At 68.7% G+C, this 55,774-nt stretch carries 52 protein-coding genes and 1 pseudogene (2 of these 53 cut by a window edge); 23 read left to right on the forward strand and 30 right to left on the reverse strand.

Going from position 1 to position 55,774, the window contains the following annotated elements; all coding sequences use genetic code 11:
* On the forward strand, positions 1-2,569 hold the 3' portion of the coding sequence (ppc, locus tag ACZ0AE_RS03265) for a phosphoenolpyruvate carboxylase (protein WP_463600385.1). Its footprint begins 143 nt before the window's first position; the window shows 2,569 of its 2,712 coding nt (coding positions 144-2,712); the start codon falls outside the window, past its left edge; the stop codon is at positions 2,567-2,569.
* Between the two features lie 162 nt (positions 2,570-2,731).
* Here the strand turns inward: ppc and ACZ0AE_RS03270 are convergent, their stop codons facing one another.
* A complete protein-coding gene (locus tag ACZ0AE_RS03270) occupies positions 2,732-3,232 on the reverse strand; it encodes an acyl-CoA thioesterase (RefSeq protein WP_038690474.1) in 501 nt (166 codons plus the stop codon).
* Between the two features lie 161 nt (positions 3,233-3,393).
* Positions 3,394-4,605, reverse strand: a complete 1,212-nt coding sequence (metK, locus tag ACZ0AE_RS03275) for a methionine adenosyltransferase (protein ID WP_141059170.1) — start codon at positions 4,603-4,605, stop codon at positions 3,394-3,396.
* A 225-nt stretch (positions 4,606-4,830) separates the two neighbouring features.
* Here metK and ACZ0AE_RS03280 point away from each other — a divergent pair.
* Positions 4,831-5,914, forward strand: a pseudogene (locus ACZ0AE_RS03280) (metal-dependent hydrolase).
* A gap of 19 nt (positions 5,915-5,933) precedes the next feature.
* On the opposite strand, the gene ACZ0AE_RS03285 reads toward ACZ0AE_RS03280, so the two are convergent.
* From ACZ0AE_RS03285 to ACZ0AE_RS03320, 8 genes are all read right to left on the reverse strand, one after another.
* Entirely contained in the window at positions 5,934-6,920 is a 987-nt protein-coding gene (locus ACZ0AE_RS03285; RefSeq protein WP_463600386.1) for a glycosyltransferase, read from the reverse strand.
* Complete coding sequence (locus tag ACZ0AE_RS03290) at positions 6,917-8,809, reverse strand: DUF7657 domain-containing protein (protein WP_463600387.1); 1,893 nt, start codon at positions 8,807-8,809, stop codon at positions 6,917-6,919. The genes ACZ0AE_RS03285 and ACZ0AE_RS03290 overlap by 4 nt, the downstream gene beginning before the upstream one ends.
* A gap of 152 nt (positions 8,810-8,961) precedes the next feature.
* Positions 8,962-9,789: a methyltransferase domain-containing protein gene (locus ACZ0AE_RS03295; protein ID WP_038690467.1), complete on the reverse strand. Its 828-nt coding sequence runs from the start codon at positions 9,787-9,789 to the stop codon at positions 8,962-8,964.
* A gap of 39 nt (positions 9,790-9,828) precedes the next feature.
* Positions 9,829-10,848 carry a tRNA dihydrouridine synthase DusB gene (gene dusB / locus ACZ0AE_RS03300; protein WP_463600388.1) on the reverse strand — a complete coding sequence of 340 codons (1,020 nt, stop codon included), beginning with the start codon at positions 10,846-10,848 and terminating at the stop codon, positions 9,829-9,831.
* A gap of 172 nt (positions 10,849-11,020) precedes the next feature.
* Positions 11,021-11,767, reverse strand: a complete 747-nt coding sequence (locus tag ACZ0AE_RS03305) for a SagB/ThcOx family dehydrogenase (protein WP_463600389.1) — start codon at positions 11,765-11,767, stop codon at positions 11,021-11,023.
* Positions 11,768-11,781: 14 nt separating this feature from the next.
* On the reverse strand, positions 11,782-13,119 hold the full coding sequence (locus tag ACZ0AE_RS03310) for a YcaO-like family protein (RefSeq protein ID WP_463600390.1): 1,338 nt from the start codon (positions 13,117-13,119) through the stop codon (positions 11,782-11,784).
* Positions 13,116-13,694, reverse strand: a complete 579-nt coding sequence (locus ACZ0AE_RS03315; protein ID WP_463600391.1) for an Asp23/Gls24 family envelope stress response protein — start codon at positions 13,692-13,694, stop codon at positions 13,116-13,118. The genes ACZ0AE_RS03310 and ACZ0AE_RS03315 overlap by 4 nt, the downstream gene beginning before the upstream one ends.
* Positions 13,695-13,745: 51 nt before the next feature.
* A complete protein-coding gene (locus tag ACZ0AE_RS03320; RefSeq protein WP_463600392.1) occupies positions 13,746-14,603 on the reverse strand; it encodes a hypothetical protein in 858 nt (285 codons plus the stop codon).
* Positions 14,604-14,745: 142 nt separating this feature from the next.
* Between ACZ0AE_RS03320 and ACZ0AE_RS03325 the strand changes: the two genes are divergently transcribed.
* Positions 14,746-15,321: a phosphatase PAP2 family protein gene (locus ACZ0AE_RS03325; RefSeq protein ID WP_463600393.1), complete on the forward strand. Its 576-nt coding sequence runs from the start codon at positions 14,746-14,748 to the stop codon at positions 15,319-15,321.
* A gap of 468 nt (positions 15,322-15,789) precedes the next feature.
* Here the strand turns inward: ACZ0AE_RS03325 and ACZ0AE_RS03330 are convergent, their stop codons facing one another.
* Together ACZ0AE_RS03330 and ACZ0AE_RS03335 are read right to left on the reverse strand one after the other, a co-directional pair.
* Complete coding sequence (locus tag ACZ0AE_RS03330; protein WP_463600394.1) at positions 15,790-16,755, reverse strand: ribokinase; 966 nt, start codon at positions 16,753-16,755, stop codon at positions 15,790-15,792.
* Between the two features lie 26 nt (positions 16,756-16,781).
* On the reverse strand, positions 16,782-18,080 hold the full coding sequence (locus ACZ0AE_RS03335) for a NupC/NupG family nucleoside CNT transporter (protein ID WP_038690453.1): 1,299 nt from the start codon (positions 18,078-18,080) through the stop codon (positions 16,782-16,784).
* Positions 18,081-18,273: 193 nt separating this feature from the next.
* On the opposite strand from ACZ0AE_RS03335, the gene ACZ0AE_RS03340 reads away from it, so the two are divergent.
* The 5 genes from ACZ0AE_RS03340 (at position 18,274) to ACZ0AE_RS03360 (ending at position 23,809) form a co-directional block, all read left to right on the forward strand.
* Positions 18,274-19,242 carry a potassium channel beta subunit family protein gene (locus ACZ0AE_RS03340; protein WP_463600395.1) on the forward strand — a complete coding sequence of 323 codons (969 nt, stop codon included), beginning with the start codon at positions 18,274-18,276 and terminating at the stop codon, positions 19,240-19,242.
* Between the two features lie 324 nt (positions 19,243-19,566).
* The gene (gene hemP, locus ACZ0AE_RS03345) at positions 19,567-19,764 is read left to right on the forward strand and encodes a hemin uptake protein HemP (protein WP_019182448.1); all 198 of its coding nucleotides are present in this window, start codon (positions 19,567-19,569) and stop codon (positions 19,762-19,764) included.
* Positions 19,765-19,981: 217 nt separating this feature from the next.
* The gene (locus ACZ0AE_RS03350) at positions 19,982-22,222 is read left to right on the forward strand and encodes a TonB-dependent hemoglobin/transferrin/lactoferrin family receptor (protein WP_463600396.1); all 2,241 of its coding nucleotides are present in this window, start codon (positions 19,982-19,984) and stop codon (positions 22,220-22,222) included.
* Positions 22,223-22,227: 5 nt separating this feature from the next.
* Complete coding sequence (locus ACZ0AE_RS03355; RefSeq protein WP_463600397.1) at positions 22,228-22,824, forward strand: Hemin transport protein; 597 nt, start codon at positions 22,228-22,230, stop codon at positions 22,822-22,824.
* Between the two features lie 43 nt (positions 22,825-22,867).
* Positions 22,868-23,809, forward strand: a complete 942-nt coding sequence (locus tag ACZ0AE_RS03360; RefSeq protein WP_463600398.1) for a DUF6607 family protein — start codon at positions 22,868-22,870, stop codon at positions 23,807-23,809.
* Positions 23,810-24,311: 502 nt separating this feature from the next.
* Here the strand turns inward: ACZ0AE_RS03360 and ACZ0AE_RS03365 are convergent.
* Both ACZ0AE_RS03365 and ACZ0AE_RS03370 read right to left on the reverse strand, forming a co-directional pair.
* Positions 24,312-26,798, reverse strand: coding sequence for an ABC transporter permease (locus tag ACZ0AE_RS03365; RefSeq protein ID WP_463600399.1), 2,487 nt, complete (start codon positions 26,796-26,798; stop codon positions 24,312-24,314).
* Positions 26,795-27,397 carry an ABC transporter ATP-binding protein gene (locus tag ACZ0AE_RS03370; protein WP_038690444.1) on the reverse strand — a complete coding sequence of 201 codons (603 nt, stop codon included), beginning with the start codon at positions 27,395-27,397 and terminating at the stop codon, positions 26,795-26,797. The genes ACZ0AE_RS03365 and ACZ0AE_RS03370 overlap by 4 nt, the downstream gene beginning before the upstream one ends.
* Positions 27,398-27,517: 120 nt before the next feature.
* Between ACZ0AE_RS03370 and ACZ0AE_RS03375 the strand changes: the two genes are divergently transcribed.
* From ACZ0AE_RS03375 to ACZ0AE_RS03385, 3 genes are all read left to right on the forward strand, one after another.
* Positions 27,518-28,168, forward strand: coding sequence for an arylesterase (locus tag ACZ0AE_RS03375; RefSeq protein WP_463600400.1), 651 nt, complete (start codon positions 27,518-27,520; stop codon positions 28,166-28,168).
* A gap of 89 nt (positions 28,169-28,257) precedes the next feature.
* A complete protein-coding gene (locus tag ACZ0AE_RS03380; protein WP_019182442.1) occupies positions 28,258-28,971 on the forward strand; it encodes a response regulator transcription factor in 714 nt (237 codons plus the stop codon).
* Positions 28,972-29,124: 153 nt separating this feature from the next.
* A complete protein-coding gene (locus ACZ0AE_RS03385; protein WP_463600401.1) occupies positions 29,125-30,396 on the forward strand; it encodes a sensor histidine kinase in 1,272 nt (423 codons plus the stop codon).
* Between the two features lie 481 nt (positions 30,397-30,877).
* Here ACZ0AE_RS03385 and ACZ0AE_RS03390 read toward each other — a convergent pair whose 3' ends face one another.
* A complete protein-coding gene (locus ACZ0AE_RS03390) occupies positions 30,878-31,582 on the reverse strand; it encodes an SGNH/GDSL hydrolase family protein (RefSeq protein WP_463600402.1) in 705 nt (234 codons plus the stop codon).
* Positions 31,583-31,869: 287 nt separating this feature from the next.
* Between ACZ0AE_RS03390 and ACZ0AE_RS03395 the strand changes: the two genes are divergently transcribed.
* The 8 genes from ACZ0AE_RS03395 to ACZ0AE_RS03430 all read left to right on the forward strand — a co-directional run bounded on the left by ACZ0AE_RS03395 (position 31,870) and on the right by ACZ0AE_RS03430 (position 37,492).
* A complete protein-coding gene (locus ACZ0AE_RS03395; protein ID WP_038692485.1) occupies positions 31,870-32,250 on the forward strand; it encodes a diacylglycerol kinase in 381 nt (126 codons plus the stop codon).
* A 42-nt stretch (positions 32,251-32,292) separates the two neighbouring features.
* The gene (locus tag ACZ0AE_RS03400) at positions 32,293-33,042 is read left to right on the forward strand and encodes a TerC family protein (RefSeq protein ID WP_038692483.1); all 750 of its coding nucleotides are present in this window, start codon (positions 32,293-32,295) and stop codon (positions 33,040-33,042) included.
* A 141-nt stretch (positions 33,043-33,183) separates the two neighbouring features.
* Positions 33,184-33,831: a LemA family protein gene (locus tag ACZ0AE_RS03405; RefSeq protein ID WP_463600403.1), complete on the forward strand. Its 648-nt coding sequence runs from the start codon at positions 33,184-33,186 to the stop codon at positions 33,829-33,831.
* 4 nt (positions 33,832-33,835) lie between these two features.
* Positions 33,836-34,738: a TPM domain-containing protein gene (locus ACZ0AE_RS03410; protein WP_463600404.1), complete on the forward strand. Its 903-nt coding sequence runs from the start codon at positions 33,836-33,838 to the stop codon at positions 34,736-34,738.
* Positions 34,738-35,226 carry a TPM domain-containing protein gene (locus ACZ0AE_RS03415; RefSeq protein WP_038690433.1) on the forward strand — a complete coding sequence of 163 codons (489 nt, stop codon included), beginning with the start codon at positions 34,738-34,740 and terminating at the stop codon, positions 35,224-35,226. Before ACZ0AE_RS03410 ends, ACZ0AE_RS03415 begins: the two co-directional genes overlap by 1 nt.
* A gap of 84 nt (positions 35,227-35,310) precedes the next feature.
* A complete protein-coding gene (lgt, locus tag ACZ0AE_RS03420) occupies positions 35,311-36,201 on the forward strand; it encodes a prolipoprotein diacylglyceryl transferase (protein WP_463600405.1) in 891 nt (296 codons plus the stop codon).
* Positions 36,198-36,992 carry a thymidylate synthase gene (locus ACZ0AE_RS03425; protein WP_141059154.1) on the forward strand — a complete coding sequence of 265 codons (795 nt, stop codon included), beginning with the start codon at positions 36,198-36,200 and terminating at the stop codon, positions 36,990-36,992. The genes lgt and ACZ0AE_RS03425 overlap by 4 nt, the downstream gene beginning before the upstream one ends.
* Before the next feature lie 5 nt (positions 36,993-36,997).
* Positions 36,998-37,492 (forward strand): dihydrofolate reductase, encoded by a 495-nt coding sequence (locus tag ACZ0AE_RS03430; RefSeq protein WP_463602055.1) that lies wholly within the window; start codon positions 36,998-37,000, stop codon positions 37,490-37,492.
* A 141-nt stretch (positions 37,493-37,633) separates the two neighbouring features.
* On the opposite strand, the gene ACZ0AE_RS03435 is transcribed toward ACZ0AE_RS03430, so the two are convergent.
* The 11 genes from ACZ0AE_RS03435 to ACZ0AE_RS03485 form a co-directional block, all read right to left on the reverse strand.
* On the reverse strand, positions 37,634-38,215 hold the full coding sequence (locus tag ACZ0AE_RS03435; RefSeq protein ID WP_463600406.1) for a hypothetical protein: 582 nt from the start codon (positions 38,213-38,215) through the stop codon (positions 37,634-37,636).
* 26 nt (positions 38,216-38,241) lie between these two features.
* Entirely contained in the window at positions 38,242-38,907 is a 666-nt protein-coding gene (locus tag ACZ0AE_RS03440) for a DUF1287 domain-containing protein (RefSeq protein WP_463600407.1), read from the reverse strand.
* A complete protein-coding gene (locus tag ACZ0AE_RS03445; protein WP_137191003.1) occupies positions 38,904-39,914 on the reverse strand; it encodes a symmetrical bis(5'-nucleosyl)-tetraphosphatase in 1,011 nt (336 codons plus the stop codon). The genes ACZ0AE_RS03440 and ACZ0AE_RS03445 overlap by 4 nt, the downstream gene beginning before the upstream one ends.
* Positions 39,915-39,927: 13 nt before the next feature.
* Positions 39,928-40,311, reverse strand: a complete 384-nt coding sequence (gene apaG / locus ACZ0AE_RS03450; RefSeq protein ID WP_038690425.1) for a Co2+/Mg2+ efflux protein ApaG — start codon at positions 40,309-40,311, stop codon at positions 39,928-39,930.
* 121 nt (positions 40,312-40,432) lie between these two features.
* Complete coding sequence (gene rsmA / locus ACZ0AE_RS03455; protein ID WP_038690423.1) at positions 40,433-41,266, reverse strand: 16S rRNA (adenine(1518)-N(6)/adenine(1519)-N(6))-dimethyltransferase RsmA; 834 nt, start codon at positions 41,264-41,266, stop codon at positions 40,433-40,435.
* The gene (gene pdxA, locus ACZ0AE_RS03460) at positions 41,263-42,243 is read right to left on the reverse strand and encodes a 4-hydroxythreonine-4-phosphate dehydrogenase PdxA (RefSeq protein WP_463600408.1); all 981 of its coding nucleotides are present in this window, start codon (positions 42,241-42,243) and stop codon (positions 41,263-41,265) included. The genes rsmA and pdxA overlap by 4 nt, the downstream gene beginning before the upstream one ends.
* 10 nt (positions 42,244-42,253) lie before the next feature.
* On the reverse strand, positions 42,254-43,609 hold the full coding sequence (locus ACZ0AE_RS03465) for a peptidylprolyl isomerase (protein WP_463600409.1): 1,356 nt from the start codon (positions 43,607-43,609) through the stop codon (positions 42,254-42,256).
* Entirely contained in the window at positions 43,606-46,059 is a 2,454-nt protein-coding gene (lptD, locus tag ACZ0AE_RS03470; RefSeq protein WP_448133057.1) for an LPS-assembly protein LptD, read from the reverse strand. The genes ACZ0AE_RS03465 and lptD overlap by 4 nt, the downstream gene beginning before the upstream one ends.
* Before the next feature lie 120 nt (positions 46,060-46,179).
* On the reverse strand, positions 46,180-47,091 hold the full coding sequence (locus tag ACZ0AE_RS03475) for a histone deacetylase family protein (RefSeq protein ID WP_038690415.1): 912 nt from the start codon (positions 47,089-47,091) through the stop codon (positions 46,180-46,182).
* Between the two features lie 34 nt (positions 47,092-47,125).
* Entirely contained in the window at positions 47,126-47,680 is a 555-nt protein-coding gene (locus ACZ0AE_RS03480) for a cob(I)yrinic acid a,c-diamide adenosyltransferase (protein ID WP_463600410.1), read from the reverse strand.
* Between the two features lie 13 nt (positions 47,681-47,693).
* Positions 47,694-48,278: a hypothetical protein gene (locus ACZ0AE_RS03485; protein ID WP_463600411.1), complete on the reverse strand. Its 585-nt coding sequence runs from the start codon at positions 48,276-48,278 to the stop codon at positions 47,694-47,696.
* A 94-nt stretch (positions 48,279-48,372) separates the two neighbouring features.
* Here ACZ0AE_RS03485 and ubiH point away from each other — a divergent pair, with 94 nt between their 5' ends.
* On the forward strand, positions 48,373-49,578 hold the full coding sequence (ubiH, locus tag ACZ0AE_RS03490) for a 2-octaprenyl-6-methoxyphenyl hydroxylase (RefSeq protein ID WP_038690409.1): 1,206 nt from the start codon (positions 48,373-48,375) through the stop codon (positions 49,576-49,578).
* Positions 49,575-50,750 (forward strand): UbiH/UbiF family hydroxylase, encoded by a 1,176-nt coding sequence (locus ACZ0AE_RS03495; protein ID WP_038690407.1) that lies wholly within the window; start codon positions 49,575-49,577, stop codon positions 50,748-50,750. The genes ubiH and ACZ0AE_RS03495 overlap by 4 nt, the downstream gene beginning before the upstream one ends.
* Positions 50,751-50,915: 165 nt before the next feature.
* Here ACZ0AE_RS03495 and ACZ0AE_RS03500 read toward each other — a convergent pair whose 3' ends face one another.
* From ACZ0AE_RS03500 to ACZ0AE_RS03515, 4 genes are all read right to left on the reverse strand, one after another.
* Complete coding sequence (locus tag ACZ0AE_RS03500) at positions 50,916-51,311, reverse strand: EF-hand domain-containing protein (protein ID WP_463600412.1); 396 nt, start codon at positions 51,309-51,311, stop codon at positions 50,916-50,918.
* A 61-nt stretch (positions 51,312-51,372) separates the two neighbouring features.
* Positions 51,373-52,419: a 23S rRNA (cytidine(2498)-2'-O)-methyltransferase RlmM gene (gene rlmM / locus ACZ0AE_RS03505; protein ID WP_038690403.1), complete on the reverse strand. Its 1,047-nt coding sequence runs from the start codon at positions 52,417-52,419 to the stop codon at positions 51,373-51,375.
* A gap of 24 nt (positions 52,420-52,443) precedes the next feature.
* Positions 52,444-53,004 (reverse strand): nucleoside deaminase, encoded by a 561-nt coding sequence (locus ACZ0AE_RS03510; protein WP_038690401.1) that lies wholly within the window; start codon positions 53,002-53,004, stop codon positions 52,444-52,446.
* A gap of 195 nt (positions 53,005-53,199) precedes the next feature.
* On the reverse strand, positions 53,200-54,948 hold the full coding sequence (locus ACZ0AE_RS03515; RefSeq protein WP_463600413.1) for a glutamine--tRNA ligase/YqeY domain fusion protein: 1,749 nt from the start codon (positions 54,946-54,948) through the stop codon (positions 53,200-53,202).
* Positions 54,949-55,306: 358 nt separating this feature from the next.
* Here ACZ0AE_RS03515 and ACZ0AE_RS03520 point away from each other — a divergent pair, with 358 nt between their 5' ends.
* Positions 55,307-55,573: a putative signal transducing protein gene (locus ACZ0AE_RS03520; protein ID WP_038690397.1), complete on the forward strand. Its 267-nt coding sequence runs from the start codon at positions 55,307-55,309 to the stop codon at positions 55,571-55,573.
* Between the two features lie 30 nt (positions 55,574-55,603).
* Positions 55,604-55,774, forward strand: partial view of a peptide-methionine (S)-S-oxide reductase MsrA gene (gene msrA / locus ACZ0AE_RS03525; protein ID WP_038692475.1) — the 5' end (the start) only. The gene runs 480 nt beyond the window's last position; the window shows 171 of its 651 coding nt (coding positions 1-171); its start codon is at positions 55,604-55,606; the stop codon falls past the right edge of the window.

The raw sequence follows: 55,774 nt of genomic DNA on the forward strand, positions 1-55,774 counted from the left end.
CACGCGCGCCATCGCCCGCCGCGAAAGCGACGCCCCGCTGTCCGACCTCAACGATGCGCTGACCGGCCTGCCACCCGAGCGTGCCGAAGCGATGGTGCGTGCGTTCAGCACCTACTTCCAGGTGGTCAACATCGCCGAGCGCGTGCATCGCATCCGCCGTCGCCGCGACTACCAGCGCGCCGGCACCGCCGCGCCGCAGCCCGATGGCCTGCAGGATGCGCTGCTCAACCTCAAGGCGCAGGGCGTGACCCTGGCCGAGCTGGCCGAGTGGCTGCCACGCATCGACATCGAGCCGGTGTTCACCGCGCATCCGACCGAAGCGGTACGCCGCGCGCTGCTGGAAAAAGAGCAGCTGATGGTCGCCAGCCTGGTCGACAACCTCGACGGCCAACGCACCCCCGGTGAAGCCGCCGCCGACGCCGCGCGCTTCCGCATGGCGCTCACCGCCTCCTGGCAGACCACCGATTCCTCGCCGGTGCGCCCCACCGTGGACGACGAGCGCGAGCATGTCGGCTTCTATCTGGTGCAGGTGCTGTACCGGGTGATTCCGGTGCTGTACGAATCGCTGCAGCAGGCGCTGCTGGATACCTACGGCGAAGACCTGCCACTGCCGCGCCTGCTGCGCTTCGGCACGTGGGTGGGCGGGGACATGGACGGCAACCCCAACGTCGACGCCGGCACCATCCGGCATACCCTGGACGCGCAGCGCCAGGCGGTGCTGGGCCGTTACCAGAAAGACCTGCTGCAGCTGGCCAGCCTGCTCAGCCAGTCCACCGAGCGGATCGCGGTGAGTGACGCGCTGCAGGCGCGCGTGGCGCACTACGAACAGCTGCTACCCCAGGTGAAGTCACGGCCACGCCATGCCGACATGCCGTACCGCCTGCTCAACGACCGCATGCGCGCGCGCGTGCAGGCCACCCTGGACGACGCCGACGGCGCCTATGCGTCGCCGGAGGAACTCGAGCACGACATCCAGTTGATCCTGGACAGCCTGCACGCCAACAAGGGCGACCATGCCGGCGGCTTCGCGGTGCGTCGCCTGCTGTGGCGGGTGCGCACCTTCGGCTTCCACCTGGCGCGGCTGGACGTGCGCCAGGAGTCGAGCGTGCACGGCCGCGCACTGGCCAGCGTGCTGGATGGCCAGGACGTTTGGGACGCGGCCGATGCGGTCACCCGCGCGGCCCGGCTGGCGCCGTTCGCCAGCGGCGAGCAGGCGCTGCCGCCGAGTACCGAGGAGGGCGGTCAGCGCCTGGACGCGGTGTTCGCCGCGCTGGCCGATGCACGCCGCCGCCACGGTGCCGACGCGCTGGGCAGCTACATTATTTCGATGGCGCACGACCGCAGCGACGTGCTCGCCGTACTGGCCCTGGCCCGCCGGGGCGGGCTGGTCGACGACGCCGGCGCGGTGCCGCTGGATATCGCCCCGCTGTTCGAAACGGTGGACGACCTCAAGCGCGGCACCGACACCCTGCGCGACCTGCTGGCCGACCCGGTCTACCGCACCCATCTGGCCGCGCGCGGGGATGTGCAGATGGTGATGCTGGGCTATTCGGACAGTGGCAAGGACGGCGGCATCGCCGCCTCGCGCTGGGGCCTGCAGCGGGCCCAGGTGGAACTGCTGGAGGTGGCTGCCGAGAACGGCATCCGCCTGACGTTCTTCCATGGCCGCGGCGGCTCGATCAGCCGCGGGGGCGGCAAGACCACCCATGCGGTGGACGCCTCGCCACGCGGCAGCATCGACGGCCGCCTGCGCGTGACCGAGCAGGGCGAAGTGATCCACCGCAAGTACGGCATCCGCGCGCTGGCGCTGCGCTCGCTGGAGCAATCCACCGGCGCGGTGCTGCGTTCGAGCCTGCGCCCACGTGCAGCAGAACCGCGCGAGGAACAGTGGCGCCCGGTGATGGATCGGGTGGCGCAGAAAAGCGCCGAGGCCTACCGCGCCTTCGTGGGCCAGAAAGACTTCATGCAGTACTTCCGCCAGGCCACGCCGATCGACGTGATCGAGCGGATGACGCTGGGCTCGCGCCCGTCGCGGCGGTTGGGCGAGGATGCCGCGCTGTCCAACCTGCGCGCCATTCCGTGGGTGTTCGCCTGGAGCCAGGCGCGCGCAGTGATTCCCGGCTGGTATGGCGTGGGCAGCGGCCTGCAGGCCGCGATCGAGGCCGGCCACGCGGACACCCTGAAGGAGATGGCGCGTGACTGGCCGTTCTTCAGCACCTTCCTGGACGACATCGCGATGGTGCTGAGCAAGGGCGACATCACCATTGCCGAGCAGTTCTCGCAGTTGTCCGGACCGTTGCACGGCACGTTCTTCCCGCAGATCCAGCGCGAGCTGGACCTGACCGCCCAGCAGATCCTGGCGCTGACCGGGCAGGAAGAACTGCTGCAGCACGACCAGCGCCTGGCGTTGTCGATCCGCCTGCGCAACCCCTACATCGACCCGATCAGCGTGCTGCAGGTGGACCTGCTGCGCCGCTGGCGTGCCAGCGGCGGCGAGGACGACGATGTCCTGCGCGCGCTGGTGGCGTGCGTGAACGGCGTATCGCAGGGCGTGCAGAACACCGGGTGATGGCGGGCAATGCGTACCGACCAACGGTCGGTACCTACCGGGAAATCCATCGCCACGCACGCGCAATGCCCGACCCCGGTAGGCCATGACCGTTGGTCATGGCGCGCGATGCCCGGCAATGAAGGCGCCCCATACCGACCAACAGCCATTACCCGCGGTGGGTTATTCCGGCGACGGCGGGTTGGACGCCAGCAGCTCCAGATGGCGCTGCTCCATCTCTTCGCGCAGCTGCCGGCGGATCAGCGCGGCGGCGTGGCGGCGGCGTTCGTCGCTGGTCTCCAGCTGCAGCGGCGGCACCGCGGTGGGTTTGCCATCTTCGTCCACCGCGACCATCGTGAAGAAGCAGCTGTTGGCGTGGCGCACGCTGCGCTTGAGGATGTCCTCGGCCACCACCTTGACCCCGATCTCCATCGACGAGGTGCCGGTGTAGTTGACCGAGGCCAGGAAGGTGACCAGCTCGCCGACCGCGATCGGCTGGCGGAACATCACCTGGTCCACCGAGAGGGTGACCACGTAGCGGCCGGCATAACGGCTGGCGCAGGCATAGGCGACCTGGTCGAGCAGCCGCAGGATCGCGCCGCCGTGGACCTTGCCGGAGAAATTGGCCATCTCCGGCGACATCAACACCGTCATGGACAGCTGGTTGGATTTGAATTCGGACATGGCGGCAGTGTAGCGCCGGTTGCCCGCCCGGTAGAGCCGACCGTTGGTCGGCTGGGCGGGGTGCCCGAACGACGACGGGCCGCTTTCGCGGCCCGTCGTTTATTTCGATCATTGCCGCGCTGCGCGCGGCCAGCCGACCAACGGTCGGCTCTACCGATTGATTATTTCAACTTCGCATCCGCACGCAGGGCGGCGGCGCGATCGGTCTTCTCCCAGGAGAAGGCGGTCGCGTTGACGGTTTCGCCAGCAGCGTTGAGGTAGCTGAAGTCCTTCGGCTTGCGGCCGAAGTGACCGTAGGCGGCGGTCTGCTGGTACATCGGGTGGATCAGGTCCAGCATCTTGATGATGCCGTACGGGCGCAGGTCGAAGTGCTTGCGGATCAGCTTTTCGATCTTGTCATCGCTGATCTTGCCGGTGCCGAAGGTGGTGACCGAGATCGAGGTCGGCTCGGCCACGCCGATGGCGTAGGAGACCTGCACTTCGCAACGGTCGGCCAGGCCGGCCGCCACCACGTTCTTGGCGACGTAGCGGGCAGCGTAAGCGGCCGAACGGTCGACCTTGGACGGATCCTTGCCCGAGAACGCACCACCACCGTGACGGGCCCAGCCGCCGTAGGTGTCCACGATGATCTTGCGGCCGGTCAGGCCGCAGTCGCCCACCGGGCCACCGATCTCGAACTTGCCGGTCGGGTTGATGTGGAACTTGGTGCCCTTGTGCAGCCACTTGGCCGGCAGCACCGGCTTGATGATCTCTTCGCGGACGGCCTCGATGAGGTCCTTCTGCTTCACGCCCGGGGCGTGCTGGGTGGACAGAACGACCGCGTCGATGGCCGAGACCACGCCGTTTTCATAGCGCAGGGTGACCTGGCTCTTGGCATCCGGGCGCAGCCAGGACAGCGGCGAGTTCTTCTTCTTGCGGATCTTGGCCTGCTGCTCGACCAGACGGTGCGACAGGTGGATCGCGGCCGGCATGTAGCTGTCGGTCTCGTTGGTGGCGTAGCCGAACATCAGGCCCTGGTCGCCAGCGCCCATTTCTTCGGGCTTCTTGCGGTCAACGCCCTGGGCGATGTGCGGGGACTGCTTGCCGATCAGGTTCAGCACGCCGCAGGTCGCGCCGTCGAAGCCGACGTCGGAGCTGTCGTAGCCGATGTCCAGGATCACCTTGCGGGTCAGGGCTTCCAGGTCGATCCAGGCGCTGGTGGTGATTTCACCGGCCACGATCGCAACGCCGGTCTTGACCATGGTCTCGCAGGCCACGCGGGCGCGCTGGTCCTGGGCAAGGATCGCGTCCAGCACCGCATCGGAGATCTGGTCGGCAATCTTGTCCGGATGGCCTTCGGAGACCGATTCGGAGGTGAACAGGTAGCTGGACATCAGGCGTAATATCCTTTGATTCGGATGGAAAGATGGGCGCGAATGATACACGGCAAGTCGCGCCGTTGCATTGTGCGCCACGGGGAGTTGCCGGTGGTTAAGCCCGCGTGCCCGGCGCAGGGGCCGTCAACACGCGATTGGGCCCCAGCGTCGCGGCCCAGTGTTCCACCAGCGTGACAGCCACGAAGCCGCCACGCCGACCTTCACACCCTATACCATCGGCCGATGGACTCCCTAAGCCAGATCGTACTGGGCGGCGCCGTTGCCGCCGTCATCGCCCCCGCCGGCCACCGCCGCGCCGCCCTGCTGGCCGGTGCTGCGCTGGGCACGCTGCCGGACCTGGATTCCCTGCTGCTGGCCTTCACCGCCGCCGACCCGGTGGCGCTGATGACCGAACATCGGAGTTATAGCCATTCGCTGCTGGTGCTGCCTTGGGTGGCCGCGCTGATCTGGTGGCTGTTCAAGCGCTTCGGCCATGGCCGGGTCGCGCAGGCACCGGGGCGCTGGTTCTGGGCGATTCTGCTGGCGCTGGTGACCCACCCGCTGCTGGACGCCTTCACCGTGTACGGCACCCAGCTGTGGTGGCCGTTCACCCCGGCGCCGACCATGTGGTCCAGCGTCTTCATCATCGACCCGCTGTACACCGTGTGGCTGCTGATCGGCTGCGCGGTGGCCTGGTTCGCCCGCGCCCGCCCGGTGGCGCAGAAGGCGCTGGTGGCCGGGCTGGTGCTCAGCTGCGGCTACCTGGGCTGGTCGCTGCTCGCCAAGCACAGCGTCGAGCGCCAGGCCGACCGCGCGCTGGCGGCGATGGGGCTGGGCGATGCGCCCCGCTTCTCGGTGCGCCACCCCGTTCAACACGCTGCTCTGGCAGGTGGTGGCGATGACCCCCAGCGGCTACGTCATCGGCGAGCGCTCGCTGGTGGCCGACAAGGGCCCGATGCATTTCCAGGGCTATCCCTCCAACGTGCAGGCGCTGCGCCAGGCCGAGGCGGCGGGCATTCCGGCGGTGCAGCGGCTGCAGTGGTTCAACCGCGGCTTCATGCGCGCCCAGGTGGTGGACGGCCGGTTGCTGCTCAGCGACCTGCGCATGGGCCTGGAGCCGGATTACACCTTCACTTTCGCGGTGGCGCGTGCGCAGGGCGGGCAGTGGACCGCCATCGTGCCCGAGCAGCTGCGCCCGGCCTACGAAGGCGAACAGGGCAGGGCGAGGGTGAAGCAGCGGTTCGCGCAGATGTGGGCGCGGATCTGGCAGGCGCCGCATGGCCAGGCGGCGGCCGCCGACAGCGCAGCGGCCAACACCGTGCGCTGATCCGGCGGCGGCCCGCGCGTTAGCGCGGTCGGGCCGCCGGCGGCGCTGCGCGGTTGACCTGGATGGACCGGTGCAGGACCTGGCGCGGCACGTTGGCGATGTCGAAACCGGTGAAGGCCAGCAGGAACTGGAGCCCGGAAATCAGGGCCACCATGACGATCATGATGGTGCCTACCGGGGTGGTGACATCGGCGGATGCCGACGCGATCCAGTGGTACAGGCCGAAGATGCTGCCGAACGCGAGCAGGCCAAGGCCGGCAATCAGCTCCAGTGATGCGATGGACAGGTCGCGCAGGAAGTAGTTGTAGCCGATGCGCTTGAGCGTATTGCGCACATGCTTGAAGGCAAATTCCCCGAGGATGCGGCTCACGCGCAGGTTGCTGGTCTCATCGGCGTAGCGCGCGTCCATGGCGACGTCCTGGACGACGGCGCGGATGGTGTTGAGCCGGAACAGCATGTCAGTCTCGAAGAAGTAGCGGTCGCTGACCGCATCCAGGCGCAGATGGCTGGCCACGCGGGCATGGATGGCGGTGTAGCCGTTGGTGGGGTCGAACACCTGCCAGTAGCCGGACGAGGCCTTGGTCATGAACGACAGCATCAGGTTGCCCACCCGCCGCAGCAGGGGCATGCGCCGGATATGGCTGAGGTTCCAGAAACGGTTGCCCTTGGTGTAGTCGGCCGTGCCGTCGGCAATGGGTGCCACGAAGTCCATCAGCAGCGCCGGATCCATCTGGCCGTCGCCGTCGACCTTGACCAGAATGTCCATTCCGTCGGCGATGGCGGCCCGGTAGCCGGTCTTGATCGCCCCGCCGACACCGCGGTTGTGCGGATGGAACAGCACGGTGACGCGCGGGTCGGTGGAAGTGGCCTGGATCAACGCGCCACTGCCATCGGGGCAGGCATCGTCCACGCAGTAGATGGCGGCCACGGCGTCGTCGATTGCCGCCAGCACGTCCATGACATGGCGGGTGACCTTGTAGCAGGGGATGACGACAGCGATCTTCACGGCGCATCCCCGACCGGCAACGGCGCCGGCGCGCAGTCGGCCGGCACCTTCTGGGTGCAGGGTTCGGCCAGCATCGCCGCGGCGGGCACTTCCACCAGATCGGCATACATCGACCGGGGCTCGACCACATCACTGACCATCACATGGTGGTAGCGGTTGAACGTGGTGTTGAAGGCCTCTTCGGACATCGACGGGAAGCGTTGGCGGAAGTAGGCCAGCTGCGGGAAGTACAGGGTGTGGTTGACCGCCGGGATGCCGATGCCGGAGAACATGGCCCCGTACCGCCCTTCCACGACCAGCGAACCGTCCGGTGCCAGCTGCCCACCGCGGGCCTGCATGGACTCGAGCACGGCGTCGCGGTCCATGGCGAAGATCGGCTGTGCCGACTGCACCGGGTTGAACAGGCCGTTGATCAGCACGTTGCACAGCATGGCGACCGCCAGCACCAGCGCCGCCGGGTGCGCGGCCAGCCGCGGCCGCCGTGCGGCCAGGGCCAGCACGCCCACGCACAGCAGCGGCCAGGCATCGGCGGTGGTGTGCAGCCGGCTGAAGCTGCCTTCTCCGAACGCAAGCTTGGCCAGGCTACCGATCACCAGCAGTGCGGCCAGCAGCAGCAGGCGGCCGCGGCTCAGGCGCGTGCCGCCCTGCACCAGCACGATTGCACAGCCGATGTTCAAGAGCAGGCCAAACGCCAGCACGGCGCGGCTGGGCGGCACCATGTACAGCCCGGTCAGCTTGCCCACGGCCAGCGGCACCGGCAGGAAGACCCAGCAGGCGATCAGCAGCGTGCCACCGACCAGCATTGCCACCGACAGGCGGTTGGCGCGGGCCCAGCGCACCACCTTGGTCCAGTCGGCCAGCACCGCGGTGAACAGTGGCAACAGGCTGCCGAGCACGGCGATTTCGCAGGCGTTGGAATAGTTGAAGGCCGGCAGCGGATAGAAGCCGCGGGTCATCAGGTTGGGGAAGAGGTGGGCCATCAGCGTGATCCAGCTGACGCCACCGCCCGCACTTTCGCGATGCCCGGGGTAAACCGTGTTGCGGATCACCTCGATTGCGTCGTGGAAGTAGCCGACGAACACCGCAAGGGCCAGTGCACCGGCCAGCGCGGCATCGAACAGGCGCGGCAGCGTCAGTGCATCGCGGCGGAATGCCAGCACCAGCACGGCCATGGTCAGCAGGGCAGAAATGATGAAGGGCGGGTAGGCGATGGCCAGCAGCCACACCACCAGCGCGTAGGCGCTGGCCAGGATACGCAGCCAGCGGGTGTCGATGCGCAGCCAGGCCACGGCCGCCCACGGTGCAAGCGCGAAGGCGCCGGCGTTGCTGGTCCACCAGACCTGCACATAGGGCGAGAAATACAGCGTGAGCGCGATCAGCACCGCGGCCAGCGGCGGCAGCCGCAGCTGGCGCAGGAACAGGGCCCAGCCGCACAGGAAGGCCATCGACATGAACATGAAGAAGAAGGAATAGGCGTTGGCCGGCGGCAGCACGAAGAAGGCCCAGTGGTAGGGCTTGAACGGCAGCCCCCAGTCCAGCAGCGGCAACGCCTGGAACGAGCGCAGGGTCTCGTGGTACGGCGAAAACGCGTTGGTCGGGCCGAAGTCGTTGGCCACGGCGATCTGCACGTAGGGTGTGTAGACCATCCATTCGTCCATGCGGATGCCGCGCGCCCTGCCCAGCAGAGGTTCGATCGGTGCCAGCCCCAGGTACTCGCTGGCCATCGCGTAGGACGAGGGCGTCAGGGCAAAGACCACATAGAGCACGCACAGCACCGCGATGACCGCCATGCAGATACGCGCCTGGCGCGGATCGAGCCCGCTCAACAGGCCGGTGTCATGGGCGGGCTGTGGCAGCCGGACATTTCCGGCCAACGTGCGTTCTTTCATGTGGCTTCCCTTCGGGCGCAGAACTCGGTGCACCACGACTGCAGTGGCAGCACGGCGAGGATCTGGCGCGCGCCTTTCCTGGGCACCAACCTGAGGCCGATTCTAACCGGTTGGCTCAAACAGATAGCAGAAGGGAACCACGTAGCGGTGGGTCAGTAAACGGTGGCGCGTGCCTGCACGAACGAGAAGAAGAACACCGCGTTGGGGTCGTTCTGGACCAGGCTGAATTCCCGACGCATGCCGTCCACGGTGTCGCGATCGACCAGCCCGGCCTCCAGCAGCGGGTCGGCCGCCGACAGCAGCAGCTGTTCCCAGAACGCGATCATGGTCTTGCGCCGCGCCGGCTCGCGGTTGTCCAGGTGGATGGTCTTGATCTCGGTGTGCACGTCGCGGAAGCCGCCGGCCAGCAGCAGGTTGCCGAGCTTGGCGCCGACGAACGGGTCGCCCCCGTGGTCGTACTGGAAATCATTGAACGCCATCCAGTAGCGCCAGATGTGCGGCGAGTACGGGTCGAGCAGGAACGAGGCGTTCATCACTTCGGTGATGTACACCGGCGAGCCGGGGGCGAGCACGCGGCGCACTTCGCTGAGCACGCGCGCCGGTGACGGCACATGTTCCAGCACCCAGCACAGGAACGCCGAATCGAACTGGCGCGGGCCGAACGGCAGGTCGCCGGCATCGGCCTGCTGCAGGGTGTACCGCTCGCTGCACCACGGGGTCTTTTCCAGGTTGGCGCGTGCGGTGTCCAGCTGCGCCTGGCTCAGGTCCACCCCGGTGACGTGCAGCTCGGGGAAACGGCGCAGCAGGATCTCGGTCTGCGCGCCGACGCCGCTGCCCACTTCCAGCAGCCGCTGGGCGTTGCTGTAGTCGATGCCGCTGAAGATGCTCGATTCGAACAGACGGGCCTGGGTGACCAGGCGGTGCTGCTCGGTATCGGAGAAACCGTGCAGGTAGGTGGGGGCGGTGATCGGCGGGGTCATGGGAGCAGGGTCACGTAGCGTCGAGCGTGGCTCGGCGGATCAAAGGGCAACGGCAACGTGCGCGTCGGTAGTGGCGTGGGCAAGCGGCAGGCCGGCGGCGAGCGCGTTGAAGTAGTCGGTGGTCAGCGCGATCTGGCTGGCCGCGTCGTCAGCGCGGTTGACCACCGCGCGGAAGGCGGCATTCTCCGGCCGGTCCTTGGCGTACCAGCCCAGGTGCTTGCGCGCGATGCGCACGCCCTGCGGCTCGCCGTAGAAGTCGTGCAGCGCGTGCAGGTGGCCCAGCAGGATGTCGCGCACCTCGTCCAGCGAGGGCGGGGCGAGCAGTTCACCGGTGGCCAGGTAATGCGCCACTTCGCGGAAGATCCAGGGCCGGCCCTGCGCGGCGCGGCCGATCATCACCGCATCCACGCCGGTCACGGCGAGCACGTGGGCCGCCTTCTGCGGCGAATCGATATCGCCGTTGGCCAGCACCGGAATGCGCAGCGCGGCCTTGATCGCGGCGATGGTTTCGTACTCGGCCTGGCCGGTGTAGTGCTGGTCGCGCGTGCGCCCATGCACCGCCAGCGCGGCAATGCCGCTGTCTTCGGCGATATGCGCGATGCGCGGGCCGTTGCGGTGGTCGCAATCCCACCCGGTGCGGATCTTCAGCGTCACCGGCACGTCCACCGCCTGCACCACGGCGGAGAGGATGCGGGCCACCAGGTCCTCATCGCGCATCAGCGCCGACCCGGCCCACGCGTTGCAGACCTTCTTGGCCGGGCAGCCCATGTTGATGTCGATGATCTGCGCGCCGTGGTCCACGTTGTAGCGCGCCGCTTCGGCCAGCTGCTGCGGCTCGGTGCCGGCGATCTGCACGCTGATCGGGTCCGGCTCGCCGGCATGGTCCATGCGGTGGAGCGACTTGCGGGTGGTCCAGAAGCGCGGGTCGGAGATGGTCATCTCCGAGGCGGCCAAGCCCGCGCCCAGCCGTTTGCACAGCAGGCGGAAGGGCTTGTCGGTGACACCGGCCATCGGCGCCAGCACCACGTTGGGCTGGATGTTGTAGGGGCCAATCTGCATGCGCGCATTGTAGAACGCCCCGGCCGTGCCGGCCGCGCGCGGGGACTGCCTGTTCAGGCCGATCCGGAAGGGCCTGATGCGCTCCGGTCATGAGCATATGCTTGACCCTTGGTTCCTCCGCCCCCAGTGGACGGGGATGCTGGGGAGTTGGGTGCTGCGACGCCGGCGGTGGTCAAGGCGCCGGACCACACGCATAGGCCAACACGGCCAGATGCCGCTGTGGGTCGAGCCCGAGCAGGGCCAGCACCGCGGCATCCTCGAAGGAGCCGATCGCGCAGCCGGCGGCGTTCATCGCGGCCACTTGCTGCCCGAGCGCGCCCAACCAGACCCCGGCCTCGATCAACACGAAGCGGCCACCGCGCTCGCCGTACTTGGTCAGCGTGCCGGCCGGCTCGGCGATCAGGAACAGCACGGCCGCCGGCCGCTCCGACCAGTCCACGCCGAGCAACCTGGCCAGCGCTGGCCACGCGGGGCAGGGCGCCACCGGCACCAGCGCATGCTGCAGCGGGTCGTACCAGCAGATGCCCTGGTCTGCGGCGATCGCATCGTCGGCGCCGTACAGCGCGGCATAGGCCTGGATCGGATACTTGGCCCCACCGGACGGCAGGCGCCGGGTGTCACTGTCGCCGGGTCGGGCCCGCAGCGGGGCGAGCACGCGGCCCAGCTCCTGCGCGCCCCAGCGTGCGTCACCGAAGCGGCGGCCACTGTGGCGCTGCGCCAGGGCGTCACCGGGATGCACCGGGTCCGGCAGGGCGATGCCGGCGGCCGCATGCATCGGGCGGGGTGGCGACCAGGGGCGTGCGGCATCTTCGGCGATGCGCGTGCGCATCACCTCGGCGCGCGCTGGATTGAGTTCGCCGTTGTGCCAGAACAGATGGAACAGCGGGGCATCGTGCCAGGGGGAGGGCGGTGACGGCATGCGGACCTCGTGCATCAGCCCAATGGATGCGGGAAGGGAGTGGGAAACGCGCCACTGTGCGGCACGCCGGGGTACCGCCAGGCCACGTCCTGGCACCGGCCGCCGAGGAACGGTGCGCGTTCGTCGGCATGCAGACCACTGAGCTGCGGCGACAGCACCCGCATCACCCGCAGTCCGGCCGCCGCCACATCGGTCGTGGTCAACTCGCGGTAGTACAGCGCGATGCCGGCACTGCCGAGCCGACGCCGCAGCATGTCCAGCTCGGCAATCGCGCGCGGCGCGGCGGGGCGGACCGCCGCGCCCGGCGGGGGCAGCTTCAAGGTGCTGTCGTCCGCCGCCCGCAGCAGCGGCACCTGTGGCCACAGCGCCGGGCGCAGGGTGTAGAAGGCGGCATGTTCGTCGAAGCTGCGCAGCGCGGCGGGTTCACGCGGCAGCCGGGCGCTTTCGCGGCCACACAGATGCGCGGCAAAGGTCAGTGCCTGCTGCCATTCCAGCAGTGCTTTTTGCAGTGCCTCGCCCGGATCGGCGCGGCAGGCGATGCCGAGGACGTAGCGGGGGCGGCCGTTGAACGGGATGCCGCCGGCGACCGCGATCACCGGGTGCGGGTTCCAGTGCTGGGTCAGGTCGAACGCCTGCAGTTCACCGCCGCGCGCGTCCACATGGGCGTGCCAGTGCGCCGGCAGCGCGATGCGCCGGCCGGCCACGCCATTGAGCCAGGTCACCGCAAGCGCATCGCGTTCCAGCAGCTCCTGGGCCGCGCGCAGCAACGCCAGCCACGCGCCATCGTGACCATCACGCCAGGCCGCCAGCCCACTGGACGTCGACGGCACGCGCGCCACACCACTGCGCGGCCCGAGGCCCACCAGTTCCTGCGGCACCCAGGCCTCGCGGTTGTCATCCAGCGCATGCACCGCCGCGAATAGATCGCCGTCGTGTTCGGGCATCGGCCACGGGAAGCCGGGGGTCGCACGTTGGCGTGCCGAGAACAAGGCGAAGGCCGATTCGTCCAGGCGTTGCGCGGGCGTCAGCGCATCCCGGCGGCGCACCTCGAATCCCGCCTGCGCCGCGGCCAGCCGCTCCAGTGCCTCGGCGATTGCGCCGTCAGCGGCCGCATCGGCATCCAGTGCGACCGCGCCTGACACGCCCTGCCAGGGATTGGCCGGGTCGGCCGGGGTGGCCGCATTGTGCACGCGCCGACCCTCGAACAGCGGGCCGGTCCAATCGCAGGCGCTGGCGTCGATGGCCTGCGCCGGCCGCACCAGACCGCAGCGCGCACGCGCCGCGCCATGCAGCAGGTACGAAGACAGCGTGGGCGTTCCGGGCTCCGCCGCATCGACGGCGGAGCGGCTCATTTCATCACGCTCAGCCAGAGCATCATCTCGAGCGCGCCGACCGCGAACAGGCCCAGCAGCAGGGCGATGCCGATGCCGATGCCGCGCCCGAACGACCGCCCCGAGCGTTCGTAGACGAAGGCGTACAGGCCGACATACAGCCCGACGGCGACGAACAGGCCGAAGATCGGGTTGGCGGTGCCCATGAAAATGCCGCCGCCGACGGCTGCCAGCGGCAAGGCGAACAGCCCCAGCAGTATCCGCCCCGTGCGGCTCATCCCGACCACCGGCGCGGCCGATGTGGCGGGCGCGGCCAGGTCCGGATCCGGCGTGATGGCCGGTTCCTGCAGCGAGGCCGGTGGCGGGGTGTGGAGGTCGGTGTCCGTTGCGACGGTATCGACCGTGGCGCGTGCTTCGCTGCCAGCGACCGCGGGCGCGATCGGTTCCAACCCGCCGAGCACCACCGCCGACAACACCGAGGTGCCGAGCAGGGTCACGATGCAGGAACTGCAGGTGGTCGAGGTCGAGCCCCCACCTGCGGCGGCAAGGTCCTGGCGCGAGGCACTGGCATCGAACTGGGTCGGCAGGCGATACATACGGTCACTCCATTGACCGAGGCGGAAACGCCCGGCGCGTAAGCCACATTATCACGGGCGCTGGAGGTCCCAGGGCAAGGACAGCGGCGCCGCCATTGCGGCCTCGCCGCCCTGGCAGGCGGGGCACCACGGCAGCCGCAGCACCCGGTCGCGCTCGCCGTGCAGGCGATGCAGGTCGAGCCAGACGCTGCGTTCGAGATAGCCCAGCAACAGGGCGGGCTGATCCAGCAGCGGCGCGACCAGCGCCGCGATGCGCGCCGGCTGCGCTGCGACCGCCGGCATCGCCGGCACGACGGCTTCGCCCCAGCGGCGCAGCACGCGGTTGCCCAGGCAATACACGCAGGCGGTCTGGCCGGGCACCACATAGGGACCGAGCGCGAGTGTGTGGTGATAACTGATGTCCACCAGCAGATGCGGTTGTGCCGGCATCTGCGCGCGGTAGCGGGCCAAGGCCTGTTCCCAGCCGAGCCCGTGCCGGACCAGCACCCGCAGGTCGGCCTCGGCGGGCGCATCGATGCGCTGCAGATCCGCGCTGGCATGCTGGTCGAAGGCGTCGGCCAACCCGGGCAGGGGCGTGCCGAGCCAATCGAGTGCATAGCGCTGCACCCTGCGCGCGGCCGCCACCGGCACCAGCACACCCAGGCGCATCAACTGGCGGATCGCCGGGCCGCAGTCAGCGTCGTCCTGCACTGCCGCCAGGGTGTCGTTTTCCCAGTGGCCAAGGATCCGTTCGACGACGGTGGGCGTATCGGCCTCATCCACCACGTACACCTCATCGGCGCCACCGGAGACCAGCAGCAGCTGGCGCTGCGCATGGGTCTGCGAAAACAGGGCCCAGGCCGGATTGCGCGTCCAGCGCGGTGCGTCCGCGTGCGGGCCTGCGTGTTCCTGACTGCCTGCTGCTGCCACTGCGTACAGTCCCTGTATCGGCGAAAGCGCAAGAATAGCGGCAAACAGGCAGGCCACGTTCTGCTACGGTGCGCGCGTGCCCCTACCGCCTGTTGCCACCGCTCCGGTCCCCCAGCCGCCCTGGCGCGAGGCGATGCTGTGGATGCTGCTGCTCGGCGCGATGTTCATCCATGGCTACAGCTGGACCAACCAATGGGCCGCCAGCCAGTCCCATACCTACAGCCTGCACGGGCGCTGGGATGATGCGATCCCGTTCTGGGCGTGGACGATCTGGCCCTACCTGGCGCTGAATCTGCTGTACCCGCTGACGTTCTTCATCTTCCCGACCCGATCGGCCCTGCGCCGCCATGCGCTGGCCATCGCCCTGGTGCAGGCCGCCTGCATGCTCGCGTTCGTGTGCTGGCCGACCGGCAATGTCCGTGTAGTGCCACAGCCGGATGGCGCGAGCGGGCTGTTGTTCGCACAACTCCGGGCCTTCGAAGCGCCGTTCAACATGGCGCCGTCGCTGCATGCGGCGGTTGGGGTGCTGGTATGGCAGGCATGGCGGCGCTGGTTGCAGGCCGACGCGGCGCCCCTGCGTTGGCTGTGGCACGGCGCCTGTGGCCTGATCCTGGTGTCGACCGTGACCACCTGGCAGCACGATCTGCTGGACGTACTTGCCGGATTGGTGCTTGGGGCGCTGGCGCTGTGGATCACGCGGGCCCCAGTTTTGCGGTAGGCATCGTGCATTCACCGCTCCACGATGAGTACCTGCCGCCTCTCGCGTATGGCCGTGTGTGCAGGCGCCGTTTGGTTCGGCGGGCGTCTCCGATCAGGCCGGTCGCGAGCGTGAGGGCCCCGTAGCCGCCGGTAGGCCCCTGGTGCAAATGTCCCCCGGCCGCGGGGCGGCCTCCTCCTTTATTTTGCCCAGGAGCCTACCGGCGGCTACGGGGCTCGGCTTGCGGTGCAAGCGAGAAGCCGTGCTCTTTTGGTGGCCGTTGGCGGGTCGGTCGCTGGGCCCCGATGCCCTTGGAGGCGAAATAAAGGAGGAGGGGGCGGCCGCAGGCCGACGCCGGGGGACATTCGCCGGAAAGGGCATCGGGGCCCAGCGACCGACCCACCAACAACCGCGCCTGCAAAGGGTCAACGCAGGCTTAAAAAAAAGGCCAGCGCGAACGCTGGCCTTGGTATTACGCAACCGTGACGCTTACTTGCTTTCGACATCACCCGGGGTGAAGTGCGGCATCGCCACGGCGGCGCCTTCCTTCTCGGTGGAGCGGCCGGCGAACTGGTTGGCAAAACGCACGTGGCGGATGAAGGCCGCGTCCGGGTCCTGCGCGATCGAGGCGCACAGGGCGCCGTTGAAGGCATCGCCGGCACCGGTGGTGTCCAGTACCTGCACCTGCTCGGCGCCCACCCGGTAGTACGGCTGGGTATCGCCGCGCGGATTGTCTTCGGCGTGGGACACGAACACGCCCACCGAACCCAGCGTCACCACCACGGTGCCGGTGCCGGTGAGCTTGCGGCACAGCGCATGCAGGCTGGCACCGTCGAGCGCGGCCACGTCGTTGGCATCCACACGCTCGCCCACGTGGCGGCCGAGCAGGGCGGCGAACTCGGTCTCGTTGGGGGTCAGCACGTCGGCCAGCTTGAGCAGGCCGATGCTGGACGGGGCGTCGGCCGGGGCCGCGTTGAGCACGGTGGTGACACCGGCCTCACGGGCCAGCGCCAGCGCCGCTTCAATGGTTTCCACCGGCGATTCCAGCTGGGCCAGCACCACCTTGGCGCCGCCCAGCAGCTCGCGCTGGGCCTGCACGAAGTCCACGCTCAGCGCGGCATTGGCGCCCGGGCCGATCACGATGGTGTTGCGGCCGCGGGCATCCACGTAGATGCCACCGGTGCCGGTGGGCTCGGTGCTGGCCTCGGCGGTCAGCGCGAAGCCGTCCTGCGCGGCCAGGCCACGTGCCATCGCACCGCCGGCATCGTCGCCCAGCGCGCACAGGAAGGTGGTGGCGGCGCCAGCGCGGCACGCGGCCACGGCCTGGTTGAAGCCCTTGCCGCCGGGGCCGGTGCTGTAGCGCCCGGCGATGGTCGCGCCCGGAGCCGGGAGCGACTCGCAACGCCAGACATGATCCACGTTGAAGGAACCGACGACGACGACATTGCTACTCATAAAGACTGTTTCTCAAAGAACGGATATCAGCTGAAATGCGTCAGCACGCCGGCAATGGTCGCCGTCATGAAGGTGGCGATGGTGCCGCCCAGCACCGCACGCAGGCCGAACTTGGCCAGGTCGTGGCGGCGTTCCGGGGCCAGCCCACCAATACCACCGATCTGGATGGCGATGGAGCTGAAGTTGGCAAAACCGCACAGCGCGTAGGTGGCGATCAGGCGGCCTTCGGACGACAGGCTCATGCCCGGCACCTGGCCGTTGACGATCTTGGACAGCTCCGAGTACGCCACGAACTCATTGATGACCACCTTCTGGCCGATCAGCGAGCCTACCGTGGTGGCATCGGCCCAGGGCGTACCGATGACCCAGGCGATCGGGGCCAGCACATAGCCGAAGATGGTCGACAGGTCGGTCGGACGGCCGATCATGGCCTGCAGGCCGCTGATCTCGCCCAGCCAGGTCAGCGGGGCGTTGAGCAGGGCGATCAGGGCGATGAAGGCCAGCAGCATCGCACCGATGTTCAGCGCCAGCTTGAGGCCGTCGCCGGCACCGGCCGCAGCGGCGTCGATGATGTTGCTGGAGGTCTTCTCCACTTCCATCTTGACCGTGCCGCGGGTCAGCGGGGTGCCGGTTTCGGGCACCAGCAGCTTGGCCACCACCAGGGTTGCCGGGGCCGCCATGATGCTGGCCGCCAGCAGGTGCTTGGCGTAGAAGGCCTGCTGCACCGGATCGTTGCCGCCCAGCATGCCCACGTAGGCCGCCAGCACGCCGCCGGCGATGTGCGCCATGCCGCCGATCATCATCGTGATCAGTTCGGACTGGGTCATCTTGGCGATGTACGGGCGCACCGTCAGCGGCGCCTCGGTCTGGCCGATGAAGACGCTGGCGCAGACGCTGGTGGTTTCGGCACCGGACACGCGCATGATCTTGGTGATGGCCCAGGCCATGCCGCGCACGATCGCCTGCATCACGTTGAGGTGGTACATGACCCCCATCAGCGCCGAGAAGAAGATGATCGTCGGCAGCACCTGGAAGGCGAAGATGAAACCGAACTGCTCGGTATTCATCAGGCTGCCGAAGATGAACTTGGAGCCTTCGTTGACGAAGCTCAGGATCTTGACGAAGCCCTTGCCCAGCGCATCGAACACGTCGCGGCCACCGGGCACCAGCAGCACCACCGCCGCAAAGGCGATCTGCAGCGCGATGCCGGTTACCACCAGACGCCAGTCCACAGCGCGCTTGTTGTTCGAGAACAGCCACGCGATGCCGATCAGCACCGCCAACCCGAACAGGCCGAAGCCAATCCTGCCCAAACCTTCGACCATGAGACTTCCCTTGGGGGTGCCGCGAAAAACGGGAAGCCTATAGCGGTGGCAGGGGCGGGGCAAGGAAAAGCGGCGTCTGCGGGTCGATCGGCCGTGATCGGGCAAGCATCGGCAAGGGTTTGCGGGCGGCGGGCGGCTACACTGGCCGGCACCGTTCCGGCCCGGTTGCGGGCCTGCAGCAGAGGACAATCCCATGCAATACCGACGTCTTGGATCCACCGGCCTGAAGGTGTCGGCCCTGTCCTTCGGGGCCTGGGTCACCTTTGGCGACCAGATCGGCCGCGACGAGGCCCGCAATCTGGTCGCCAGCGCCTGGGACCACGGCATCACCTTCTTCGACAATGCCGAGGGCTATGCGCGCGGCCGGGCCGAACAGGTGATGGGCGATGTGATCGCCGACCTGCGCCTGCCGCGCGACGGCTTCTGCGTGTCCAGCAAGGTGTTCTTCGGCGCCGTGGACGACCCGCGCCCGACCCAGCACGGGCTGTCGCGCAAGCACGTGACCGACGCCTGCCACGCCGCGCTCAAGCGGCTGCGGGTGGACTACCTGGACCTGTATTACTGCCACCGCCCGGACCCGGACACCCCCATTGCCGAGACCGTGCTGGCCATGGACACCCTGATCCGCCAGGGCAAGGTGCTGTACTGGGGCACCTCGGAGTGGTCGGCGGCCCAGCTGCAGGAGGCCGTGGCCGTGGCGCGCGCGCAGCACCTGCACCTGCCTTCGATGGAGCAGCCGCAGTACAACCTGCTGCACCGCGAGCGCGTGGAACAGGAGTACGCCCCGCTGTACGCCGACCCGGGCCTGGGCACCACGATCTGGTCGCCGCTGGCCTCGGGCCTGCTGACCGGCAAGTACAACGACGGCGTGGACGCGCAGTCGCGGCTGGGCCAGGAACAGATGGGCTGGCTCAAGGACATGGTGCTGGACCCGGCCGGCAACCGGCTGGACAAGGTCCGCCGCTACACCGCGCTGGCCGCCGGCCTGGGCCTGTCGCCGGCGCAGCTGGCCATCGCCTGGTGCCTGCGCAACCCGAATGTCTCCAGCGTGATCCTCGGCGCCAGCCGGGTCAGCCAGCTGGAAGAGAACCTGGGCGCGCTGGACCTGCTGGCGCAGGTGGACGAGGCCACCTGGCAGCAGGTAGAGGCGATCTTCGCCTGACGCGCGTCCCGGCGCGCCCCGCGTAGAGCCGGGCTCTGCCCGGCTGAAACCAGCCCCCGTAGAGCCGGGCTCTGCCCGGCTTGCATCAGGATCCCCGTAGAGCCGGGCTCTGCCCGGCTGGATGGGCCGAGCAACCCGGACATCCCGGTGGCCCAGCCGAGCAACGCTCGGCTCTACCGACGGTCCGTGCGCACCTTTCGATTGATACGATCAATCGAAAAGAGAAAATCAATCATCAATGCCATCAATCAAAGTGAGAATGGTTGTTGATTGTCAACTGAGAATCATTATCATTTGACTCGCCCCTCGCACGAGTCCAGACGAATGAACACTCAAGCTGCTGTACTGCTGCGCCCCGAAACGCTGACCCTCCGCGACCGTCCGGTGCGCGTGGTCCCGCCCGAAGAAGTGATCGACAGCGAAGCCCTGCTCAAGGGACGCCGCGAAATCCTGATCCAGCACGGCGACCGCTTCTACCGCCTGCGCCATACCAGCAACGACAAGCTGATCCTGACCAAATAGAGCCGGGTAGAGCCGACCGTTGGTCGGCTGTCTACCGCCAGGCAGCCCAGCTGCACCGCTACCCGCCCGCGCATGGCCCATCGGGTCCGCACCTCCCCCCGGACCCGGCGGGCACGCGTGCACCACCGCTCTCTCCCCCTCGATTCTTCGTCAGCGGCTTGGGTCGCTGGCGTCGGTCGGGGGTCTCCTTCCGCGTCACGCCAATCGCCCGCCCTCCATGAAGAACCGTCCGACTGCCCTGAGCGCCGCCTTGTGGCTGGCCTTGCCGATGGCCGCGCATGCGGCTGCCGATGCTGATGCTGCACCCGACGCGCGCCAGTTCGATCCCGTGCAGGTCACCGCCACGCGCACCGCACGCGCGCTGAGCGACGTGCCGGCCACTGTCGATGTGATCGACCGCGAGCAGCTGGACAACCACCTGGTGCGCGACCTCAAAGACCTGGTGCGCTACGAACCGGGCCTGTCGGTGACCAGCAGCCCGGCGCGGTTCGGCCTGGGCGGCATCCGCATCCGTGGCCTGGACGGCAACCGCGTGCTGATCCAGACCGACGGCATTGCCATGCCCAAGGCCTTCGCGATCGGCAGCTTCTCCGATGCCAACCGCAACTTCACCGATCTGGAAACGCTCAAGCGCGTGGAAATCGTGCGCGGACCCGCCAGCGCGCTGTACGGGTCGGACGCCCTGGGCGGCGTGGTCGCCTTTGTCACCAAGGACCCGGCCGATTATCTGAAGGACGGCAAAAACAGCTACGTCGGCCTGAAGTTTGGCTACGACGGGCAGTGGGACGGGCTGCTGGGCAGCGTCACCACCGCCTTCGGCGGCGACCGCTGGAGCGGCATGGTCAACGTCAACCACCGCCAGGGCCAGGAAACCCAAAGCATGGGCGACCGGCGCAGCAATGACAGCACCCGCACCGCGGCCAACCCGCAGGACCGCGACGGTCGCAGCGTGCTGGGCAAGCTGGTGTTTGCGCCCAGCCAAGACCAGCGCTTCAAGCTGACCGTGGAAGGCAACGAAGACAGCGTGGACACCAACGTGTTGTCGTCGGTGGCGCCCCCTGCGCCGGTGATCGCCGCCGCGACCACCACCGCGATGAAGGCGCGCGACCACCAGACCCGGGCCCGCGTGTCGTTCGGCCACGAGATGGACAACCTGGGCCAGGGCTTCGCCGATGACCTGTCCTGGCAGGTGTACCGGCAGGACAGCGAAACCACCCAGCGCACCTATGAAAACCGGGGCAGCGGCGACAACGCCAGCCGCCGCGAGCGCGAATTCAATTTCGACCAGCGCGTGTACGGCCTGCAGGCGGTGTTCCACAAGGGCCTGCAGACCGGGTCGGTCGAGCATGCACTGACCTACGGGCTGGAAGGCACCTGGACGGAGACCCACCAGAAGCGCGACGGCTTCCAGGTCAACGCCAAGGGCGTGGTGAACACCACGATCCTGCCCGACACCTTCCCGGTGCGCGACTTCCCGATCAGCAAGACCACCGAGCTGGGCCTGTACGTGCAGGATGAAATGCGCTTCGCCGACGGACGCCTGTCGCTGGTGCCCGGCGTGCGCGTGGACCATTACGAACTGCGCCCGGAAGCCGATGGCATCTTCAGCACCGACAACCCCGGCGTGGCCGTGTCGGACCTGACCAAGACCAGTGTGTCGCCGAAACTGGGCCTGGTCTGGCGCTTTGCCGACCAGTGGTCGCTGTTTGCCGGGTACGCACATGGCTTCCGCTCGCCGCCGTTCAATGACGTCAACCTGGGCTTCACCAACGTGCAGTTCGGCTACACCGCCATTCCCAACCCGGACCTCAAGCCGGAAACCAGCGATGGCCTGGAACTGGGCGTGCGCTTCATCGGCGCGGCCGCGTATGCCAGCGTCAGCGGCTACTACAACCGCTACAAGGATTTCATCGAGTCGCAGGGTTTTGTCGGGTTCAACAACCAGGGCCTGCAGGTGTTCCAGTCGCGCAACGTGGCCGACGCGGACATCTACGGCGCCGAGCTGAAGGCCGGGGTCGAGTTCGGCCAGCTCAGCAGCGCGCTGGACGGCTGGTCGTTGAACGGCTCGGTGGCGTGGGCACACGGCCAGAACAAGACCGAAGACGTGCCGTTGTCGACCATCGATCCGTTGCGCGGCACCGTGGGCCTGGCCTTCGACCGCGACCGCTGGGGCGTGGAACTGGTGGGCACCTTCGCCCGGCGCAAGGACCGCCTGCCGCCGGCCGCCGTGGCCAACACCACGCCGTTCGCCCCGGCCGGTTACGGCGTGCTGGACCTGATGGCGCACTGGGACTTCGCGCCAGGCGCGAAGATCAACGTCGGGGTGTTCAACCTCGGCGACCGCCGTTACATCGACTATTCCGGGATCACCTCGTCGCTGGTGTCCACCAGCAGCGTGGCCGATCGTTTCACCAACCCTGGCCGCACCGTGTCGGCCAGCCTAGCCGTGAGCTGGTAGCCGCCATGAGCCGAGCCCTGTCTGCCGTACGTACGTTCGCCGGTGCACGCAGTACGGCACCGTTGCCATCGCCAACGCAGCTGGCGGCGTTGGGCACCGTGCTGTGCCTGTACCGGCCCGACAGCAGCGAGCTGGGCGGCTGGAAGCACGCGGTGTCGGCCCATGCCTGCCAGGGCATGGACAGCGAGGGCATCCGCGAGAGCCTGTGCTTCGCCGATGCGCGCGGACGCTGCTGCTGGCGCCTGTACCTGCTGCCCGACAGCGATTTCCTGGCCTGGGACCGGCTGGTGACGGCCTTCCCGGCGCGCCCGGAGCCGGTCAACGATGGCGGCGTGGCCGAGCGCCTGTGGCGCCGGCTGGCCACGCGCCTGGGCGGCGAGCCATGGCGGATGTGCGCGCTGCGCCTGCATGCCAACGACGGCCAGGGGCTGTCGGCCAGCCTGGCCTCGCTGTCGGCACTGGGTGCGACGGCGGCGCGGCGGATTGCACGGGTGGAAGGCGCAGACGGTGAGCTGTGGGTCGACGACTGCTGCTGCGCCACGGCGGCGCGCCAGGCGCCGACGCCACTGGACCGCAGTGCGCCGCCGCTGGTGCGGCTGTAACCAACACGATGCGATGCAAGCCAACCTTGAAGGAACTCCTTGGATGAAACACCAGATAGCCAGTGCGTGCCTGCTGCTTGCCGGCAGTGGTATGGCCCACGCCCAGCCCTCGAACCTGCAGCGCGACCACGACAGCATCGTGGCGATGAAGGGCGAATACGTAGTCGATTTCGCCTTCGACGAGACGGTGCTGTTGAAGCCGGGTTACGAGCGCGCGCCGGCCGTGCGCAGCGGCGGCAACGAGGTGGTGATCGTGGTGGAGGACAGCCCGACGCGGGTGGTCCTGCAGCACCTGCTGGTGGATCCCAAGAGCGGCCATGTGACCAAGCACTGGCGGCAGGATTGGGTGTACGAAGCACCGCACCGGTTCGAGTTCAGTGCCGACCAGACCTGGCAGGTGCGCACCATTGCGGCCGCGGTCAACGCCGGTGCCTGGACCCAGTGCGTGTACGAAGTGAGCGATGCGCCGCGCTACTGCGGCACGGGCACCTGGGTCTACGACAACGGCGTGGCGACGTGGACCAGCGACCTGAGCTGGCGCCCGCTGCCGCGCCGTGAGTACACCCGCCGCAGCGACTACAACGCGCTGGCGGTGGTCAACCGGCACACGCTGACGCCGAACGGATGGACGCACGAGCAGTTCAACACCAAGGTCCTGCGCAACGCCGACGGCAGCCAGCAGGAGATCGCGCGCGAGTTCGGCTTCAACGACTACACCAAAACCACCGAGGTCGACTTCAAACCGGCCTACGACTACTGGACTGCCACCGCCGGCTACTGGGCCAAGGTGCGCCAGCGTTGGGACGGGTTCCTGGGCCAGGCGCCGGGCGTGCACCTGAAAACGAAGCTGGACGGGATGGCGATGATCATTCCGCTGTTCACCCAGGCCCAGGATCTCCAGGACGGCAAGAAAGTGAAGGACGCGCAGATCGACGCGGTGTTCAAGCAGTGGGTGGAAAAGGCACCGGCCGACGCCGCCCGCTGAGTTCGCCCACCCGCTTAGCCAAAAAGAGGTTCTTCGCCCATCTGAGGGGCAGGCAGAAACGTGCCTTGGCGCTTTCCAGACGCGGCCGTCGGCGGGTCGGGCGCTGGGCCCCCATGCCCTTTCCGGCGAATGTCCTCCGGCGTCGGCCTGCGGCCGCCACCTCCTCCTTTATTTCGCCTCCAAGGGCATGGCAGCCCAGCGCCCGACCCACCGACGGCGCCAGAGAATTCTGCTTGGTTCTTCCGCAAGCCGAGCCCCGTAGCAGCCGGTAGGCCCCTGGGCAAAATAAAGGAGGAGGCCGCCCCGCGGCCGGGGGACATTTGCGCCAGGGGCCTAGCGGCTGCTACGGGGCCCTCACGCTCGCGACCGCCCCGATCGGAGACGCTTCTTTTTTCTGGAGTGCAGTCGACCAACCCCGGCAGAACCACGCCATGCGTGGCTGCGCTTCAAACGCCAACCGACCCACGGTCGGTCGCGACGCGGCCTGAGCGCCGCGCCCGCCTCACACCTCGCGCAATGCCAGCGCCGGCGGGGTGTGCAGGATCCGCCGCGTGCCCCACCAGCCGGCCAGCATGCTCAGGCCCACCCCGATCACGCCGCCAACCAGCAGCGGTCCCCACGGCGGGCTCAGGGTCAGCTCGAACACCTGCCGCGCCACCACGCTGCCCAGCAGCGCCGCCGCGCCCACCGCCAGCAGCGCCGACAACAGCCCCAGCGCGCCGAATTCCACCAGCACCGCCCCGCGCAGCTGGGTGCGCGTGGCCCCCAGCGTGCGCAGCACCGCGCTGTCGTAACGGCGCTCGCCGGCCGTGGCCTGCAGCGCCGCCAGCAGCACCAGCAGCCCGGCCAGCAGACTGAAGCCCATCACCAGCTGCACCGCCTGGGTCACCCGGTCCACCACCTCGCGTACCCGCTGCAGGATTCCGTCGATATCCAGCAGCGAGATGTTCGGGTAATCGCGGGTCAGCGCGGCCAGCTGCGTGGCCTGCGCACGTGGCAGGTGGAAGGCGGTGATCAGGTTGTAGGGCGCATCGCCTACCGCCCCTTCGTTGAGCAGCAGGAAGAAGTTGACCCGGAACGAATCCCAGTCGGCCTTGCGGATGCTGGTCACCGTGAAGCTGCGTTGCTGCTCGCCCATCTGCAGCGTCACCGTGTCGCCCAGCTTCATCCCATAGCGCTCGGCCCAGCCCTGTTCGATGGAGGCCTCCGCCGCCGTGCTGCCGACGGCCCAGTAGCGACCACTCAGCAGCGTGTTGGCCGGCGGGAAATCATGCCGCCAGGAGAAGTTGACCGGGCGGTTGGCATCATCGTCGTCGTTGCTGTTGTCCTGCCGTTCCTGCCGCTGCGGCGGCCGGTCGTTGACCGCCAGCAGGCGACCGGTACTGAACGGCTCGATCCCCGGCGCGGCCACGCCCAGCCCCTGCAGGGTGGTCAGCACGGCGTCGCGCTGCTCGGGCTGGATGTTCATCAGGAAGTAGTTGGGCGTGTCCACCGGCAGGCGGTCGCGCCACTGCGCCAGCAGCCCCGGCCCGATCACCGACAGCAGCAACAGCGCGCACAGCGACAGCGACAGCCCCACCAGCTGCAGCACCGCCAGACCACGGCGGCGGGTGAGGGCGGCCAGGCCCAGCTTCCAGCGCCCGCGCAGGCGCGGCTGCAGGCCACGCAGCAGCCACAGCAGGAACGCGCCCAGCGCGCCGGCCAGGGCGGCCAGGGCGGCCAATCCACCCAGCACCCAGGCGGCCAGCTTCACATCGCCGGTGGCCTGCACGGTCAGCGCCACCGTGGCGGCCAGCGCGGCCACGTAAACCAGCAGCGAACTCGGCGGCAGGGCGGCGAAGCTGCGGTTGAGCACGCGCATCGGCGGCACCCGGCGCAGCCGCAGCAGCGGCGGCAGGCCGAAGCCCAGCAGCAGCACCAGGCCGATACCCGCGCCACTCAGCGCCGGGGTGGCCTGCGGCAGCGGCAAGCGGTTGGGAATCAACCCGCCCAGCGCCTGCACCAGCCCGGCCTGCGCGGCCATGCCCAAGCCGATCCCGACTAGGCACGCCGGCACCGCCAGCATCACCAGCTGCAGCGCCATGGCGCTGAGAATGTCGCGTTGGCGCGCGCCCAGGCAGCGCAGGATGGCCACCTGGTCGATCCGGCGCAGTGCGAACCGGTTGGCGGCCAGCGCGGTGGCCACGCCGGCCAGCAGCACCGCCAGCAGGGCGGCCAACGACAGGAAGCGGCCGGCCAGGTCGAACGCACCGCGCACGCCGCGCTGGGTGTCGGCGATGCCGACGATGCGGTAGCCCTTGGCCTGCGGCGCCAGCCACGCGCGGAAGTCGGCGATGGCGTCCGGTGCGCCGGCAAACATCATCCGGTACGAGGCGCGGCTGCCGGGGCCGAGCAGGCCGGCCGCGTCGACGTCGGCGCGGTTGACCAGCAGCGGCGGAGAGAGCTGCATCAGCTCGCCGGAGGTATCCGGTTCGGCCTGCAGCACGCGGGTAACGGTGAGGCTGCCCGCGCCGAACTCCAGCGCGTCGCCCACCGTCAGGCCGAGCGCCTGCATCAGCCGCGGATCGGCGTAGGCCTGCCCGGCAGGCGGCGCGCCGGCCGGTTCAGGGGTGCCGCCCCGCAGGCCGCGGCTGACCAGCAGCTGCCCGCGCAGCGGATAGCCGTCGCTGACCGCCTTGATGTTGGCCATCTGGCTGGCCTCGCCATGGAACAGCACGGTGGGGAAGCTGACCATGCGGGTGTTGGCCAACCCACGTTCGCGCGCGGCATCGGCGAAGGCCTGCGGAATGTCGTCGCGGGCGTTCAGGCCCAGGTCGCCGCCCAGCATTTCGGCGGCGCTGCCGGTCAGGGCCAGTGTAACCCGGTTGACCAGCGTGCCCACCGCGGTCATCACCGCCACGCCGAGTACCAGCGCGGCGAAGACGGTGAGCAGGTCACCGGCAAGGAATTCGCGGCGCAGGGCGCGCGCGGCATGCGTGACCACGTTCATGCGGACACGCCGGCCGCGTTGTCCACCAACCGCCCGCCATCGAGCCGGTAGATGCGCTGGCAGCGCTGGGCCAGGCGCAGGTCATGGGTGACCAGTACCAGCGTGGTGTCGCTGGTGGCATTGAGGGCGAACAGCAGGTCGCTGATCTGCTGGCCGGTGGCCTGGTCCAGGCTACCGGTGGGCTCATCGGCAAACAGGATGCGCGGCTTGGCCACGAATGCCCGTGCCAGGGCCACGCGCTGCTGTTCGCCGCCGGACAGCTGGCGCGGGTAGTGGCGGGCGCGATGGGTAAGCCCCACCTGCGCCAGCACCTCGCGCACGCGCGTGGGATCTTCGCGCCCGGCCAGCTCCAGCGGCAGTGCGATGTTTTCTTCGGCGGTCAGCGCCGGCAGCAGGTGGAAGCTCTGGAACACAAAGCCCACTTCGCGGGCGCGCAGCTGCGCGCGGTCTTCCTCGTCCAGGGCATTGAGGTCCGACCCGGCCAGCGTGACCCGCCCGCGGCTGGGCAGGTCCAGTCCGGCCAGCAGGCCGAGCAGGGTGGTCTTGCCGGAACCTGAAGCGCCGACGATGGCGATGCTCTCGCCTTCATGGACGGTCATGCCAATGTTGTCCAGTATGTGGACTTCACCCTCCGGGCCACGCGCGGATTTGCCCACGTCATGGGCGGCGATGGCGACGGACGCGCTGCGGGGGGACAGGCTGTCGATGAGGATTCTCCAATGTACCGAGCGATGTGGAAGGGCCGCGCGGCCCTGATGGTCTGGATGCTGGCAGCATTGCTGCTGGCGCCGTTGCTGGCGTGTGCCAAAGGTGCCGCCCCGGCCAACGCGGTGCTGGTGGTCGGCGACAGCCTCAGTGCTGCCCACAATATCCCGGCCGAAACGGGCTGGGTGAACCTGCTTCAGCAGCGGGTCAAACAACAGGTGAAGCCGGCCCCGGCGATCATCAACGCCAGCATCAGCGGCGAGACCACCGCCGGCGCGCTCACCCGCCTGCCGGGCCTGCTGGCCAAGCACCGCCCGGCGGTGGTGGTGATCGAGCTGGGGGGCAACGACGCGCTGCGCGGGCTCACCCCGGTGCAGCTGCGCGGCAACCTGGAGAAGATGATCGTGGCCAGCCAGACGGCTGGCGCGAAGGTGCTGCTGCTGGGCATCGATGTGCCGCCCAACTACGGCCCGGCCTACCGCCAGCGCCTCAAGGACGTGTATGCCGGCCTGGCCAGCCAGTACAAGGTGCCGCTGCTGCCATTCCTGCTGGACGGCGTGGCGCTGCAGCCGGGGCTGATGCAGGCCGACGGCCTGCATCCCACCGCCGCGGCCCAGCCGCGGGTGCTGGACAACGTCTGGCCGCACCTCAAACCCCTGCTCTGACAACGATTTCGATTCCGGTGTGAGCGACTTCACACCGCCTCCACTGCCGATGCGGCATGTTTCACAAAGCTGAAGAAAGAGGGAATCCCATGCGTCAGACAAAGGAGACCTCCGGCCTGGTGCTGGTGGTCGAGGACAACCGCAATATTTCCGAGATGATCGGTGAGTATCTGGAAGGCCGCGGGTTCGAAGTCGACTATGCCCAGGACGGGCTGGACGGCTATCGCCTTGCGGCGGAGAACAGTTATGACGTGGTGGTGCTGGACCTGATGCTGCCGCGCCTGGACGGCATTGAAGTCTGCCGCCGGCTGCGCAACGACGCCCGCAAGTCGACCCCGGTGCTGATGCTGACCGCGCGCGATACGCTGGACGACAAGCTGACCGGCCTGGGCTTTGGCGCCGACGATTACCTGACCAAGCCATTCGCGATCCAGGAACTGGAGGCACGCCTGCGTGCCCTGATCCGTCGCGAACGTCGCCAGGTGGGCTCGGAAGTGCTCAAGGTGGCCGACCTGGTGCTGGATCCGGTGAGCATGCGGGCCACCCGCGCGGGCACCGAACTGCAGCTGTCGCCGATCGGTCTGCGCCTGTTGACCATCCTGATGCGCGAATCGCCCCGCGTGGTGACCCGCCAGGAAATCGAGCGCGAGATCTGGGGCAATGGCCTGCCGGACTCGGACACCCTGCGCAGCCATCTGTACAACCTGCGCAAGATCATCGACAAGCCGTTCGACCGCCCCCTGCTGCACACCGTGCAGAGCGCGGGTTACCGCATCGCCGACATCGCCCAGCCGATGAGCTGATGCACATCGCAGTGGCTGGCGCATGACCGGAGGGGCCGTGAACGGCCCCGATCGAGACAACGACCCGCGTGTTTGCGGGTCGTTGTCGTTTCTTGCACGACGGAATCACGGCGCGCTTCCCTATAATCGCGGCGAACCGCCCTGGACCCCGTAATGCCGCACGGTCTGCCGCGCAAGATACGCATCGTCTTCATTCTTCAAGCCGTGCTGGCCAGCCTGGGCATCCTGCTGGGCGCATGGCTGGTGTCGCTGGTGATCAAGCACAGCCTGGTCAGCAGCGCGCTGAAGGAGGAGGCGACGTACTACTGGCAGCTCTACGACGCCTCGCCGATGCAGCCGCCGCCGAACACGCAGAACATCCGCGGCTACCTGCTCGAAACCGGGCGTTCGCCGTTGAGCCTGCCGGCCAACCTGCGCGCGCTGCCGCCGGGCTTCCACGAACTGAAAGCAGACGACCAGCTGGTGCTGGTGGACGCGCGCCCGGAAGGGCGGCTGTACCTGGTGTTCCTGCGCTCGCGCGCGGAGATGCTGGCGTTCTGGTTCGGCATCGTGCCGGTGCTGCTGACGTTGCTGGCGGTGTATGGCGCCTCGTGGGTGACCTATCGGGCGTCCAAGCGCCTGGTGTCGCCGGTGAACTGGCTGGCGCGGCGGGTGTCGCGCTGGGACCCGGGGCATCCGGAAGCGGCGGATCTGGCACCGGACAAGTTGCCGGCGGACATGCAGGGCGAGACGCGCCAGCTGGCGGCGGCGCTGCATTCGCTGGCCACGCGGGTCACCGCGCATGTGGCACGCGAGCGCAACTTCACCCGGGATGCGAGCCATGAGCTGCGCACGCCGTTGACCGTGATCCGGGTCGCCAGCGATATCGCCCTGGGCGACCAGGAGCTGACGCCGCGCCTGCGCCGCGGACTCAACCGCATCCAGCGCGCAGGCCGCGACATGGAGGCGGTGATCGACGCCTTCCTGATCCTGGCCCGCGAGGCGGACGTGGAGCCGCAGGTGGAACTGTTCGACGTCAACGAGATCGTGCGATACGAGGTGGACAACGCGCGCGAGCTGATGGCGGGTCGGCCGGTGGAGATTTACCTGCACAGCGCAGGCCCGGTGCAGCTGCACGCACCGCCGCGGGTGCTGCAGGTGGTGGTGAGCAACCTGTTGCGCAACGCCTGCAGTTACACCGACGAGGGGCGCATCGATGTGGATGTGCTGGACGATCGGGTGGTGGTGCGCGACACCGGGATCGGGATGTCGGCCGAGGCGTTGGGACGGGCGTTCGAGCCGTTCTACCGGGCCGAGCCGACGCGGCCGCAGGGCACGGGGCTGGGGCTGTCGATCGTGCGGCGGTTGTGCGACCGGTTCGGGTGGGAGGTGCGTCTGGACAGCGAGTTGGGGCAGGGCACGCAGGCGGCTGTGTTGTACCGGTAGGGAGTTTCAGGGCAACGGCTGCTGGTTCTGTTTTTCTGCGTGTGGGTCGGGCCGGGTGGGGAGGGCAGGAGCAGCCGAGCATGGCTCGGCTTTACCGGTGTTGTTCCGGTGGCATCTTTTTCGCGTGTTGATCATTGCCGCGCCGCGCGCGGCCAGCGGACCAACGGTCCGCTCTACCGATCCAGGCAGCGGACCAACGGTCCGCTCTACCGGGTGTGTTGCCGGATGGTTTCCGGCAAACGCGTTCGCGGATCGTTTCCGACAACGCACACCCGCCGTGGTAGGTGCCGACCGTTGGTCGGCACGCTCTTCCTCTTTTCCCCAACGCGCCGACCTACTGTCGAGGGTCGGGGTGGGTGAGGTGGCGGGACCGTTGGGCGCCATGGATGGCGCCCACGAGCCTCCAGGGATGGATTTACGGCGTGTCCCGCCACCTCACCCACCCCGGCCACCCCTCAGCAAACCGGCTTCAGCCGTTGCTTCAATCGCATGACACCTTAGGCGCCAACGCCGCCCGCCAGATCGCATACCCGTCCGACGTCATGTGAAGCATGTCCTCGCGGAACAACGCCGCGCGCGGCTGCCCATCCCTGCCCAGCATCGGCGTGTAGATGTCGGTGTAGCCCGTATTGGGCAGCTTGGCCAGCGCCGCCTTGATCATCGCGTTGGCCTCGATGATCGCCGGCAACAGGTTCGCCCGCGACGGGCTCGGCTTGATCGAGATGTACTCCACCGTCGTCTTCGGCAGATCGCGGTGTACCCGCTGCACGAACGCCAGCACATCGTCGCGCACCTGCACCGCGCTGCGGCCGCTGTTGAGGTCGTTGTCGCCGGCGTAGAAGAACACCTTGCACGGCGCGTACGGCACCACCACCTGCCCGGCGTACCACGTGCTGTCGCGCACTTCCGAACCGCCGAAGCCGCGGTTGAACACCGGCTGGCCCGGGAAGTCGGCGGCCAGGGTGTCCCACATCCGGATCGAACTGCTGCCGATGAACTCGATGCCCCCGCGCGGCGGCGGGGTGGTGGCGTCTGCCTTGGCGAAAGCGGCCATGTCCTGGGCCCAGGCCACGTTGGACACCTGCGCCGGCACCTGCGGCGGCTTGGCCGGGGACAGGGCAAACGCGGGCAGGGCGGCGCCAAGCGCCAGGGCGAGCAACAGGGGGCGGGTGCAGCGGTAACGCATCGGCAGACTCCTCGGCATGGCGCCCCATCGAGCGCCCGGTTCGGTTGAAACCCCATCATAGAAGCTGGTGACCGGCACCGCTTTACCCGCCGTGGCGGGGCTGTGCGCCACGCGTTGCCGGCGCCGGGCCCGTCACTAGCACGCCCCGGCCCCGGCCGCCTCCGACGAAGGTGCGACAGGCTTGTGGCAAAATGACGGATTGCCTGCCCATTCAGCCCTGCCCATGACCCCTTGCTGCGCGCTGTTCCCCGTGTCCCGGCCCGCCCTGCGTGATGGAGCGTGCCCCCGTGGCTGACGAAATCGGGCACATGCCGCGCGGCCCCCGGCGCATCTTCAAGGCGGCGGTGTGGTCCTGGCAGGGTCTGCGGGCCGCCTGGCTGCACGAGTCCTCGTTCCGCCTGGAGGTCTACCTGCTGGTGGTGCTGGCCCCGCTGGCCCTGTGGCTGGGCCAGACCCCGGTGGAGCGCGCGCTGATGATCGGCTCGATGCTGCTGGTGCTGTCCATGGAACTGGCCAACTCGGCCATCGAAGCGGTGATCGAACGCTACGGCGCCGAATTCCACGAACTGGCCGGGCGCGCCAAGGACATGGGCTCGGCGGCCGTGTTCGTGCTGATGATGAACGTACTGCTGTGCTGGGGCCTGGTCCTGCTGCCCCGCTTCTTCTGAGCTGCCCCCACGGCGCATTCCCCCTTGTAAGGATCCATGTCCATGTTTCTTGAGTTGCTGTCCGACCCCAACGTCTGGTTGACCCTGTTCACGCTGAGCGCCCTGGAAATCGTGCTCGGCATCGACAACCTGGTCTTCATCTCCATCGCCGTGAGCAAGCTGCCCGAGTCGCGCCGTCCGTTCGCGCGCAAGCTCGGCATCGCGGTGGCCTGCATCACCCGCATCCTGCTGCTGGTGTCGCTGGCCTACCTGGCGCACATGGAAGCGAACCTGTTCACCGTGGCCGGTATCGGCATCTCCATCCGCGACCTGGTGCTGATCCTCGGCGGCCTGTTCCTGATCATCAAGGGCGGCATGGAAATCCGCGAGCTGATCACCGGCGGCGAAGACGAAGACCCCACCACCACCAAGGCCTCGGCCGTGTTCGGCATGGTCATCGCGCAGATCGCGGTGATCGACATCGTGTTCTCGCTGGACTCGGTGATCACCGCCGTCGGCATCGCCGACCACGTGCCGGTGATGGTGGCCGCGATCCTGCTGTCGGTGGCGGTCATGCTGCTGGCGGCCAACCCGCTGGGCCGCTTCATCGACGCCAACCCGACCGTGAAGATGCTGGCCCTGGCCTTCATCCTGCTGATCGGTGCGGTGCTGATCCTGGACGGTCTGGGCGTGCACGTGCCCAAGCCCTACATCTACGCGGCGATGGGCTTCTCGGTGCTGGTCGAATGGCTGAACCTGCTGATGCGCCGCCGTGCCGTGGCCCATAACGTGCCGGGCGCCGGCAACTGGTAGATACCGACCGTTGGTCGGTGTTCCGTGGGTGCCGACCCGGGTCGGCAACCCGTGGGTACCGACCAACCGCCGTTACCCACATCGGCTTTACCGCAAACGTGGCATGCTCCGGGTCCCGTTCATCGAGATCCGGAGCCGGCCATGCGATCGTTCTCCCGCCTGTTGCTGTTGGCCGTGCTGGCCGCCCTGTTGTCCGGTTGCGGCTACAACGCCATCCAGCAGAAGGATGAGCAGGTCAAGGCCGGTTGGGCCGAAGTGCTCAACCAGTACAAGCGCCGCGCCGACCTGATTCCCAACCTGGTGCAGACCGTGGAAGGCTATGCCAACCAGGAACGCCAGGTGCTCACCGACGTGACCAACGCGCGTTCGCGGGTGGGCCAGATCAACGTCAACGCCGACGATGCGGACTCGCTGAAGCAGTTCCAGCAGGCCCAGGGCGAACTGAGCGGCGCGCTGTCGCGGCTGCTGGTGGTCACCGAAAACTACCCGAACCTCAAGTCCGACCAGGGCTTCCGCGACCTGCAGGCGCAGCTGGAAGGCACCGAGAACCGCATCACCGTGGCGCGTGGCCGCTACATCCAGATGGTGCAGGACTACAACACCTTCCTGCGCCAGTTCCCGCAGTTGATCACCGCCAAGTTGTTCGGCTACCAGGTCAAGCCGAACTTCACCGTGGACAACGAAGCGCAGATCTCCCAGCCGCCGGCGGTCAAGTTCGGTTCGCAGGCGCCGGCCCCGGCCCCCGCGCCGCAGCCGCAGCCGCAGCCGCAGCAGGCCCCGGCGCAGTAACCCGATGCGCCTTCTTCGCCTGCTGCGCGGTCTGGTGCTGGCCGGGTTTTGCCTGGCCGGGCCGGCTGTTGCCCAAGCCGAGGCGGTGATCCCGCCGCTGTCCTCGCCGGTGGTCGATACCACCGGCACCCTGGACGCCGCCCAGGTCCAGGCGCTGCAGGCACAGGCCCTGGCCCTGCAGCAGCGCAAGGGCAGCCAGTTGCAGATCCTGATGGTGCCCAGCACCGCGCCCGAGTCGATCGAGCAGTACACCCAGCGGGTGTTCGAGCAGTGGCAGATCGGCCGCAAGGGCGTGGACGACGGCGTGCTGCTGGTGGTGGCCAAGGACGACCGCCGGGTTCGCATCGAACCCGGTTACGGGCTGGAAGGGGCGATCCCCGACGCCATCGCCAACCGCGTCATCCAGGAGTACCTGGCCCCGCGCTTCCGCGCCAACGACTACGCCGGCGGCCTGGCCGATGCCAGCGCCGCGCTGGTCAAACTGATCGACGGCGAGGCACTGCCGGCGCCGGTCAGCACCCACCGCGCCAGCCCCAACCCCGATGGCGGCGGCTGGACCTTCGCGCTGGTGATCGGCTTCTTCGTCGGCAGCTTCCTGCGCGCCATCCTCGGCTGGCTGCCGCGCCCGGTGCGCGCGCTGCTGGGCGGCGGCGGCGCGGCGGTGGTCGCCTTCCTGTTCACCTCGTTGTGGCTGGCCAGTGGTTTGGCCGGCCTGATCGGCCTGTTCGTCGGCCTGTCCTCGGGCCGGGCCGGCGCGTTCGCGCGCAATGGCGGCTGGGGCGGTGGTGGAGGCTGGGGCAGTGGCGGCGGTGGTTGGGGCGGCGGCGGTGGCTTCGGCGGCGGTGGCGGCGGCTGGGGCGGCGGCGGTGGACGTTCAGGGGGCGGTGGCGCCTCGGGAGGCTGGTGATGCGCTGGCTTCGGCACGTGTTTTCCCCTTCGGTGCGGCGCGCGTTCCCGCCCGGACGCCTGCAGGCGATCACCGACGCGATCACCGCGGGCGAGCGCCGGCACGGTGGCCAGGTGATGTTTGCGGTGGAAGCGGACCTGCCACTGCTGGCACTGTGGCAGCGGGTCAGCCCCCGCCAGCGCGCCGAGCATGCCTTCGCGCAGCTGCGCACGTGGGATACCGAACACAACAACGGCGTGCTGGTGTACCTGCTGCTGGCCGACCACGCCATCGAGCTGGTCGCCGACCGCGGCCTGCGCGGCAAGGTGGGCGAGGCGCAATGGGCGGCCATCTGCGCCCACATGCAGCAGCGCCTGCGCGACGGTGCGTTGCAGGACGCGGTACTGCTGGCCATCGAGGAGGTATCGGACCTGCTGGCCGGGCACTATCCGCCGGTTCCGGGGTCACAGGATGACGGCCTGCCGAACACGCCGCAGATTCTGGGCTGAAGCCCGGCAATCGCGCGATCGGGGCCGCCGCGAGGCCGCTCCCGGGCGGCGCTAGAATATCTGCATCCCTGCAAGGCGTCCTTCATGATCTATTTCCACGACATCGACCCCATCGCCATCTCGCTTGGGCCGGTCAAAGTGCATTGGTACGGCATCATGTACCTGCTCGGCTTCACCGCCGCCTGGTGGCTGGGGCGCAAGCGGATCGCGGCCGGGCGCCTGCCGGGGGTGAATGCCGACGGTTTCTCCGACCTGCTGTTCTACGCCATGCTCGGCGTGGTGGTGGGCGGGCGCGTGGGCTACATGCTGTTCTATGCGCTGGGCGATTTCCTGCACAACCCGCTGCTGCTGTTCAAGGTGTGGGACGGCGGCATGAGTTTCCACGGCGGCCTGCTGGGCGTGCTGTTCGCCGCGTGGTGGTGGTCGCGCAAGCACCGCCTGCACCTGTTCGATACCCTGGATTTCGTGGCCCCGCTGGTTCCGTTGGGCCTGGGCTTCGGCCGCGTCGGCAACTTCATCGGTGCCGAGCTGTGGGGCAAGTACACCGGCGGCAACTGGGGCGTGGTGTTTCCCAGTGGCCTGCCGGCGCCGTTGAACGGGCTGGACCTGGCCACGTTGAAGGCGCAGTTCGCCACCGGCGCGCTCAACCCATACGCCCGCCATCCCTCGCAGCTGTATGAAGCGCTGCTGGAAGGCCTGGTGATGTTCCTGGTGCTGTGGGCGGTGTCGGCCACGCCGCGCCACCGCTACGTCATCGCCGGCCTGTTCGCGCTGCTGTACGGCATCTTCCGCTTCGCAGTGGAGTTCGTGCGCATGCCCGACAACGGCGTGTACGTCGCCTTCGGCTGGCTGACCAAGGGCCAGATCCTGTGCGTGCCGCTGATCGCCTTCGGCCTGGTCCTGCTGGCGTTGTCGCGCCGCGCCCCGGTGCTGCAGCCGCAGTTGCCGGTGCAGACTGCGGGGGCCAAGGCATGAAGCCGTACCTGGACCTGCTGCAGCACGTGCTGGAGAACGGCACCGAGAAGTCCGACCGCACCGGCACCGGCACGCGCAGCGTGTTCGGCTGGCAGATGCGCTTCAACCTGGGCGACGGCTTCCCGCTGGTCACCACCAAGAAGCTGCACCTGCGTTCGATCATCCATGAGCTGCTGTGGTTCCTGAAGGGCGACACCAACATCGGCTACCTCACCGACAACCAGGTGCGCATCTGGGACGAGTGGGCCGATGCCAACGGCGACCTGGGCCCGATCTACGGCAAGCAGTGGCGCAGCTGGGCCACCGCCGATGGCGGCAGCATCGACCAGATGCAGTGGCTGGTGGAGGAGATCAAGCGCAACCCTGATTCGCGGCGGCTGGTGGTCAGCGCCTGGAACGTGGGCGAGCTGTCGCAGATGGCGTTGATGCCGTGCCACAACCTGTTCCAGTTCTACGTGGTGGACGGCAAGCTCAGCTGCCAGCTGTACCAGCGCAGCGGCGACATTTTCCTGGGCGTGCCGTTCAACATTGCCAGCTACGCGCTGCTCACCCACATGGTGGCGCAGGCCACCGGGTTGGGCGTGGGCGACTTCGTGCATACCCTGGGCGACGCGCACCTGTATTCCAACCACGTTGAGCAGGCGCGCGAGCAGCTGTCGCGCACGCCGCGCGCGCTGCCGCAGCTGTGGTTGAACCCGGCGGTCACCGACCTGTTCGGCTTCCAGTTCGATGACATCCGCATCGACGGTTACGACCCGCACCCGGCGATCAAGGCGCCGGTGGCGGTATGACGGCGATCCAGCTGTCGCTGATCGCCGCGCTGGACCGCAGCCACGGCATTGGCCACGACAACCAGTTGCCGTGGCAGCTGCCCGATGACCTCAAACGCTTCAAGGCGCTGACCCTGGGCAAGCCGATCCTGATGGGGCGCAAGACGGCGCAGTCGCTGGGTCGCGCGCTACCGGGGCGTCCCAACCTGGTGCTCACCCGCAGCGGCCAGGTGCCGTTCGAGGGCATGCAGGCGGTGGCCTCGGTGGACGACGCGCTGGCCTTCGCCGCGGCCAGCGGTGCCGACGAACTGTGTGTGATCGGCGGGGGCGAGGTGTATCGCCTGACGATGGCCCAGGCCACCGACCTGCACCTGACCTGGGTGGACACCACGGTGGCCGCCGACACCCACTTCCCGCCGGTCGACCCGGCGCTGTGGGTGGAAGTGGCACGCGAGCACCACCCGGCCGACGCACGGCATTCGGCCGCGTTCGACTTCGTGGATTACACGCGACACCCGTAGAGCCGGGTTCTACCCGGCTGGTATCAGCAGCGTGCGCACCCCCCGAAAGGCAGCCGGGCAGAGCCCGGCGCTACGTGGCTTGTGCCAGACGCCCGTGCACCCATCGAAGGGAAGCGCCGTAGAGCCGGGCAGAGCCCGACGTCATGCGCGCGTTCTGATGCCCAGCAACTTCAAGGATGCGGCCAGCCGCGCCGGCTCGGCGCTGTGCTGCAGGGCATGTTGCAGGCAGGCCTTGTCGTTGTCATTCAACGCGGCATCGCGTTGCAGGCCGGCGGCCGGTACGAACGACGGTGCCGCCACCAATGCCTCCGGTGCGGCGAAACGCGCGAACCATGGCTGCAGCACCTCGGCGGTGTAGCGCTCAAGATCGGCCAGGCAGCGCTCACGGCCATGCCCCGATGCCAGGTTGAAGCGCAGGTGGAAGCGCGACTCACGCAGTGCCAGCAACGCGTCCTGGCTGTCCGGCCCGTTCAGGGCCAGCGCCGGAAAATCGCTGTCGAGCACGCGGACGCCGGCCTGCAGACGTAGCGCAAGCGAGGTGTCGATGCTTGCCCGGCCGGCGCCTTCGCGCTGCAGGAACACGAAGCTGGCGGTATGCGCATGGCGCTGCACCCACAGCATCTTGCGCGTGCGTTGGAACCCGATGGGCGCCAGCAGCGCGTCGAACGCGGCCTGCATGCCTGCCAATGATGCCGTGGGAGTGGCGGGAGACGGTTCGGGCATGGGCGCGTCCTTGCGGTGGCCAGCGCTCAGGCGGGCGGCCGGTAATGGCCAATGATGGTGTGGGCGAACAGCAGGTCTTCTTCCTGCGTGCCGCGCGCGATGTTGTGCAGGATCAACGGGGTGCCGTCGCTGCGCCGACGGTCGGAGACGATGCCCACGTGCAGCAGCCCGTTGCCGTTGAGCTTCCAGGCCACGATGTCGCCGGCGGCAAAGTCGGCCGCCTGGCGCGAGGCCGGTTGCTGCCAGCCCTGCCGCTCGAACCAGCGCATCAGGTTCGGTACGCGGCGATGGTCGATGTTGCGGTCCGGCCGCGACAGCCCCCACAGCGCCGGGTAGGCACGGAACGCACCGCGCATGTCCTCGTGGATACGTTGCTGCAGGTCCAGGCCCTGGGTGCGCAGGGCGCGCACGATCACATCGGTGCACACGCCGCCGTCGATGGGGACGTCGCCACCGGGATAGCCCAGCACGGCATAGGCGGGGTCGTAGCGCACGGTCTGCCCGATCTGGCGGCGGGCGGCGGCCACCAGCGGCGGCGAGGGCAGCGAGGGTGGCCTTGCGGCGGGGGCGGGCGTGGCGACCGGCGCGCCGGCGTCAGCGTCGGCCGGCGTCGGACTGCGCTGGCAGGCCACACCGGCCAGGGCCAGCAGTGCTGCCAGACCCACCCGCAGCCGCCGCCCCGTGCCGATCATGCCGGGGTCGGGGTGCTTCCGCCGGTGTCGCCGGCGGGTTCGGGGTTGCGGCGCGGCGACGAAGGGCCGCGCGGGCCGCGTTCGCGACGCTGGCCCTGCGGCTGCCGCGGTGGACGGCCATTGCCCTGCGGCTCGCCATCGCCGGCCGGACGCCGTGCCGGCGGCCGCGGCGGCGACACCGGCCGGGGCACATCGCGGCCCGGAACCTGCACCACGCGCAGTTCGTCGGTATCCAACTGCAACGCGGTGAGCTTGCCGCCCCATACCGCGCCGGTATCGATGGCATGCACGCCCTGGGTGATGGTCAGGCCCAGGGCCGACCAGTGCCCGCACACGATCTTCAGGTCACGCTCGGCGCGCCCGGGCACTTCAAACCACGGGTACAGGCCCTGTTCCTGCGTGCCCGGGGTGCCCTTGTCCTCGATCCCGATGCGCCCACGCGGCGTGCAATAGCGCATGCGCGTGAACAGGTTGATGATCGCGCGGGAGCGGTCGTACCCGGCCAGGCCGGGCGACCAGCTGGGCTTGTCGCCATACATGTTGCGGAACAGCTTGCGGTAGCCGCTGCCGTGCAGCTGCACCTCCACTTCGCGGGCATGCTTCTCGGCCAGCTGGGTGGTCCATTTCGGGGCCAGCCCGGCGTGGATCATCATCCAGCCCAGTTCGCGGTCCACGTGCGCCAGCTTCTGCAGGCGCAGCCAGTCCAGCAGCACGTCGCGGTCGTCGGCCTGCACGATGCGCAGCAGGTCCGGGTTGACCTTGCGCTGCTCTTCCTCGGTGCGGGCACCCACGGCCAACAGGCTCAGGTCATGGTTGCCCAGCACCACCACGCTGCTGTCGCGCAGCGAATGGACCAGGCGCAGGGTTTCCAGCGACTGCCCACCCCGGTTGACCAGGTCGCCGCAGAACCACAGGGTATCCACCGCCGGGTCGAAGCGGATCTTCTCCAGCAACCGTTGGGTGACGTCGTAGCAGCCCTGCAGGTCGCCGATGGCCCATACACTCATGCGCGCGCCTCCATCAGTGCAGTGTGCGCGGAACGGTCAACACGAACGGCGCGATGGCGGCGGCGAACTCGGTGCCATCGTCGGCCACCATGTCGTAATGCCCCTGCATCGTGCCGTGTTCCGTTTCCAGCATGACACCGGAGGTGTAACGGAAGTCTTCACCCGGGCGCAGCCGCGGCTGCTCGCCGATCACCCCGTCGCCATCCACGTGTTCGATGCGGCCGTTGGCATCGGTGATGCGCCAGTGGCGCGCCACCAGACGGGCGGCCACGCGGCCGTGGTTGTGGATGCGGATCGTATAGGCGAACGCGTAGCGCCCGTCCTCCGGCGTGGACTGGTCGTCGAGGAAGCGCGGAGCGACCTCGACCGAGATCGCATAGTGTGCAGCGTCGTTCATGCAGGCAGTTTAGAGAATGTCGTGCAGTTTGAGGTGAGCGCGCCATGGGATGGCGCGCTCCTTCAGGGAATTCAAGCGGTTTTACGTGCCTGCGCCCGGTCAGCGGCGCAGGGCGGGGCGGTCATCCCTGCGGCGCGTCGTCGGCCGCCACCTGCGGAACGTTGGCCAAGGCGATGAACTGCGCCACTTCCAGCTGCTCGGCACGGGCATCGCTGCGCACGCCCGCAGCCTCGAACTGCTCGGGCGTGACCACCCCGTTCAGGGCGTTGCGCAGGGTCTTGCGGCGCTGCCCGAAGGCGGCCCGGACCACATCGGCGAAGCGCTTGCGGTCAATGATGCCGACGGTGTCCGGATCACGCGGCACCAGCCGCACCACGGCCGAGTCCACCTTCGGCGGCGGCCGGAAGGCACCGGGCGGCACCACGAACAGCGCCGTCACCTTGCACCACGCCTGCAGCATCACGCTCAGGCGGCCGTAGACCTTGCTGCCGGGGCCGGCAGCCATGCGGTCCACCACTTCCTTCTGCAGCATGAAGTGCATGTCGCGGATCACCGCCGCATGCTCCATGGCGTGGAACAGGATCGGCGAGGAGATGTTGTAGGGCAGGTTGCCCACCAGCCGGATCTGGCCGTCGCCGGCGAGCTCGGTGAAGTTCACCTGCAGCACGTCGCGGTGCACGATGGTCAGCTCGCCCAGCGGTTCAGCGGCGGCGGTCAGTGGCGCGATCAGGTCGCGATCGAACTCGATCACGGTCAGGCGCGGATGGCGGCGCAGCAGCGGCAGGGTGATGGCACCCTGGCCCGGGCCGATCTCGACCAGGCGGTCGTCGTCCTTCGGGTTGACCGCCAGCACGATCTTGTCGATGTAGCTGCGATCGGCCAGGAAGTGCTGGCCAAGCTGCTTTTTGGGCGGCGCGGTGAACCCGCCGGCCGAGGAGGAATACGAGGAAGTCATGGCACCATCTTACGTTGCCGCGCCAGCCGGGCACACAGCGCGGTGGCAGCGAGGAGGCTGGAAGGGTCGGCGATGCCCCGGCCGGCCATGTCCAGCGCGGTGCCGTGGTCAACGGCCACCCGCGGATAGGGCAGGCCCAGGGTGATGTTGACGGCCTGTTCAAAGCCGCTGTACTTGAGCACCGGCAGGCCCTGGTCGTGGTACATCGCCAGCACCGCATCGAACCCGGCCAGCTTGGCCGGCAGGAACGCGGTGTCGGCGGGCAGCGGTCCGATCAGGTCCATGCCCTGGTCGCGCAGGCGCTGCAGCAGGGGGATGATCAGGTCCAGCTCTTCACGCCCCAGGTGGCCGTCTTCCCCCGCATGCGGGTTCAGGCCAAGCACCGCGATGCGCGGCGCGGCGATGCCGAAGTCGCGCTGCAGGGCGGCATGCACGGTGTGCAGGGTGCGCGCCAGGCCATCGGCGGTGATGGCATCGGCCACCGCGCGCAGCGGCAGGTGGGTGGTGGCCAGGGCCACGCGCACGATGTTGTTGGCCAGCATCATCACCACTTCCACGCCGGCCTGGTCGGCCAGCAGTTCGGTGGTGCCGCTGTAGGCAATGCCGCCCTGGTTGATCACCGCCTTGTGCACCGGGCCGGTTACCACGCCCTCCAGTTCACCGGACAGGCAGGCCTGGCCGGCCTGCAGCAGCGCGCCGATCACCGCGCCGGCATTGGCCGGGTCGGCGTGGCCGAAGCGCGAGGGGACGGCATTGCGCACTGCGCGCACACGCAGATCGCCCGGCTGGCGGGCGATGGCATCTTCAGGCAGGAGCTGCAGGGGCAGCGACAGCGCCGCGGCGGCGGCGTGCAGGGTGTCCGGGTCGGCGAAGGCCAGCAGCCGGCACTCGGTGCGCGGCTGCTGGGCAAGGCGGATGCAGAGTTCCGGACCGATCCCGGCGGGCTCGCCCGGTACCAGAGCGAGCTGCGGGATCATCGGGGCAACCTCAGGACTGCGGCGGCGTGGTGGTGCCGGTGCCGGTGCCGGTGGCGTCCGCGCCCGTACGCAGGTTGACGTAGGCTTCGCCACGCAGTTCCTGCAAGTAGCGGTTGTACTCTTCTTCCAGCTTGCGGCGACCGATGGTCTCGCGGATCTGGGCACGCTGGTTGTCGGTGGTTGCATCGGTCTGGCGCGTGGCAACGCGCTGCACGATGTGCCAGCCGGCATCGGTGCGGAAGGCCGGGCTCACGCCGCCGTCTTCCACGCCCGCCACCTGCTTGCCGAAGTCCGGGCCGAAGGCATCGGCCGGGAACCAGCCCAGATCGCCGCCCTGGCCCTTGCTGTTGTTGTCCTCCGACGCTTCCTTGGCCACCGCCTGGAAATCGGCGCCGCCGGCGATGCGTGCACGCAGCGTTTCGATCTTGGCCTTGGCCGCGGCATTGTCCTGCTGGTCGGTGATGCGCACCAGGATATGGCGGGCATGGTACTCGGTGATGGTCTGGCCGCTGGCGGCGGCGCTGGCATCGCGCACTTCCACCAGCTTGAGCAGCTGGAAGCCGCTCGGGCCGCGGATCGGGCCGACCACGTCGCCCGCCTTCATCTGCGCCATCATCTGCGCGAATGCGTTGGGAATTTCATCCAGCGAACGCCAGCCCAGGTCGCCGCCTTCCAGCGCGTTGGGGCTGTCCGAAAAGCGGACGGCGGCCGCGTTGAAGTCCAGTTCGCCCTTGTCCAGCAGCGCCTTGACGCCATCGGCCTTCTTCTGGCCGGTGCTGATCTGATCCGCGGTGGCGCCTTCCGGCAGGCCGATCAGGATGTGGGCCAGATGGTACTGGGTGCCCACCGAGGCCTGCTGCTTCAGCGCGGCATCCACTTCGCCCTCGCTGACACTGATGCGGCTCTGCGCGAAGCTCTGGCGCAGGCGCTGCACGGTGATTTCATCGCGGACCGAGTTGCGGAAATCGTTGAAATCGATGCCGTCATGGGCCAGGCGCTGGCGCAGGGCGTCCAGGTTGGAACCGTTCTGCTGGGCGATCGCGTTCAGGGCCTGGTTGAGCTCCTGGTCGCCGATCTTGATCCCGCTGCTCTGGGCGCGCGCCACCTGCAGCTTGACCAGCACCAGGCGTTCAAGCACCTGGCGGCTCAGCACGTCTTCCGGCGGCAGCTGGTTCTCACGACCGGCGTACTGCGCCTTGATGTTCTGGATCGCACGGTCCAGTTCGCTCTGCAGCACCACGTCTTCATCGACGATGGCGGCAATGCGGTCCAGCGGCTGGCTCTGCTGGGCCAGCACCTGCAGCGGTGCTGAGACGGTGGATACCGCCAGCAGGGAAGCGAGTAGAACGGGAAGGGTCTTGGTCATGGGATCTGATTCGGATCGTAGTCGTCGCGGTCGGCCCCGGTGTTGCTGGGCGGCACGAGATAGAGGTCGTCTCGGTAGTACCCGAGAATAGCACGGCGCAAGGTGCGGTCCGTGTTCTGGCCGATGGAGCTCAAGCCCTTGAGCACGAACTCGATCTGGAAGGAATTGTTCAGCTCGCCCTCGCGGTTGCGCACGTAGCGGCGGGCGATGGCGCGAACCGCCAGGCAGCAGCTGTCCCACTGCACGCCACCGATGATTTCCAGCGGCTTCTTGTCTTCGAGGGAGTAGTAGTAGCGCCCCACCAGGCTCCAGCGCGGGCTGATCGGGTACAGGAACGACAGGTCGACCTGTTCAAGCAGCGTGCGTTCTTCCTTGGTCGCGGTGATCGGCGCTGCCGCGTTGATGCGGTAGCGGTAGGTCAGGTTGACGACGCCGTCGTTGGACATCAGATACCGCGCCCGCAGGCTGGCCAGGTCCTCCCGCTTGTACTTGGGATCCCACTGGTAGGTGGCCCCGAGCGTCCAGCGGTCGTTGACGGCGTAATTGGCATCGGCGATCCACGCCGACTTGCCCTGCTCGACCTGGGCCTGCTGGCCCGGCAGGGTGACCCGCGAGTCATCGAAGTACAGGATCTGGCCGATGCTGCCGGAGAAGCGCTCGCGCCCGGTGGTCTGGTCGATGAAGCGGGTGCTCAGCGCCATGGTCAGCTGGTTGGCATCGTTCTGGCGGTCGGCGCCGGTATAGCGCGAGTCGCGGAACAGCTGGCCCCAGCTGAAGGTGAAGTCGCGGGTGTCGAAGACCGGCAGCTCGCTCTGGTCGCGGTACGGCGTGCGCAGGTAGAACAGGCGCGGCTCCAGGGTGTGCAGGAACGACTTGCCGCCGATGGTGGTCTCGCGGTCGAAGAACATGCCCGCATCCAGGCTGGCCACCGGCATGCTGCGGCTGGGCGAGGTATTGCCACGCAGCTGGTCCGGGGTGGCGGTGGCCGGATCGACGCCGGCGTCGATCAGCGCCTGGCGGCGCACATCGTTGGCCAGCCCCTGGTCCAGGTCATAGGCGGTGTAACGCCAGGCCATGGTCGGCGTCACGTACCAGGACGGACCACTGAAGGGCAGGGAGACGTAAGGCTTCACGTCCAGGCGCGAGCCGTTGAACTGCTGCACCACCTGGCCGGTACGCTCGTATTCCTGCTCCGGGCCGAACTTGACGTTGATGTCGTCGTGGGTGAAGTGCACCGCTTCCGCGTATACGCCGGTTTCCAGCCACGGCAACAGCGGCTTGTCCCAGTTGAAGAACGCGCGCGGCTGGCGCGCATACGGCAGCGAGCTTTCGGTCAGGGTGTAGTCGGTGAGCTGCCAGTAATCGGCCATCAGGCCGCCGGTCCAGTTCTCACCGGTGCCGTAGATGCCCACCTGGCTCTGCAGGTTGGACGCGGTCACACCCAGCAGCTTGCTGGAGAAGTCTTCGGTATACCGCTCGTCGCTGACCCAGGCGATATTGGCGCGCGCCTGCCAGTTGGCGTTGAGGTTGTGGTAACCCTCGAACTCGACCCGACCGCGATCCTTGTCACGCAGCTTGTCGTTGGGCAGGTAAGCGGTCAGCAGGGTGCCGCGGCCCCCGTCGTAGAGATAGCGGAACTCGTTGTCCAGCATCAGGCCGCGCTTGCTCATGTAGCGCGGGGTCAGGGTGTCGTCGTAGTTCGGCGCCAGATTGAAGTAGATCGGCTGGGCGTAATCGAAGCCGTTGCGCCCGGACAGGCCCAGCTGCGGGTACAGCAGGCCGGTCTGGCGACGGTCGTCGATCGGGAACTTGAAGTACGGGGCCCACAGCACCGGGACCTTGCCGATCCGCAGCACGGCGTTGCGCGCGGTGCCGAAGCCTTCGTCGTTGTCCACTTCGATCTGCGGTGCCGACAGCTTCCAGACCGGCTGGGACGGGTCGCAGGTGGTGTAGGTGGAGCGGTGCATCTGCCCGACCGCACCCTGCAGGTCCACCGATTCGGCGCCACCGTTGCCACGGCGATCCACCAGCTGGTACTGGATGTCGCTGATCTTGTGGGTGTCCGCTTCCTGGTTGCCTTCGGCGCGCTTGGCCACCATCCGGATCGAGGAGTCCTGGTAGCGGACGTTGCCCTCGGCGATGTAGTTGCCGCTTTCGGTGTCGAAGCTCAGGTGGTCGGTACCCAGGAACTGGTCGCCGCGCTTGAGCGCGACGTTGCCCTGGTACTGCGGCACCGTGGACGTGCCAAACAGCTGGTCGCCCTCGATGTCGGTGTCCTGCTGGTCGCGCGTGGCGGCCGCGGCCTTGTCGGCTTTGGGCGCATCGTCGAACACGGGCAGCACGTCAGTGGCCGGGCACAGGCCCCAGTTCACCGGTTTGTCGTCGGCCATGGCCGGCAGGCAGATGGCGATGCTCAGGGGGAGAGGCAGCAGGCGGAGGGCTCGGCGCACGCGGGAGTCGGATTCGGGGGAAAACGGATCGTAGCTTGCCCCATCCCTTGCATAGGGGCAATGAAGGCCTTGCCCGGCCAAGGGTTCAGGTTCATGCGCGGGCTCGACCCGCGCAGCTGCTCAGCGCAGCTGGCCGACGTGGGCCACGCTGCATTCGGCCAAGGCCTGCAGGTCGTATCCGCCCTCCAGCATGGACACCACCCGGCCACCGCCATGACGCCGGGCCAGCCCGCGCAGCTCGGCGGTGATCCAGGCGAAATCGTCGGTCTCCAGCATCAGGTCGGCCTGCGGATCGCGCAGATGCGCATCGAAACCGGCCGAGATCAGCAGCAGCTGCGGGCGGAAATCGTCGATGGCCGGCAGCATTTCATCGGCCCAGGTGTTGCGGAAGCGGAACCCGCCGCTGCCCGGCGGCAGCAGGATGTTCATCAGGTTGCCGGCACCGCGGTCGCGGCGCAGCCCGGAGTTGGGAAACAGCCCGGCCTGGTGGGTGCTGTAGTAGGCCACGCCGGGGTCGGCGATGAAGATGTCCTGGGTGCCGTTGCCGTGGTGCACGTCGAAATCGACGATGGCGATGCGTTCCAGGCCGTAGCGGTCGCGCGCATAGGCGGCGGCCACGGCGATGTTGTTGAGCAGGCAGAACCCCATCGCGGTGCTGGCCGTGGCGTGGTGGCCGGGCGGGCGCACTGCGCAGAACGCGACCGGGTCATCGCCCAGCATCACCGCGTCCACGGCGGCCACGCCGGCGCCGGCGGCATGCAGGGCCGCGCTGGCCGAGCCGGGCGAGGTCAGGGTGTCCATGTCGATCTGGCGCAGCGGCTCGGTCTGCGCCTTGAGCACCAGGTCGATCAGCTCGCTGTCGTGCACGCGGGCCAGCTCGCCCAGCTTGGCCGGCGGCGCCTGGCGCCAGTCCAGCTGGTCGGGGAAGGCGGCGAGCAGGGCATCGAGCACCACCTGCAGGCGCTGCGGGGATTCGGGGTGGCCGCGGCCGGGATCGTGTTGCAGACAGGCAGGGTGGGTAAAGACCAGCATGCGGGCAGGGGTTCCGGTGGGGCGGAAGGAGGGCTCAGGCGTGGCGGCGTTCGTGGCGCCAGACCACCTCACCGTGCCCGTCGGCGCGGGCCAGCACCCGGGCCAGCACGAACAGCAGGTCGGACAGGCGGTTGAGGTAGCCGATGGCTTCGGCGCGCACCGGCTCCAGCCGCGCCAGGGTCACCGTTTCGCGCTCGGCCCGGCGCACGATGGTGCGGGCCAGGTGGCAGCGTGCGGCCGCCTCGCCGCCGGCCGGCAGGATGAAGTCCTTCAGGGCGGGCAGATCGGCGTTGTAATGGTCGAGCTGCTGCTCCAGGGCGTCGATGTCGGCCGCCTGGATGGCCGCGTGGCCGGGAATGCAGAGCTCCCCGCCCAGGTCGAACAGCTGGTGCTGCACGGTGGTCAGCAGCGCCCGGATGTCGTCGGGCAGGGCGACCGCCAGCAGCACGCCCAGCGCCGAGTTGGCCTCGTCGACGGTGCCGTAGGCGTTGACCCGCTGGGCATCCTTGGGCACCCGGCTGCCGTCGCCGAGCCCGGTGCTGCCGTCATCGCCAGTGCGGGTATAGATGCGTGAAAGCCGGTTGCCCATGCGTGCCGACCGCTCAGCGCAGGACGTCGTGGCGCGCCTGCAGCAGCTTGCCGACCTGTTCGGTGGTCAGCTGCAGCGCGGCGGCCAGGCCGACATAGATCGCGGCAGTGCGCAGGTAGGGCACGAACCAGTCGGCGTAGTTCTTCAGCCAACCGGCGGCGGTCGGTTCGGCCACCATGTCGCTGCTCCAGTAGAACCCGCCCTGCGCGAACAGGTGGCAGACCGCTACCGCGCCCACCAGCAGCAGGGCCGCCTTGCCCAGCGTGAGCCACTGCGCGCCGTGGTACCCCTGGCGCAGCAGCATGCCGCCGGCCCACATCGAGAAGTACGCCGGCAGCAGCATCCAGGTGCCAGGCGAGACGCAGTAATGCTGCAGGTACTGCTGGCCGCTGCTGCGGATCACCAGGATGTCGATCACGATGGCCAGCGCCATCAGCAGCGGGAACGCCCAGCGGGTCCAGCTGCGCAGGTAGAACCCGCCGATGAAGAACACGGCCCAGGAGGCATCCGGGATCGCCATGAAGTGATTGACCCGGGTGGCGGCCATCAGCAGTACGAGCACGGACAGGACGAAGGCGCGTTGGGCGGTGGTGGACATGGCAGCCACGGGAAAGGGTCAGGCATTCATTCTAGCGCCTGCTGCGGCAGGCCGCCGCACGCGCCGGGAACGGCCCAGCGCTTATCATGGCGGCATGAGTGAACGACATGACGTAGTGATCGTGGGCGGCGGGCTGGTCGGTGCCAGCCTGGCCATTGCGCTGGACCGCGCCGGGCGTGACGTCGGGCTGGTGGAAGCCACCCCGGCTGGCACCCTGCCGACGGTGTTCGACCAGCGCAACCTCAGCTTCGCCGCCGCCACGGTCAACGCGCTCACCGCGTTGGGCGTGATGCAGCGGCTGGGCACCGCGCCCGGTGCGATCACCCGCATCCATGTCAGCCGCGCCGGCGATTTCGGCCGGGTGCAGATGGACGCCGCGCAGTACCAGCGCCCGTGGTTCGGCCAGGTGGTGGTGGCGCGTGATTTCGGCACCGCGCTGGAAACCTGCCTGCAGGCGCTGTCGCACCTTACCCGCTACCGCCCGGCGCGCTTCGTGCGGCTGGGCGCCACGGTCGACGGCTACCGCCAGGTATTCATCGCCGACGACAGCGGCGAGCGCTGCCTGCTGGCGCGGCTGGTGGTCGGCGCCGACGGCACCCGCAGTGGCGTGCGCGAGGGGCTGGGCATCGGCGTGGACGAACACGATTTCGAGCAGACCCTGTTCGTGTCGCGGGTGCGTGGCGCGCGTGCGCCCGATGGAACGGCCTATGAGCGGTTCACCGACACCGGCCCCACCGCGCTGTTGCCGCGTGGCGATCGCCACTTTGGCGCCGTGCACGGGGTGGCCCGCGACCAGGCCGAGGCGGTCCACGCGCTGGACGATGCGGCGTGGCTGCAGCGGCTGCAGGACGCGATCGGCTGGCGTGCCGGGCGGTTGCTGGAAAGCGGCCCGCGCAGCGCCTACCCGCTGATCCAGGTACTGGCCCAGGCGTTGGTGGGCGAGCGCGCGGTGCTGCTGGGCAATGCCGCGCAGACGATTCATCCGTTGGGCGCGCAGGGCTTCAACCTGGGCCTGCGTGACGCGCTCACTCTCGCCGAGCTGGTGGCCGATGCGCAGGACCCCGGCAGCGACGCATTGCTGCAGGCGCACGTGGCGCGCCGCGCCGAAGACCGCGCGCAGACCATCGCCTTCTCCGGCGGGCTGGCCCGCCTGACCAGCAATCCGGCGCCGTTGATGCGGCCGCTGCGCAGCCTGGGGCTGCTGGCCGCGCAGGCCACCCCGATGCAGTCGATGCTGGTCGGCGGGGCGATGGGCTTCCGTGGCGAAGTGCCGGCATTGTGCCGTGGAGCGGGCGTATGAGCCGGCGCGCGCGCGATGTGATCGTGGTGGGCGGCGGCGTGGTGGGCGCGGCCTGTGCGCTGGCGCTGGCCGACACGGGGCTGCAGGTCACCCTGGTGGAAGGCCGCGAGCCGGCGCCGTGGCAGCCGCAGCAGCCGGACCTGCGCGTCTATGCGTTTGCGCCGGACAACGCGGCCCTGCTGGCCGCGCTCGGGGTATGGCCGGCTGTCACCGCGGCGCGTGCCTGTGCCTACCGGCGCATGCGCGTGTGGGACGCCGGTGGCGGCGATGAACTGCGCTTCGATGCCGACCACCTTGGCCGCGAGCAATTGGGCTGGATCGTGGAGAACGACCTGCTGGTGGACCGCCTGTGGGCGGCGCTGCCGGCGGCCGGCGTGCAGGTGTGCTGCCCGGCGCGCGTGGAAGCGCTGGAACAGGAGGCCGACGGCGTGCGCCTGCGGTTGGAGGATGGCCGCCGGCTGGAAGCATCGCTGGCCATTGCTGCCGACGGTGCCGAATCCACCCTGCGTCGTCTGGCCGGGCTGGAGGTCAGCCGCCAGGACTATGGCCAGCGCGGCGTGGTCGCCTACGTGGACAGCGAAAACGACAACGAAGCCACCGCATGGCAGCGCTTCCTGGTGACCGGGCCGCTCGCGGTGCTGCCCATTGCCGGGAAGCGCAGCTCGATTGTCTGGACCCTGCCCGATGCCGAGGCCGAGCGGGTGCTTGCGCTGGACGAGGCCGCCTTCGGGCGTGAGCTCACCCAGGCCTTCGCCGGGCGGCTGGGGGCAATGACGCTGGCATCGCGGCGGGCGGCCTTCCCCTTGCGTCGCCAGCTGGCCACCGGCTACGTGGCCGGGCGCGTACTGGCGTTGGGCGATGCGGCGCACGTGGTGCACCCGCTCGCGGGGCAGGGGGTCAACCTGGGCCTGCGCGACGTGGCCGCGCTGCGCACGCTGGTCCTGCAGGCGCAGCAGCGCCGCCAGGACTGGATGTCACCGCACCGGCTGCAGCGTTGGGCGCGTGAACGGCGCAGCGAGAACACCGTGGCCGCCTACAGTTTCGATGCGATCAACACCGTGTTTTCCAACGACGAGCTGCACCTCACCCTGGCCCGCGGCCGCGTACTGGGCTGCGCCGGCAAACTGCCGCCGCTGGTGTCGATGTTCTGGAAGCGCGCCGCCGGCGTGTGAGACCGCGCAGCCGGGCAGCGCCCGGCTCTACGTGACGGTGGCGGTGCGTTGGGCCGTAGAGCCGGGCTCTGCCCGGCTTGCGTCAGGCCATCGCAATGTCGGCAACGCGCAGCCGGGCAGAGCCCGGCGCTACGTGGCGATGGTGGTGCGCTGGGCGCGCCCGCCTCAGTCGGTCAGCCAGCCGGACAGGTCGGCACGGTCCAGCTTGCCGCGCCGCTTCACATCCAGGGCGCCGAATTCATCGGCCAACGCCGGGTTGGCCTGTGCTTCGGCGCGGCTGATGAAGCCATCCCCATCGGTGTCCAGCGTCGCGAACGCGAACCGGTACTGGCCCACCACACTCACCGGCTGCACCGACCGCACCGTCACCGCCGCCTCACCCGCCGGGGTGGCCAAGGTCACCTGGTGGGTCACCCGGCCCTCGGACAGCGACTGCGTACGTACGCTGGCGGGGACCTCGCGCAGCGGTTCACTGATCGCCGGCGACGGCGTGTAGGCTTGCGCCAAAGCGAGCGAAGGCAGCAGGCACAGCAGCAGGATCAGGGTGGGGCGAGGTCGCATGCAGACTCCGTGAGTTACGTGGGCAGGGAGAGCCGGGCCATGCCCGGCTGTACCGCGTTGATCACCGCAGCGGCGAGGCCAGCACCGTGATTTCCTCACGGTCGTGGTACAGCTGCTTGGCCCGCACCACCAGCGGCTTGCCGGCCTGTTCCTGGAACAGGTCCAGGCACAGGCGGGTTTCGTCCCAGCGCTTCTTCATCGGCAGCTTGAGGTTGAAGATCGCATGCCTGCACCAGCCTTCGCGGAACCAGGTGGCCATGCGCTCGGCCACCCGGCGCGGCTGTTCCACCATGTCGCAGACCATCCAGTCCAGCGGCGTGTCGGGCTGCCAATGGAAGCCGTCGGCACGCAGGTGTTCCACCAGCCCGGTCTCCAGCACGTGCTCGCGCAGCGGGCCGTTGTCCACGCTGATCACTTTGACGTGCTGGCGGGTCAGCACCCAGGTCCAGCCGCCGGGCGCGGCGCCCAGGTCGGCCGCGCGCATGCCCGGCTTGACCAGCTGTTCGCGTTCTTCCGGGGTGAGCAGGGTGAGCAGGGCTTCGTCCAGCTTCAACGCCGACCGCGACGGGGCATCGGGCAGCAGCTTCAGGCGCGGAATGCCCAGCGCCCACGGCGCGCTGTCGCGGGTGTCGCTTACGCAGACAAACGCATGGCGGCCATCGACGAACACGACGTGCACGCGCGGCAGCGCGGTGTTGGCCTTGTCGGTGAGCAGGCCGGCCTTGCGCAGCGCCGGACGCAGCGCATTGCCGAACGCGCGGGCCAGGCCGGCCAGCGGCTTGCCTTCGTCCGAGTCGGGATGTTCCACCCACATGTCGCCGAAGCGCTGCTGCCCCTGCAGGGCGGCGATGATCGGGGTGATGCGGTCGCTGGGGTCCAGCTCACGCAGTTCGGCCAGCACCACCAGCTTCTGGCGCGCGAAGATCAGCGACCGCCACGGCAGCGCCTTGGACAGCGCGGCGCCTTCGTCGGTGGCGAACAGCACGTAGCCGTCATTGCGCTGGGTGCGCGCATAGCCGGCGATGCCGGCATAGGCGGCGCGCTCGGACAGTTCACCGGCCAGTTCCGGCTCGAAGCCCTGGCGGCACAGACACAGCAGGCCGCTCATCGCAGCGCGCCCGAGGCGCGGCGGTCAGTAATGCGCACCGTTGATCTCCCCATACTGGCGCAGAACGGCGCGCGCGGCGTCGCGTTCAATGTCGCGCACCACTTCGATGCCGCGCTTGTTGAGTTCACCGACCCAGTCGGCCGGCAGCGGGCCTTCATCGAACGGTGTGAGTTCTTCCACGTCCTGCGCACTGGCACCGATCAGCAGTCGGTCGATGCCGGCCCAGATGGTGGCGCCGTAGCACTGGCAGCACGGCTGCGACGAGGTGGCCAGGGTGATCGGGCTCAGCACGTCGTTCAGGCGCGGGGTCTGCAGGCGCTGCTGGGCCAGCATGTAGGCCATGTTCTCGGCATGGGCCAGCGAGGTGCTGTGCGGCACCACGCGGTTGACGCCGGCGGCGATGACGCGGTGGTCCGGGCCGAACACCACCGCGCCGAACGGGCCGCCGGTTTCCGCCTCGACATTCAGGCGCGACAGCTCGATCGCCAGGGCGACCTTGGCGGCATCGTCGGGATACACACGGGCCAGGTCGATCTGGTCGTGGATCCAGGCGGGCAGGGTGAGGTGGACTTGCGCGTACAGCATCGGGGCGTGGGCCTCTTCAAATATGGAGCAGCGGCAGTGTATCGGGCCGCGCGTAGGGATGCCGTGTCCGCGCTGAACGCGGCCACGGGGCTGGGGGCGCAGGGGATGCGCCGCTGGCGTGGGGAGTGGCGGCGCGGCGCCGCCGGTGCGGGGCCGCGCAGCAGGGTGGCCGGTGCCAGGCACCGGCATGCAGGCTTACGCCGACCAGGTGTCGCGCAGGGTCACGCTGCGGTTGAACACCGGCGTGGCGGCGGTATGGTCGCGGCGATCGGCGACGAAATAGCCGGTGCGCTCGAACTGGAACGACTGCTCCGGCGTGGCGCTGGCCGCGGCCGGCTCGACATAGCCGGTGACGGTGCGACGCGAGTCGGGGTTGAGGTAGTCGCGGTAGGTCTTGCCGTCGGTTTCATCGTCCGGGTTGGGCACCGAGAACAGGCGGTCGTACAGACGGATCTCGGCCGCCACGGCATGCACCGCGCTGACCCAGTGGATGGTGCCCTTGACCTTGCGGTTGGCGCCTTCCATGCCCGGGCGCGATTCCGGGTCCAGCCAGCCGTGCAGCTCGGTGATGGTGCCCTCGGCGTCCTTGATGACCTCATCGCAGCGGATGATGCCGGCGCCGCGCAGGCGCACTTCGCCGCCCGGCACCAGGCGCTTCCAGCCCTTGGGCGGGATCTCGGCGAAGTCCTCGCGCTCGATCCACAGTTCGCGTGCGAACGGCACCTCGCGGGTTCCAAACGCCTCGTCCTTGGGGTGGTTGGAGAAGGTCAGCGTTTCGGCGTGGCCTTCCGGCAGGTTGGTCAGCACCAGCTTGACCGGGTCGACCACGGCCATGCGACGCGGCGCGGCGCTGTCCAGGTCTTCGCGCAGCGCGCCTTCGAGCACGCTGAAATCGATCATCGAATTCTGCTTGCTGATACCCACGCGCTCGGCGAACAGGCGCATCGCGGCCGGGGTGTAGCCACGGCGACGCAGGCCCTGCAGGGTCGGCATGCGCGGGTCTTCCCAGCCGTCCACCAGCTGTTCGGTGACCAGCGCCATCAGCTTGCGCTTGCTCATCACCGTGTAGTTGATGTTCAACCGCGAGAACTCGATCTGGCGCGGCTTGGCCGCCTCACGCGGCAGGCCGCGCTCGACCAGCGGTGCGGTCAGCGCGTCGTCGTGGGCGAAGTCGACGTTGTCCACGCACCAGTCGTACAGCGGGCGGTGGTCTTCGAATTCCAGCGTGCACAACGAATGGGTGATGCCCTCGAGCGAGTCACCCAACGCGTGCGCGAAGTCGTACATCGGGTAGATCGGCCAGGCGTTGCCGGTGTTCTGGTGCTCGACGTGCTTGATGCGGTACAGCGCCGGGTCGCGCAGGTTGATGTTGCCGCTGGCCATGTCCATCTTCGCGCGCACGGTGCGGGCACCGTCCGGGAACTCGCCGGCGCGCATGCGCGCGAACAGGTCCAGATTCTCGTCCACGCTGCGCTCGCGGTACGGCGAGGGGCGGCCCGGCTCGGTCAAGGTGCCGCGGTAGGCGCGCACTTCCTCGGCCGACAGGTCACACACGTAGGCCTTGCCGTCGCGGATCAGCTTCTGGGCCGCCAGGTAATAGGCGTCGAAGTAGTCCGAGGCGTGGCGCAGTTCGTTCCACTCAAACCCCAGCCAGCGCACATCGTCCTGGATGGCGGCCACGTACTCGGGGTCTTCCTTGGCCGGGTTGGTGTCGTCGAAGCGCAGGTTGCACACGCCGCCGAACTCGCCGGCAATGCCGAAGTTCAGGCAGATCGACTTGGCATGGCCGATGTGCAGGTAGCCGTTGGGCTCGGGCGGGAAGCGGGTCTTGATCGCGGCATGTTTGCCCGCGGCCAGGTCCTCACGGACGATCTGACGGATGAAATCCCGCTTTTCGTGGGCTTCCGGAAGGGCGTCGGTGGGGGCGGCAGTAGGCTCGGACATGGTGCGCGGTCGCAGTCTAAAAGGCAGAAAGACCAACAGTTTAGCCTGTCGCAAGGCGACAGGCTAAACGGGTAGGTGCCGACCGTTGGTGGGCACGCCTTTTGCTGGCCGGCTCCCCATGACCCAGGAAAGAACCGGTAGTGCCGGCCGCTGGCCGGCTCCTCGTGCTGCTGGCAGGGTGCAGAGCCGGCCAGCGGCCGGCACTACCCAGTGCAGAGCCGGCCAGCGGCCGGCACTACCCATGCGCAGTTGGCGATGCCGAGCGTTTCCCCACACTGTTCCGGCAGGGGGAGCGCGTGGGTCGGCATGCCTTCAGCCCCCGGGGGTATGCTGGGGCCATACCCGCCGGAGCCCGCCCATGCACGTGATCTACCAGGCCGACAACCTGTTTGACGCCCATCTGGTCAAGCATGCGCTGGAGGACGCCGGGATCCCCGCGTTCGTGTTCGGCGAGTCATTGCTGGGCGGGATGGGCGAGCTGCCGCTGTTCGGGGTGCTGCGGGTGTGCGTGCCCGACCTGGCCCGCCCGGAGGCCGAGGGCATCGTGGCCGGGCTCGACTTGGGTGGCGCCCCGGACGACCCCATATTCGACGGTGACGAAAGCGCCGGCCTGTTGCCGGCCTAGGAGACCGCCATGTTGGGAATTGCCAAGGGCCTGTTGGGCATCGGTGCGTTCAAGCAGCGCCTGCCGCGCCCGGACGAGGCGCTGCCCGGCCGGGACCAGCCGCTGCCGCTGCACAACCAGCATTACGTCAACAGCCACCCGCTCAAGGACGGTTTCGCCGGCCTGCAGCGTATCCGCGTGGCGATGGGCTGTTTCTGGGGC

Source organism: Stenotrophomonas sp. AC248 (assembly GCF_979258185.1).

What these genes read in the sequence shown, in the direction of transcription:
- ACZ0AE_RS03270 (WP_038690474.1), bottom strand. Translation starts at nt 3,232, where the DNA reads ATGTCCGAATTCAAATCCAACCAGCTGTCCATGACGGTGTTGATGTCG.
- metK (WP_141059170.1), bottom strand. Translation starts at nt 4,605, where the DNA reads ATGTCCAGCTACCTGTTCACCTCCGAATCGGTCTCCGAAGGCCATCCG.
- ACZ0AE_RS03290 (WP_463600387.1), bottom strand. Translation starts at nt 8,809, where the DNA reads ATGAAAGAACGCACGTTGGCCGGAAATGTCCGGCTGCCACAGCCCGCC.
- ACZ0AE_RS03295 (WP_038690467.1), bottom strand. Translation starts at nt 9,789, where the DNA reads ATGACCCCGCCGATCACCGCCCCCACCTACCTGCACGGTTTCTCCGAT.
- dusB (WP_463600388.1), bottom strand. Translation starts at nt 10,848, where the DNA reads ATGCAGATTGGCCCCTACAACATCCAGCCCAACGTGGTGCTGGCGCCG.
- ACZ0AE_RS03305 (WP_463600389.1), bottom strand. Translation starts at nt 11,767, where the DNA reads ATGCCGTCACCGCCCTCCCCCTGGCACGATGCCCCGCTGTTCCATCTG.
- ACZ0AE_RS03310 (WP_463600390.1), bottom strand. Translation starts at nt 13,119, where the DNA reads ATGAGCCGCTCCGCCGTCGATGCGGCGGAGCCCGGAACGCCCACGCTG.
- ACZ0AE_RS03315 (WP_463600391.1), bottom strand. Translation starts at nt 13,694, where the DNA reads ATGTATCGCCTGCCGACCCAGTTCGATGCCAGTGCCTCGCGCCAGGAC.
- ACZ0AE_RS03325 (WP_463600393.1), top strand. Translation starts at nt 14,746, where the DNA reads ATGCTGCTGCTCGGCGCGATGTTCATCCATGGCTACAGCTGGACCAAC.
- ACZ0AE_RS03330 (WP_463600394.1), bottom strand. Translation starts at nt 16,755, where the DNA reads ATGAGTAGCAATGTCGTCGTCGTCGGTTCCTTCAACGTGGATCATGTC.
- ACZ0AE_RS03335 (WP_038690453.1), bottom strand. Translation starts at nt 18,080, where the DNA reads ATGGTCGAAGGTTTGGGCAGGATTGGCTTCGGCCTGTTCGGGTTGGCG.
- ACZ0AE_RS03340 (WP_463600395.1), top strand. Translation starts at nt 18,274, where the DNA reads ATGCAATACCGACGTCTTGGATCCACCGGCCTGAAGGTGTCGGCCCTG.
- hemP (WP_019182448.1), top strand. Translation starts at nt 19,567, where the DNA reads ATGAACACTCAAGCTGCTGTACTGCTGCGCCCCGAAACGCTGACCCTC.
- ACZ0AE_RS03350 (WP_463600396.1), top strand. Translation starts at nt 19,982, where the DNA reads ATGAAGAACCGTCCGACTGCCCTGAGCGCCGCCTTGTGGCTGGCCTTG.
- ACZ0AE_RS03355 (WP_463600397.1), top strand. Translation starts at nt 22,228, where the DNA reads ATGAGCCGAGCCCTGTCTGCCGTACGTACGTTCGCCGGTGCACGCAGT.
- ACZ0AE_RS03360 (WP_463600398.1), top strand. Translation starts at nt 22,868, where the DNA reads ATGAAACACCAGATAGCCAGTGCGTGCCTGCTGCTTGCCGGCAGTGGT.
- ACZ0AE_RS03365 (WP_463600399.1), bottom strand. Translation starts at nt 26,798, where the DNA reads ATGAACGTGGTCACGCATGCCGCGCGCGCCCTGCGCCGCGAATTCCTT.
- ACZ0AE_RS03370 (WP_038690444.1), bottom strand. Translation starts at nt 27,397, where the DNA reads ATGACCGTCCATGAAGGCGAGAGCATCGCCATCGTCGGCGCTTCAGGT.
- ACZ0AE_RS03375 (WP_463600400.1), top strand. Translation starts at nt 27,518, where the DNA reads ATGTACCGAGCGATGTGGAAGGGCCGCGCGGCCCTGATGGTCTGGATG.
- ACZ0AE_RS03380 (WP_019182442.1), top strand. Translation starts at nt 28,258, where the DNA reads ATGCGTCAGACAAAGGAGACCTCCGGCCTGGTGCTGGTGGTCGAGGAC.
- ACZ0AE_RS03385 (WP_463600401.1), top strand. Translation starts at nt 29,125, where the DNA reads ATGCCGCACGGTCTGCCGCGCAAGATACGCATCGTCTTCATTCTTCAA.
- ACZ0AE_RS03390 (WP_463600402.1), bottom strand. Translation starts at nt 31,582, where the DNA reads ATGCGTTACCGCTGCACCCGCCCCCTGTTGCTCGCCCTGGCGCTTGGC.
- ACZ0AE_RS03400 (WP_038692483.1), top strand. Translation starts at nt 32,293, where the DNA reads ATGTTTCTTGAGTTGCTGTCCGACCCCAACGTCTGGTTGACCCTGTTC.
- ACZ0AE_RS03405 (WP_463600403.1), top strand. Translation starts at nt 33,184, where the DNA reads ATGCGATCGTTCTCCCGCCTGTTGCTGTTGGCCGTGCTGGCCGCCCTG.
- ACZ0AE_RS03410 (WP_463600404.1), top strand. Translation starts at nt 33,836, where the DNA reads ATGCGCCTTCTTCGCCTGCTGCGCGGTCTGGTGCTGGCCGGGTTTTGC.
- ACZ0AE_RS03415 (WP_038690433.1), top strand. Translation starts at nt 34,738, where the DNA reads ATGCGCTGGCTTCGGCACGTGTTTTCCCCTTCGGTGCGGCGCGCGTTC.
- lgt (WP_463600405.1), top strand. Translation starts at nt 35,311, where the DNA reads ATGATCTATTTCCACGACATCGACCCCATCGCCATCTCGCTTGGGCCG.
- ACZ0AE_RS03425 (WP_141059154.1), top strand. Translation starts at nt 36,198, where the DNA reads ATGAAGCCGTACCTGGACCTGCTGCAGCACGTGCTGGAGAACGGCACC.
- ACZ0AE_RS03435 (WP_463600406.1), bottom strand. Translation starts at nt 38,215, where the DNA reads ATGCCCGAACCGTCTCCCGCCACTCCCACGGCATCATTGGCAGGCATG.
- ACZ0AE_RS03440 (WP_463600407.1), bottom strand. Translation starts at nt 38,907, where the DNA reads ATGATCGGCACGGGGCGGCGGCTGCGGGTGGGTCTGGCAGCACTGCTG.
- ACZ0AE_RS03445 (WP_137191003.1), bottom strand. Translation starts at nt 39,914, where the DNA reads ATGAGTGTATGGGCCATCGGCGACCTGCAGGGCTGCTACGACGTCACC.
- apaG (WP_038690425.1), bottom strand. Translation starts at nt 40,311, where the DNA reads ATGAACGACGCTGCACACTATGCGATCTCGGTCGAGGTCGCTCCGCGC.
- rsmA (WP_038690423.1), bottom strand. Translation starts at nt 41,266, where the DNA reads ATGACTTCCTCGTATTCCTCCTCGGCCGGCGGGTTCACCGCGCCGCCC.
- pdxA (WP_463600408.1), bottom strand. Translation starts at nt 42,243, where the DNA reads ATGATCCCGCAGCTCGCTCTGGTACCGGGCGAGCCCGCCGGGATCGGT.
- ACZ0AE_RS03465 (WP_463600409.1), bottom strand. Translation starts at nt 43,609, where the DNA reads ATGACCAAGACCCTTCCCGTTCTACTCGCTTCCCTGCTGGCGGTATCC.
- ACZ0AE_RS03475 (WP_038690415.1), bottom strand. Translation starts at nt 47,091, where the DNA reads ATGCTGGTCTTTACCCACCCTGCCTGTCTGCAACACGATCCCGGCCGC.
- ACZ0AE_RS03480 (WP_463600410.1), bottom strand. Translation starts at nt 47,680, where the DNA reads ATGGGCAACCGGCTTTCACGCATCTATACCCGCACTGGCGATGACGGC.
- ACZ0AE_RS03485 (WP_463600411.1), bottom strand. Translation starts at nt 48,278, where the DNA reads ATGTCCACCACCGCCCAACGCGCCTTCGTCCTGTCCGTGCTCGTACTG.
- ubiH (WP_038690409.1), top strand. Translation starts at nt 48,373, where the DNA reads ATGAGTGAACGACATGACGTAGTGATCGTGGGCGGCGGGCTGGTCGGT.
- ACZ0AE_RS03495 (WP_038690407.1), top strand. Translation starts at nt 49,575, where the DNA reads ATGAGCCGGCGCGCGCGCGATGTGATCGTGGTGGGCGGCGGCGTGGTG.
- ACZ0AE_RS03500 (WP_463600412.1), bottom strand. Translation starts at nt 51,311, where the DNA reads ATGCGACCTCGCCCCACCCTGATCCTGCTGCTGTGCCTGCTGCCTTCG.
- rlmM (WP_038690403.1), bottom strand. Translation starts at nt 52,419, where the DNA reads ATGAGCGGCCTGCTGTGTCTGTGCCGCCAGGGCTTCGAGCCGGAACTG.
- ACZ0AE_RS03510 (WP_038690401.1), bottom strand. Translation starts at nt 53,004, where the DNA reads ATGCTGTACGCGCAAGTCCACCTCACCCTGCCCGCCTGGATCCACGAC.
- ACZ0AE_RS03515 (WP_463600413.1), bottom strand. Translation starts at nt 54,948, where the DNA reads ATGTCCGAGCCTACTGCCGCCCCCACCGACGCCCTTCCGGAAGCCCAC.
- ACZ0AE_RS03520 (WP_038690397.1), top strand. Translation starts at nt 55,307, where the DNA reads ATGCACGTGATCTACCAGGCCGACAACCTGTTTGACGCCCATCTGGTC.